The organism is uncultured Methylovirgula sp. (assembly GCF_947646745.1).
In the GTDB taxonomy this organism is placed as follows: domain Bacteria; phylum Pseudomonadota; class Alphaproteobacteria; order Rhizobiales; family Beijerinckiaceae; genus Methylovirgula.
The window spans coordinates 1-56,764 of sequence record NZ_CANSHK010000007.1 but is presented as its reverse complement, the minus strand read 5'-3'; the positions used below and the strand labels follow the sequence as shown (position 1 = coordinate 56,764).

Here is a 56,764-nt window from a genome sequence, read left to right as displayed (position 1 = left end):
TCCTGGCTCTATGCCACATGGCTGCCCGCCTATCTGGAAAGCGCCAGGCATCAAACTATCGCGGACGCCGGCGTCTGGGCGTCGATCCCGCTCGGCGCGGGGTTTCTCGGCGCGCTTTCCGGCGGGTTCATCGCCAATGGGCTCGAAAAGCGCGGCATCGATGCGGCCGCCGCGTGCCGGATCCCGACGATCGCCGGATTATTGGCCGCGGGCGTCTTTACGGTTGCCGGGTCTTACACGGGCAATGTTTCCGTGGCGATCGGCCTGATGGCCTGCGGCCTTTTCGCGGCGAATGTCTCGTCCAGCTGCGGCTGGGCTCTGGCTGCCGTGATCGCGCCGCCGAATACGGTTGCGACGCTCGAGGCCATTCAGAACGTGGGCGGCTCGATCGGCGGCGCGCTCGCGCCCTACGTGACCGGCGCCCTGGTGCAATCGAGCCGTTCGTTCCTACCGTCCTTCGTTTTGGCCGGTGCGATCTCGATTGCTTGCGCGCTCGTCTATCATTTCGCCACGCGCGACAGGATTTTGCCGTCGGAATGATGCGCCGCATCGCCTGTCAAGGCTGCGGAGGAGATCGTCGCGCGCATATCCGTGCGCGGCACATGATAGCGCGCGAGGATCGCATCGATCCGCGGCCGCTCGTTTTCGAGAATGGCCTCGATCTTCTCCTTGAATTCCGGCTCGTGCCGGCGCATCCCCATGGAAATATCGAATTGCATCGGCCATTGCGCGCCATCGACGGCCGGCGTGACCTGCGTCAGGGTCAGCGCCGCAGGTTCCTTGGTCGCGAAATAGCCCGCGAGCGGCCCCCACACCACTGCGACATCGATATCGCCCTTGGCCACCGCATCCATGATAGCGGCGGGCGGGTTGGGCTTCTGATAATCGCCGTAGAGCATGTAACCGCGCACATTGTCGATAATGCCGCGCCGCGCCAGCGCATGCGCCGGCGGCGTATTCATCGCGTCGTTGCCGACCATCTGAACGCCGATCTTCAGCTTGCGAAGCTGCGGGTCGTCGTAGGAGGTGATCCGGATATGCCGATCGGCCCGGGTGACAAAGACATAGCTCGATCGGTAATAGGGCCGCGACGTCGCCAGCATATCGACGGCCGTGGCGACCCCAGGCCATAGATCACACAGGCCCGATTTCAACGTGTTCCGCACATAGCCGCGCCGTTGCGCCCACCACGTGTAGACGACTGTCGCGTTCATATCCTTGGCGACGAGCGCGACGATCTTATTCTCGAAGCCTTCGCCCTTGGCGTTCGAGAACGGCAGGTTGTTGGGGTCGGCGCAGACGCGCAGCTCGGCCGCTTGCGCCGCCGTCGTCGCGCCGAAGATGAGGCCCAGAAGGGCGAGCGCGACGCCACCAGGTCTCATGGCGACGGCGCGCCTTCTTGCGGATCGGTTTCGAGCGATGCGGGGCCCGGCGCCGCCGCATCGGGCTTCGTCGGAATGGCTTCCTTCGCGGCATTCGTCTCCAGCGATTTCACATAGGCCGCAAGCTGCCAGATGGCCGATGATGGCAGGATATTGCCCCACATCGGCATGCCGTTGGGTCGGCCTTGATAGATCGAGGCGTAAATCTGATCGATGCGGCCGCCATAAAGCCAAACCGAATCGTTGAAGGCCGGCCCGATTCCGCCCGCGCCATGGAAATGGCAGCCGGAGCAATTGTACCAATCGAACAATTTCGCGCCGACGGCGATGGCCTGCGGATTGCCCTCATATTGCTTGCCGAGCGGATCGGCCGGCGGCTCTTTTTGCCCGTTTGGGAAAAGGCCCGAAACCGGCACGTTCAGCACGCTGCCTTGCGGTCGCGCTTGCGCCGCAGGCTGGCTCTGGTTGGGATCGGCCCGCGCACGATTGCAGCGGGCAACCACAAGCGCCGCGCCGAGCAGCACGATGAGCAGGATCATGCCCTCAAGATGGCGGTAGTGCGAAGACATAGAGCATTCCTCCTGCTGCGGTTCTCTGCTTCAGATCGGCCATCGCGCCGACGAAGCCCAGAGCGCCGGTCGGATCGCGCGGGTCGAGATTCCCAGGCACGATGGCGCCCGACCAGCCGCCGACGCCGGAAAGGATGGCGACATATTCGCGGCCGTCAGGGCCGCGGTAGGCAATCGGCTGGCCGATAATTCCCGAGCCCGTCTTGAACCTCCATTTGAGCGCGCCGGTCTTGGCGTCGACGGCTTTGAACCAGCCGTCCATCGTTCCATAGAAAACGAGATTGCCGGCGGTCGCGAGCGTGCCGCTCCAAGCGGGGAGATCTTCTTTGATCTGCCAAGCCGGCTTGCCGGTCTCGACATTCCAGGCACTGACTTCGCCGCGGAACCCGCCGGGACCGGGTTTCATCACCACATTCGCGCCGACATAGGGCGTGCCGGCGATATAGTTCGCCTGCACGTTTTCCCAATCCATGCAGAGGTTTTCGTGTGGAATATAGAGATAGCCGGTCTGCGGCGAGAAGGACGAAGGCTCCCAGTCCTTCGCGCCCGAAGCGGTGGGGCAGATGTCATGCACGATCGTTCCGACCTTTGTGTTCTTGGCGGGATTGACCACCGGCCGGCCGGTCTTCATGTCGATCGATTTGATCGAATTGACATAACCATAGGGATGCGCGGAGACGATCTCGCCGGTCGCGCGGTCGAGCATATAGAGATAGCCGTTGCGATCCGGGTGCATCAGCACCTTGCGGATTTTACCGTCGATCGGCACGTCGAGCAGAATGATCTCGTTGATGCCGTCGTAATCGTGCTCGTCGTGCGGATTATATTGATAATACCATTTCGCCGCGCCGGTATCGGGATCGCGCGCGAAAATCCCGTCGGTCCATTTGTTGTCGCCGGGGCGCTGCTCCTGGTTCCACGGGCCAGGATTAGCGGCTTCCTCGTAAAGGAGATTGAGATCGGGATCATAGGCCATCCAGCCCCAGTTCGAGCCGCCGCCGATCTTCCAGGCATCCGGCGGCCAGGTCGTCACGCCGAGATCTTTGCCCCGATCCGAGGCATAGAACGGATGGAAATCCGGCCCGATCAGCACGTCCTTGTCAGGGCCGGTGTGGAACGCCTTCCAAACGATCTTGCCGCTGTTGGCATCGAGCGCCGTCGTCCAGCCGCGGACGCCGAATTCGCCGCCCGAAACGCCAACCATCACTTTGTCCTTCACCAGGAAGGGCGCCATGGTGATGCTCTCGCCCTTGCTGATGTCACCAAGCTGGGTGATCCAGACGGGTTTGCCGGTGTTCACGTCGAGAGCGATCGTGCGGCCGTCGAGCGTGTTGAAGTAGAACTTATTATGCCAGAAGACGCCGCCGCGATTGACCGTATCGCAACAGGCGACGCCCTGCGCGGCCGCAATCGGCGGAGGCTCATACTTCCACTTGATCGGTGCGCCGGGCTTCGTCAAATCGAGCGCATAGACCCAATTTGGGTAGGGGGTGACGATATACATCGTATTGTTGGCGACGATCGGCGCAGCCTCCTCGCCATGCAGCGTGCCGGTCGAGAAGGTGAATTCGACGCGCAGATTCTTGACGTTGTCGGCATTGATCTGGTCGAGCGTCGAATAGCGCGTCGCCGCGTCATTCTTCGTCGGCATGGTCCATTGGCCGTCGTCGGGCGGAACGGCCGAAGCTGGCGCTTTCGGCAGGTCGCCGGCCGCGGGCGCCGGATTTTGCGCAGACGCCGCGCTCGAGAGGCTCAAGAGAGCCGTCGCGCCGAGAAGCGCAGCGATGCCGTAACCCGCCACGCGCTTAGCGCAGCGTATAGAGATAGGCGGCGATGTCTTTGGCCTCATCATCCTTCAACTCCATATTCGGCATTGCGTTGCCCGGAACGATCGCCTGGGGGTCCTTGATCCAGGCGCGCATATTGTCGGGCGTGTTCGGCAGAAATCCCGCGATCATGGTGCGCTCGGCCATGTGATCGAGGGGCGGTCCGACGTGACCGTCGGCCCCGGAGATGCCGGGAATCTCGTGGCACGTGCCGCAACCGGATCTGGCGATCAATTGCGCGCCATGGCGCGAATTGCCGAACGTCACCGGCGCGGCCGTGCTTTGCCAGACATCGCAGCCGCCAAGGCCGAGTGCTGCCGGCATCAGAATGAGCGCGGCTCCTAACCGGCGCATTGCGGCACCATGAACAAGGCGATCGTGTTGAACAGAATGGCGGCGAGGAAACCCAAGCCCGTCATGACGCCCCAGAGTGCGAGAAAGCGCGTGCGGCCTTCGCCGGCTTCGATCGCATGGCTCGCGTCGCCGTGGTGCTCCATGCGTGTTGCCTGCCAATGCTGATAGGAGAGCGCGGCGCCGGCGAGTGCGACAACGGCCGCGAACAGGTTGAGCAGCAAGATGACTCCCCATGCCGAATGCCAGGCGGGAGCGGCCAGCGGCGCCCCATCGGGAAAGCAGGCATGCGAGGCCAGCGCGAAATTGATGACGAGCTGCAGTCCCCAGACAACAGGCCCGGCGAAGAGCCCGAGAAACAGCAGGGCCGTGGAAATAGTGCCACGACGCGGAGCCGGGTGCGGAACGGTTAGAAGCGGGTCGCTGTCTTGCATCGCGCTCACCTGAGATATGGAGATACGTAGAAGACGATGAAGATCGCGATCCAAACCGCGGTCACGAAATGCCAATAGGCGGCAATGATGACCGTCGGCGCGTCGCGCCGCAGATCGACATAGCCAAGCAGCGACCAGGCAAGGACCGCGGCGACGCCGATGAGGCCGACGCAAAGATGCAGCAGATCCAGGCCGGTGGTCGTGAAATAAAGCGAGCTATAGAGGCTGTCTGTGAGCGAGAAGGGCTTGCTCTTCCATTCGAGAAGCTCGATCGCGATGAAGATCAACCCGAGCACGAGGCCGATGATAAGGCCGAGGCGATGCTCGAACCCGGCGCCGCGATAGAGGCCGCGCTGTGCGAGCCAGAGCGCGGCGCTGCTGAGCAGCATGATGATCGTCGCCGGCAGCGCGTAAGCGAGAGAGGGATGCGGCTCCGGGCTCCATGTCGGCGGCAATTGCACCGCGGCGTAGAAGTAGCTGAACAGCAGATAGCCGAAGAGGGCGCCTTCCGTCGCGATGACGCAAAGCATCCCGTACCAGCCGGAGGCGCGATGATCGACGCTGCCGACCGGCAGGGTGCGGTCGAGGGCCGTTGTCTCGCTCATGGGGCGGGCTCCACGGTTTGGCCAAGCACCGGCTCCGGCCAAAGCCAGATGAGGATGGCGGCAACGGTCACGATGCAGCCGACGGCAGTCAGCGGCCACAAATGCCACGGCACCACGAGGCCCGCGAAAATAGCCGACACACCGAGCGTGAGAATGAAGGGCGCCGGACTGTCGAACGGCATTTTCAGGATCACGTCCGGCTCACTGTCGAGTGCCGTCGTGCCGATCGTTTCGCGGTCATGGTCGAGGATCATCCCCGCTTCGAGAGAGGAGGCGTCGGTTTCGCCGAGGCGTCGCTCCCACAACGGATGGCGGCTTGCGACCGTTGGCAGGACAGCAAAATTGTAAGGCGGCGGCGGCGACGGGACCGACCATTCCAGCGTCGGGGCATCCCAGGGATTGGGACCGGCGGCGCGGCCCCGGCGCAAGCTCGCGATGACGTTGACGAACGTCAGCAGCACGCCGACGGCGAAGATGAAGGCGCCGATGCTGGTGATCATGTTGAGCGTGTCCCAGCCCATATGCGCTTGATAGGTATAAACGCGGCGCGGCATGCCGAGCAGACCGGTCAAGTGCATCGGCAGGAAGGCGACGTTGAAGCCGATGAAACTGGTCCAGAAGCTCGCCATGCCGAGCTTCTCGTCGAGCAGCTTGCCGGTGAATTTCGGAAACCAGAAATAGAGGCCGCCCAAAACCGGAAACAAATTGATGCCGATCAGCACGTAATGGATGTGCGCGACAACGAAATAGGTGTCGGTCAATTGCCAATCGACCGGAACCGATCCGGTCATGAAGCCGCTGACGCCGCCGATGACAAAGAGCACGATCATGCTGGCAAAGAACAGAAAGGCGGTGGTAATGACCGGGCGTCCGAGCCAGATCGTCAAGGTCCAGGCGAAAACCGCGACTGCGCTGGGGATGGCGATGATGATCGAGACGCCGCTGAAGAACGAAAGCGCCAGCGTCGGCAGGCCGGTCGCGAACATATGATGCACCCAGACGCCGAAGCCGAGCGTCATCGTCGCCAAGGTAGAGAGCACGACCGCCGTATAACCGACAAGCGGCCGGCGGCAGAAGACCGGCAGCGCATCAGATACCATGCCCATCGCGGGCAGGACGATCGCGTACACCCACGGATGCGCGAACATCCAGAAGAGATGCTGCCAGAGCAGCGGCTGGCCGCCCTTGGCGACGTCGAAGAAGTGGGTGCCGAAATTGCGATCGAGCCAGAGCAGGAAGAACGCGAGGCTGACGCTCGGAATGACGAGAATATTCGCCGCCGATGCGGTCAGCGTGCCCCAGATCATGATTGGCACGCGGTTGATCGACATGCCGGGCGCGCGCAGACGCAAAAAGGTGACGACGAAATTGACGGCACCGACCGTCGTCGAAATGCCAAGGAAGATCATTCCCAAGGCATAGAAGTCCATGTTGAGGCCGGGATTATATTCCTTGTTCGCGTAAGGAACGTAGTTGAACCAGCCGTCGTTCGGACCGGCTCCCATGGCGAAGCCGGTGTACATGAAGATGCCCGATGCGACGTAAAGCCAGTAGGAGAGGGCGTTGACGCGCGGAAACGCCATGTCGCGTGCGCCCAAAAGAAGCGGCCACAGATAGTTCGAGAAACCGGAGAGAATCGGCATGGCATAAAGGAAGATCATCGTCATGCCATGTGTCGAAAAGAGCTGATCGTATTGCTCCGGCGTCAGCAGGCTTTCGTTGGGCCGCGCGAGTTGCACGCGCATGATCAAGGCCTCGATGCCGCCAAGCGCCAGGAAGATGAAGGCGGTGACGATGTAGCGGATGCCGATCTCCTTATGATCGACGGTCGAGATCCAGCCGAGGATGCCGGGTTCCGTTTCCCAGATTTTCTCAAGCCTCTCGCGAAAGGCCGGCGAAGCGGTGCCGGTGACGGGGACGCGTTCGAAGGTCATAGCGCCGGCCTCATTTCAGCGTCTGGAGATACGTGGTGACGGCGGTGAGTTCCTGGCCCGACAGGTAAAGGTTGGGCATTTTGGTGCCGGGCTTTTGCCCTTGCGGATCGGCGATCCAGCCGGCGAGTGCGCCGGGCGTATTCGGCAATGTGCCCGCCGCCAAAGTCGTGCGGCTCATGAGATGGGTGAGATCGGGCGCGACCGAGCCGCCGGCCATGCTGCCGCGCACGGTGTGGCATTCGCCGCAATGTTGGACGAAAACCTGCTGGTCTTGCACGAGCGCGGGCGAGGCGGGGGCCGGCGCGGATTTCAACTGGTCTTGCAGCCATTTGTCGAACGCCGCCGGCGATTCTGCAATGACGAAGAGCGCCATATGGGCGTGCTGCTGGCCGCAATATTCGGTGCATTGGCCGCGGTAGCGCCCGGGCTTATCGGCCTCGAGCCAGGTGACGTTGGTCTGGCCAGGAATTGTTTCCGTCTTGCCCGTCAGCGCCGGCACCCAGAACGAATGGATCACGTCTGCGCCGATCAGCTTGACGCGGACCGGTCGCCCGACCGGAATATGGAATTCGTCGGCGGTAGTGAGAACCTTGCTTGGATCCGCGTTCAGATAACGCGCCTTCCACCACCATTGCTGGCCGGTGACTTCGATCGTCAACGGGTTCGACCCGGGCGGCGGCGCGCTGACTTTGGCGAGGACCGCCATCGTCCAGACGACAGAGATCAGGAGCAGGACGGCTGAAATACCAACCCCGAGGCCAAGCCAACCGAGGCCCGTGCCGCGGCGCTCGACCGCGACATCGCCGATGCTCTGTTCCGGCTGCCGCCGCGCCAGAACGCCCCATAAGACCAGCGTCGTGACGATGACGACGACGGAAACGGAAATAATCAGCAGCCCCCACGTCAGGGCCGTGACCGGATAGGCCTTGATGCCAAAGCCGCTGAGATAGGACAGTGGCGTCACCGCGACACCGCCTTTGCGGGAATGAGTTCAGCCCGGACAATGTCGTTCCAGAGGATCAGCATCGAGATGATGAAGAAGATAATGCACCCCGGCACCCACATGATGGCGCCGCCGAGCTGCTGATCCTGCAGCGGCGTCAGGCCCCAGGCGACCGTCGTCAGAAGATGCGGCGTATAAAGCGGCCGCGGCGCGAAGGTGATGAGCGCACCGAGAAAGCCCATCTGCACCGTCGAGATCAGGCCGGCGACAACGACGCGTCCCGCCTGCGCCGGCGATGCATCGATCAGGCTCGTCCATAGCCACAGCGCCGCACCGAAGACGGTAACGTGCATCGACCAGTAGACGAGGGTGCTGCGGAAAGTCTCGGCATAAGGCGCCGGCGCGTGCCAGAACCAGATCAGCGCCGCGAACATGGCACTGGCGCAGAGTGGGGCGATTGCGGTCTGCCGCGTCATCGACCGATGCCACAGCGATGCCGCGAGCGCGAAGGGTCGCCCCGCCGCAACGAGCGGCGCCGCGATCAGCGTCAGGATCATGTGCTGGCCGACGCGGGCTGCAAAGAGCGATACGGAAAGCGGGCAAAGCGGCGAGATCAGCGCCGCCGCAGCGATTATCCAGCCGAGGTAGAAGGTCGCCTGGCGCCACAGGGGCATGTGCTGTCCGGCCCGTGCTGCTTTGGCATTGCCAAAGGCATAAGCGGCTGCGCAGACGAGCAGACACGCAATCAGGATGGGATCGAGGTTCCAGCGCGACCAAAGCGTGTCTGGCGCAGGGGGAAGGCCGCAATAAGGAATTGGCACATCCGCCGAAGCCATCGTCTTATCTCCACACCCGCGTATCAACCGTTTGGTCCGCCGTGCCCCAAACTCGGGTGTGCAGGGAAAGTTTCACCAGGCGGATGGCTGTCGTTCCCATTCGCGTGAACGATTTCGGCCAACCCGTCTCGTGCCAGACGAAGCCGGTAACGCCAGATAAAAAAAGCCCGGGCGGCGACCCGGGCTTTCTGCTTCGGTTTACGCCGCGGCGCTGTTGACTTGGCTCTCGGCGAGCATGGTGAGCTTTTGGTCTGTGGCGCGCTCTTCTTCCAGGGTCTGCTCAAGAAGATCGACGCATTCGTCAGCGCCGAGTTCCTTCGCCCACGCGATCAGCGTGCCGTAGCGGGTGATTTCGTAATGCTCGACCGCTTGCGCCGCGGCGATCAAGGCCGCGTCGAGAACCTTCTTGTCGTCGATCTCGGCGGCAACCTCGTCTGCTTCCTTGATGATTCCATCGATCGCCGGACATTTCACCGATTCCGGCGAGACGCCATGCAGATCGAAGACCTGGTCGAGCCGCTGGATCTGATTCTTCGTTTCGGTGAGATGGGTCATGAAGCCCTGTTTCAGCCCCGGCGTTGTCGCTTTTTCGATCATCTTCGGCAGGGTCGCGACAATGCGGTTCTCTGCGTAATAGATGTCCTTGAGTTGATGGACGAAGAGATCGTCCATGTCTTTTATGTCTTTGGTGAAGAGACCCATGGTGCCTTCTCCTGGCCTAGTTGACGTTACGCCCGGCGCGGGTGCGCCAGTGGTCAGCCAACTGCTTCCAGCGGCAAGGCGTTCCGAACATGAAGAGAGTTGAGCGTCAGCGTGGGCGCGTGAACCGATCGAGCGCAGCGGCGAGCGCCGGTCTTGCGATCGGACGTAACAAAATTTCTTGATCGGCCTTCAAGACTCTACAAGCCATCGCCGATGACCCTAGTTCTGCCCGCAGAGCCCCGCAGAGGCTCGCACAGCAGGGAGAAATCAATGAAAAGGTTGATAATGACCGCATTGCTCGTGGGTGCGGCGATGACGCCGGCCTTGGCAGCCGACCAATATACAGTCGTCAAGGATACGGTCGGAAATTGCTCGGCCGTGGTCGCGTCACCCGGCGGATATCCGGGTATGCAAGTCTTGAGCGACAAGAACTATTCCTCGCTCGAAGAGGCCAACAAATCGCTCGACAGCGTGAAGGACTGCAATGGATTGGTCCGTTAGTCGGTTATGATCGAGGCGCTCACTGCGATCGGCGCCAAGGATCACTGTCTGAAAGACAATCGGCGCCAAACCATCGGGCGCTAAACTATCGGACTTAAAACCATCGGTGTTAAAACCATCGGATTGTCGTTACCCTGCGCCAATCCGATGGATTCGCTCAGAATCGCTTTTGCCCTTTGCCCGCTGCGACCACAGGTGCGGCCCCAAGCTCCAAACGAAGTCGTTCGAAAACAAAGTCGCTCGAAGCGAAACGGCGTCATCCGAGCGGGGCTGCCGCAAGACCGTTATTGCAACAAAAAATTCGATTCAAAAAATTCGATTCAATTGTCGCGATCGTCATCTGATCGTCATCGTTTGCGTCGGACAGGGCTCGGCAATGCCATGACCGGATGCAGCGTGGCTATACCGAAGCGCTCAGGTGAAGTACATGATAGGGCCGCGATTCGCCATAGTCGCGCATCAAGGGGAGCTCCTTATGAAAACGCTCGGGATTGTGTTGCTTGGCATTGTGGTCCTTTTTACCAGCTTGTCGTCAGCGTTTGCCCTCGGTGGCTGCGGCCCGAACCGCCACCGCAATGCGTGGGGCTACTGCGTTTGGGGTGGTCAAAATCAAGCCTGGTGCTTAAGGCATACCGGCCATCCGGCCGTTCGCATGCCCAATGGGAACCTGCGCTGCTTCCGCTGATTGCCATCAGCGTTAGAAACATCAACGACCGGGCCGGCGATTCTCGCCGGCTCTTTCATTTTGGGGAAGGACGCGCAAATTCTCCGGTCCGTGGGAGACCTATCTGCCGCGGCGTCGGCATGAATCGCGCAGCGCCGTGAGCGGCACGAAAAAGCCGCCAAATGGCGGCCATGGATGCGGATTATCCAGCAAAATCAACTGGCTGGGGGACCTGGATTCGAACCAAGATTAACGGAGTCAGAGTCCGCTGTTCTACCATTGAACTATCCCCCATCAAAACCGTCTCAGATCAATACTTTAAGAGGCGGTTGGCAATGGGTCCGAGACCAAGGCCGGGTGTTTTAGAATCCCCGCTCGTGCCCTGTTTGGGAGGCGCTTCTAGAATGGTTTGGAGCGTCTTGGCAAGCGCCAACTTCAATGGGGTTCGGGCCGCGGCGGTCGTCGGCCGGGTTGACCAGACAGGCGTCGGGCCTTTCGGGGACGTCGTGGCAATGGGGCGGGACGGCGGAAAGGCCGCCTCTTTCAGCGCGTGCGACCCTTTCTCACAATTTGCTCGCAGTGATCGCCCTCGCGCCGCGCGGAGGCCAAAGCCGCCCTCCGTCACATGCCCAGTTTCACGAAGCGGTGAGGAGCGTAACGGTGGGGTTCGAAGGCGCGAAGACAATAAAGCGCGGCGCTCTGGAGCATGTCGAGCCTCGGCATCGATAGCAGCCGGCGGTCCGGGCAGGTCCGCGCCTCTCCGGTCGCGGTTTAGCGTTCGACTCCACGCGGCACGCGATGAAGAGTGGCGCCACGGCGATGAGGCCGAGCGCGAGGCAGATTATTTCAGGGAGGTCCTATGCGCGTGTCACATCTTGTCTTTAGCGCAATCATGCTCGCCGCTCCCGCGATGGCTTCTGCGGCAGAACGGCCGGTCGTCGTCGAGCTCTTTACATCCGAGGGCTGTTCGTCCTGTCCCCCGGCTGAAATGTTCTTGAACGAACTGTCACATCAGCGTCGCGATGTGCTGCCGCTCGCCTTTCATGTGACGTATTGGAACTCTCTCGGTTGGAAAGACCCGTATTCGCTTGAGAGTGCAACGCTCCGCCAGGCCTCCTACGGGGCGCGATTCGGCGACGGCTCATACACGCCCGAAATGGTTGTCAATGGACGCAGAGATCTCGTTGGATCCGATCGCGGCAAAGCAAATGCGGCAATCGAACAGGCCAGAAGCGATTTCACGGCCGCAAGTATCGAAGCCAAACGCGTTGGTGATGCCATTTCGATCAGCGTCGGACGCGGTTCCGGGACTGCAAGGGTGCTATTGGTCGGATTCGATCCGCAGCACCGCACCTCTATCGGGCGTGGCGAAAATGCGGGGAGAACCCTCACTGAATCAAACATCGTTCGCTCGATTCAATCGATTGGCGAGTGGACCGGAGATGAAACGACCTTTTACGCCAAAGTTCATGCCGGGCTTCAGGAAGCGGTACTCCTTGAAGCGGCGGACGGCAGCGTTGTCGGTGCCGCGCGCGTGCCCGATCTTCATTGATTGAGAAACGTCTAGATATTTGACGCAATGATCGTGGGCTGGCGACCTCGTTGCCAGCGTCGCGCGTGTCGCTCAGCACCCGCTGGCCTTGATCTAAGTCATTTGCGCCCGGGATGCGATGAAGGAAAGTTGCCGAGCTCACGTCCTGTTGCGAGGCTAACGGAGGAGGCCGCGATCGGCCACCCGGCCGCCCGTAGTGTTCTCCCCGAGAGTCTCGTGAGGACAATCATCGGGAACACCTGCCGCCATGAATATCTACAACAGCTTCTACAAAGCGAGAAAGCCGGAAGGCATCGACAAGCGCAAGGCGCATATCGTCGGGGGAGGCATTGCCGGACTCGCCACCGCTGTCTTTCTCGTGGACGACGCGGGCATGCCGGGCCAGAACATCGCGATCTACGAGAAGCTGCCTGATCTGGGGGGCTCGCTCGACGGCATACGCAAGCGCGCAGGATATCAGAATCGCGGCGAGCGCGAACTGGAGCCCTATATGGAGTGCCTCTGGTATCTTTGCAGCAAGATTCCCTCGCTTGAGAACAAGGATCGCTCCGTACTCGACGGCGTCGTCGATTTCAACAAGGATGAGCCGATCCATTCTGAGGCCCGCGCGCTTGTGAAACAAGGGCACATCGTCGGCAATATCCACGACATGAAGCTTCCGAATCACGTGAACACAAAATTATTCCATCTTCTCACTTCGAGCGAGAAAGATTACGAAGACGTTTCGATCGAAGACTATTTCGGTAAGGGCTCAGCGTTTTTCGCAGGCAATTTCTGGCTCTGCTTCCACACGATGCTCGCATTCAAGCCGCACCACAGCGTCATCGAGCTCCGTCGCTACATGAATCGCTTTGCGCCGAACGACTTCCGCATCGAGTACCTCGAAGGGATACTCCACACGCGATATAACGAGTTCGACGCCATCGTGAAGCCGATCCTCTCCTGGCTTCACGCACACAAGATTTCGATTATGACCGACATCTCCGTCACCGATATCGCTCTAGACCTGGCGTGTACGACGGTCACGGCGCTGCATCTTAAGCACAATGGGACCGAGGAGACCGTTGCGGTTGCGCCGACCGACCTCGTGTTCGTTACCAACGGTTCTATGACGCAAAATTGCACCTATGGCGATAATGGGACCGTGGCGTCCATCGACCGCCGCACCGACGATCGCGGCGTTTTCACACTCTGGGAAAGACTGGCGAAGAAGCACGATAAGTTCGGGCATCCGGAAAAATTCATTAGCGACATCGAGAAGACCAAATGGATGTCGTTTTTTCCGACGATCAAAGGCTATCCGCAGTTCATAAAAAGGCTCGAACGACTCACCGGCAGCAAGGCGGGTACGGGCGGCGCGATCTCGATTGCCGATTCAGCCTGGGAAATCGGCCTCATCCTGCACCACAAGCCGTTCTTCCCCGATCAGGCCGATGACGAAGACGTGTTCTGGGGGAATGGGCTCTCCGGCGAGCGCATCGGCGATTACGTCAAAAAGCCGATGCATGAGTGTACGGGCGAGGAGATCATGACCGAAGTCCTCTATCACCTGGGCTTGCTCGGCATGAAGAACGATCTCTTCACGCACATGCATGTCTCGACCTGCATGATGCCCTATATCAACAGCGAATTCATGCCGCGCGGGGTCGCCGACAGGCCGAGGGTGGTGCCCGAAGGGTGCGTCAATATCGGGTTCATCGGGCAATATGTCGAGGTCGAGAGCGACGCGGTCTTCACCGTCGAGACGTCGGTGCGCACGGCGATCGAGGCTGTCTATACGCTCACCAAGCTCGACCGGTTGTATCCCGAAGTATATCCGTCGCGCTTCGATATTCGCTGCGCGGTTGCGCATGCGCGCCGCTTCCTTGGCGTCAACGGACGTCCGTTCACCGAGCACGATCTTCCGTCTATCAACCCGCTCGAACTGATCGGCCTGAAGAAGCGCATCGTGGCTCTGCTGAATTCCGTTCCGCCATTTCCCTATCTGTACCCGGGTCGCGACCGCACCGTGCCGGAAAAGGTCTCGGTACTCAATCCGGAATTCCCCGTCGATGCGGCGGAATAGGCGAAAAGGCCAGTGCTTTTAGGCTCACATCGAGAGGTCGTTGGCACAGCGGCATCCTGGCTCTTGGCGTCATCGCTCTGAAGCTTTGCGCGTTGCGCGATGCCGGGTGCAATTCCCACAGTGCTGGCGTTCAAGCGAAGCGGATGCTCGTCTAAACGGCACCCTGAGCGAAAACATCTCATAGCCGGAGCTTATGCGTCCGATTCAGGGCGTCTCGATCGGTTGAACGGCATTGCCAAGCGGCCAAGACGATTGACCGGTTTGGAGTGATATCATAGCGGATGGAAGCGTCGGCTCCCGCGTCGTGCCGAGCCGAAATCGCCCGCCGGTTTTAAGGTGGGTATGCAGGTTATTGCTAATGCAACGGGTGATTGCCGAGGTGGGTGATGCGCCGGGCGCTCAGTTTATTCGAACGCAATCTCGCGACATTCTTTGCCGCATACAGTCTGATTTTTATTGCTTTCGCGGCATTGAGCCCGATTGTCGGCGATTATTGCCCCTATCTGCAGCAATGGCACAATGTTTCCGTCGGCCTCGACCCGTGGCTGAATGACGAGACGCAGGTCGTCCATCGTATTCCGTGGGTCAGTTTCTGCGGCACGTTCTACGCGACTGCGCCGAATGCTTATGGACCTTTGTTCAACGTCTACGGCATGACCTCGCTCATATTTCCAACGATCCCGCGTGTTCTCGGCTGTATTCTCTTTCTGGCCGTGTCCTGGATGATCGCAAAGCGCGTTCACGCTCGCCAGGAACTCGATTGGAAGATACGCTTTTGGCTTTACGCCGGGCTGCTCGATAATCTCTTGTCGTTTCTTCTTGTGACAATTGTCGGCGGCAATGATGTTTATATCGCGTTCTTCGTCTGCTGCGCGCTTTTTGCTTTTATCTTGGAAAATGAGGCTCTCGCCGGCGCGGCGCTCGGCATCGGCGCGCTGATCAAATTCTATCCGCTCTATCTGGTCCCGTTTCTAGCCCTCGACCGGCGGCGCTTGAGCGTCAAATTTATCGCCGTCGCGGTGGCCATATTCGTCCTTGGAATGGGGCTGGCCTATCTCGTCTGGGGCCAGCTGATCTTCAAGCCATTGTTCTGGAATCTCGGCCGCGGCGCATCACGCTCGTCAATCATTTTCATTTTTGCCCTAGGACTCGGGAAACTCTTTCATGTTGCGATCCCCGCCTCGCGTCTGGTCTTGATGACGCTGGCTCCCGCGGCGATCGCGGCCCTGATCGTGCAATATCAACTGCGGCTCTCGCGCCTCACGGGGTTCATGATCGGCTATCTCGTCATCCTCATTTTCAATCAGATCAGCTACCCGGAATATTATTTTCCGTTGATGATGACGATTTTCATCTACGTTCTGAACGAAAATCCGCCACCCGCGCTCATCCGCGCATTGGCGATTTTGTTCATGACGATCTTACTGAACGCCGCCTTCTTCACGCTGGTGACGAATTATAAGAAGGAAAGCTTCAGCGGCATCCGAGTGGGTGCGACGCTTATCGTCACGCTGATCGATGTCTATCTCATCGTCGAACTTATACGGCAGGGCAGGCGTGCGGTTGAACCTAAGTTCCGCGCTGCCATGTGAAGATCGAAGTCAGCGCATAATTTAACAGCGCGCCGACGACGGCACCGGCTACCCCGGCAAGCACCCACAGGCCGGTCAATTCGTAGAGATCGCGCGCAAGGGTGATGCTCGTTAGAGCACCGAGGCTGCAACAGCACGCGAACGAGGCGAAGCCGCGCACAGCCTGCCAGCCGCCAAGCCGGCAGTCACGATAGGTCAGTGAATTGTTGAGCAGAAAATTGGATGTCATGGCGGCGGCAGTCCCCAGCGCTTCGGCCGGGGTGAAACCGACCTTGCCGGTGAGCATGGCGAGCCGCAGCACGATCAGATTGACGAGGACGCCGCTTGCGCCGACGAGCGCAAACATGAAAAACCGCCGCGGAAAATGGCCGCCACTGATCTTTTCCGCGAGCAGGAGAATATATTCGACGCCCGTTAGAGCATCGAGCTTGCTCTCGCCTGAATGACGCGCACGGAACCGATAGGGCAGTTCGACGACGCGCAGCGGCCGCGGCGATGACGCGAGAACGTCGATCAGGATTTTGGTCCCGATACCCGAAAGATTCGGTGCGAGACCGTCGATCAGTTTTCGCCGCAGCATGAAGAATCCGCTGACGGGATCAGCGAGGTCCGATTTCAACAGCCGGCGCGCCAGCTCTGCGCCGAGCCGGCTTAAACGTTTGCGCCCGTGCGACGCGAGGCCATCCGCCGCACCCGAGCTAACATAGCGGCTTGCAACGACCACATCGGCATTTTCTTCGACAAGCGCATCGCGCATGTATGGCAAAAGCGTTTCGTCATGCTGCAGGTCGGCATCGATGACAGCGATCAATGTAGCCGTCGTCGATAACATGCCTTCGATGCAGGCCGAGCTGAGGCCGCGCCGCCCGATGCGGCAGATACAGCGCACCCGGCGGTCGGACGCGCCAAGGGCCCGCACCCGCGCAGCAGTTCCGTCCGCCGAGTTGTCATCGACGAACACGACTTCCCAGTCGATTCCGGTCAAAACACCGTCGAGCCGTTCAACCAATATTGCGACATTGTCGCACTCGTTGAAGGTCGGAACGATGACACACAGTTCGGGCGCGTTTTCGACATCGTCGGCAATCGCGATCGACCTGGAATCGGCGACATCGAAGGATGAAAAGATCCGGTTCATGCGCGTCGACTTGCAAAATACTTAATGCGAAAATCGAAATAGCAGTGGATATAACTTAATTTATAACGCTAGCTAAGCGATTGGAATGCTGTCAAGATCGGCAATCGGGGAGAATGGGGTCTGTGCCTATGTAGGATAATTATGCAACGATGACGTAGGCATTACGCCGCGTTTGGTGCATTTGACGGAAGCACACCCCGCTTAAATATTGAGCCTGTCGAAGACCGCCGCCGGAAGATTGCGCACGATCAGCATAATGCCGCGCCAGAACGTCGGAGCGTAAACGACGGGGCCGCCTTTTTCGCCGGCGCGGACAATGATCGGCGCGATGGCGTCCGGCTTTGCCCAAAGAGGCCCGTTGTTTGCCATGCCTGCGGTCATGGGCGTTTCGACGAAACCGGGCTTGATGATGACGGCGCGCGCCCCCAGGGGCGCCAATTTGTGGGCGATGCCTTCGACCAAATGTGCGAGGCCGCCTTTCGTCGCGCCGTAAATGAAATTCGAGCGGCGCCCGCGATCGCCGGCAACGGAACCGATCACCAGAAGTGTGCCACGGCGCTGCTTTTCGAGCACCGCAGCGGCGGCGAGGCTCCAGGCCGCGGCGCTGGAGAAATTGGTTGCGATCACTTTGGCGGCCGCGGCAGGATTGCGCTCGAGCTCGCCCTGGTCGCCGGAGATGCCATAGGCAAGAAGCAGAAGATCGAGGCCGCCGAGACGGTCGACCATCTTGCCGAGTTCGGCGCCCGCGTCGGCGGTGACAAAATCGAGTGGCCAGTCGATCGCTTCGCTCGCGCCGCGGGCTTTAAGATCGGCGGCGATCTTGTTCAACCGCGCCTCATTACGGCCGGCGAGAATGATGCGCGCGCCGTTCGCGGCCCAGAGGCGCGCGGCGGCTTCGGCAATCGCCGAAGTCGCGCCGAGGATCACGATCCGCTGCGGCGCTTTGGGGGCGACGACTTCCTGCGACGGGCCGCTCATGCCGCCACTCTTCGCCAGAAATCGGAACTCATCAAGGGGTCCCTTTGCAAATCTTGCCAGCGCGGAAACGAGCGGCGGAACATGCTGTGCGTCATGCGGCCGTCCTTAGCCGGGTAAAGGGCGCCGCCGGCGTCGGCGACAATGGCATCGAGCCGCGCGAGGAGGGCGCGCGTTTTTTCGCCGTGATTCGGAAAATCGAGGGCCAGAGTCGTCCCGGCCCGCGCAAACGACAAAAGTCCCGGCGCGGGAAGGTCGCCAAATGTCTTGAGCATTGCGAGGAATGAAACTTGCCGATCTGCGGCGATGGTAGCAAACAGGTCGCGGATCGCGTCGCGCTGCGCGGCGGGCGGGATCACGCATTGATATTGCAGGAGACCGTTGCGGCCATAGAGCCGGTTCCAATCGCCGAGAGCATCGAGCGGGTAGAAGAATTTCCGATAGTGCTGCAGCTTCGTCCCGGCGCCGGCCAGGAGCCGGTAATAAAGCGTATTGAACGCGCCGATACCCGGCGGGCTGAGCAAGAAATCAGGCGCATCGAACGGAACCCGCGGCCAGCTTTGATCGCGGTGGGCATCGAAAAAACCATAGGGCGTCCAATTCGCACGCCGAAAGATGCCCCGCCCGAGGCCCTCGCCATGCGCGAAACAATCGACCCAGGCGATGGTGAATTCGAATGTCTCCGCGCTCGCCTCTGCGAGATCCCAAAAAGCATCCAGAGTTTCGAAGGGCAGTGTCTCGACTTCGAGATAGGCGCTGTCGATCTTGGCGAGCGAGATTTCCGCCCATTCGATGATGCCGGTGAGGCCAAGGCCGCCGATCGTCGAGGCAAACAGAGCAGGGTCGGAATCGGGCGTCAACGTCGAGCGGCCGCGGTCGCTGCGCACAAGACCGAGCGCGCGCACGTGCCGGCCAAAACTCCCGGCGGCGTGATGGTTCTTGCCGTGGATGTCATTGGCGATCGCGCCGCCGAGCGTGACGAACCGCGTCCCCGGAGTCACCGGCAGAAACCAGCCATGCGGGACGATTAATTGCAGGATCTCGGAAAAGCTGGCGCCGGCCTCGGCACGCAGAATGCCGTTCAGCGGATCGAAGGCGATGATCCGGTCAAGCCGCGACATATCGATCAGATCACCGGTCTCGTTGAGGCAAGAATCGCCGTAAGAGCGGCGGAGCCCCACGGCGAGCAAGCTCGAGCCTCTCGCGGCATCGATCAACGGGGTGAGCTGATCGGCGAAGCGCGGCGTCGCCACGCGCTGCGGCTCGCGTGCGACGCGTCCCCAGGAAAAAATATCATCGCGGCTGACGAAAGCTTCGCTCATCTGCGGACTTTCCCGGTCAGCCCGTGCCGGAAACCGGACCCGCGCGCGGCGGGGCGATCTTCGTGCACAAGCCGGATGATCATCGTTCACTTTGCCGCAACGGCACAAGGCCCAAACCCGATTGGGCAGAAGAAAAGACGGCTCTCGCCAGCATGCAAACGGCCGCCGTTTCGCACTTGAAAACGACGGGACGATGAAAAGATGTCGGATCGATGTTTACTTCCGCGAGAACGGCCGCAATGCCTCGCGCGCCAGTTCGTCGGCGCGCTCGTTCATCGGGTGACCGGCGTGGCCCTTGAGCCAATGCCAGCGAATGTCGTGCGGTGCGGCGGCTCGTTCGAGTTCCTGCCAGAGCTCGACGTTTTTGACGGCCTTTTTGTCGGCGGTGCGCCAGCCGTTCTTCTTCCACGTCGCGAGCCAGGTCGTGATTCCGCCGCGCAGATAGGCGGAATCGGTGTGGAGATCGACGCTGCACGGCCGCTTCAGCGCCTCCAAGGCGCGGATTGCGGCGGTGAGTTCCATGCGATTGTTGGTGGTCGCCGCCTCGCCGCCGGAAAGTTCTTTGCAGTGATCGCCGAAGGTCAGAATGGCGCCCCAGCCGCCAGGTCCCGGATTGCCGGAGCAGGCGCCATCGGTCCAGATCGTCACTTTTTCGCTCAAAGCGCCAATCCGAGGTCGCGCGGGCCGGTGGCGCGCTGATGGAAGCGCAAGCGTTTCACATATTCGCGCGGATCCTTGGGACGGACCAAAGCGCCAGGCGGCACATTCAGCCAATCGACCAGCCGCGTCAGCGTGAAGCGCAAGGCCGCGCCGCGCGCCAGAACCGGCAAGGCAGCTGCCTCCGTGTCGCTCAGGCGTCGGCAGCTCTGATAGGAATCGATGATCGCTTTCCCCTTGGTGACATTGAACGAAAAATCCGGCTCGAAGCACCAGGCGTTGAGACAGACGGCAAGGTCGTAGGCGAGGAAATCGGTGCAAGCAAAGTAGAAGTCAATCAATCCTGACACCTTCTCTCCAAGGAAGAGAACATTGTCGGGAAAAAGATCGGCGTGGATGACGCCGCGCGGCAGGTTATGCGGCCAGAGCGCCGCCAGCGCCGCGAGTTCGCCGGCGAGGAAAGCCGCGAGGCCCGGCTCGACACTATCGGCGCGGTCCTCGGCCTGAGCGAAAAGCCGGGGCCAAGCGGAAATCGACAGATCGTTCGGCCGTTGGCGCGGAAAATCGGCGCCGGCACGATGCAATTTGCCGAGCGCGGCGCCGAGCGCCGAGCAATGGGCGACGGAGGGCGTGCGCGTCGAAACGCCTTCGAGAAAAGTGACGATGGCAGCCGGCCGGCCAGCCAGCGTGCCGAGCAGGTCGCCTTGTTTCGTTTTCACCGGCTGCGGGCAGACGAGCCCATGGGCTGACAGATGTTCCATCAACGCGAGGAAAAACGGCAGATCCTCGGGCCGGACGCGCTTTTCATAAAGCGTCAGGATGAAAAAGCCGGCCGTGACATGCAGCAGGAAATTGGAGTTTTCGACGCCTTCGGCAATGCCCTTGTAGGCAAGTAATTTGCCCAGCCCATAATCGGCAAGGAAGTTTTCAAGAGCGAGATCGGAAACGTCTGTGTAGACAGCCATGGTGCCAGCGGTGGTGAGGCGGGGAAGGGAGCAGTTCAGGCGGCGTCGTCTTGGGCCAATCTATCATCGGCGGGCGGCTCCGCCACCGGTGCCGGCACCAACGCATCGGGATTGATGACGCCACAGGAGACGATGAGCTTGACCGCATCGTCGGGGCTCATCGCGACTTCTTTCACCGCACTTGCGGGCAGAAAGAAGTAGAAGCCGGTCGTCGGGTTGGGCGTACACGGCAGGAAGACCGAAACATAATCTTCCTCGACGGGCGGCAATTTCGCCGCGACGCTCCGCGCCGGCGGCACCGAGATGAAGACCAGCGTCCAGGTGCCCTTGACGGGGAATTCGATCAGCCCGACTTTGCGGAACGAGGAGCCGGTCTGCGAGAAGATCGTCTCGAAGACCTGCTTCACACTCTTATAAATCGAGCGGATGATTGGCGTGCGTCCAAGAGTGGCTTCGCCAAGCGCGATCAGGCTGCGACCGGCCAGATTGGCGGCGAGAAAGCCAAGCAGGGTCAGTGCGAGAAAAGCAAAGATGACGCCCAGGCCCGGCACCCGGAACGGCAGGAATTTGTCCGGCCAGAAATTTAGCGGCACGAGTTTGCGCACGGCGCTGTCGACCGTGTCGACGAACCACCAGACGATATAGACGGTGATCGCCAGGGGACCGGCGACGACGATGCCGGCCAAAAACCAATTTCGGATGCGGCCGCCGATCCCGGGGCCTCTGCTCACGGGCTCCATATCGCCGGGCGGGAATGAATTCTCGATCATGACTCGCTGCCTTGCCGGACTTTAGCAGGACATGCAGCGCGCGAAAGCGCAAGCGGTCGGGTCGCCTTTTGGTATTTCTACCTGGGAGGGTCGCCGCGAGAAAAAATATCTTTTTTGTGCCGGTTTTACGGGCAAGATGCCTTTTGAAGCGTGACAATGCGTCACGTCTGGGCTACAAACCCTCGTCATCCTGTTGAGAGCCCCAGGGTTCCAGGATGCAGACGTAGTCCAAGTCGTGGGAGGAAACCCTTTCATACGCCGGGCGGACATGTACCGTCCCTAGAAGCGAGAAGGGGTCTAGGACGAGGGAGCGAAGAGGCGAAGCGAGGCCCTTGAGCCTGCTTCGCCTTTTGCTTTTTGAAGGTCTGATCGTCAGCGACGCGATGATCAGAGGTCCGATTGCGCTTCGCCGCGCGCCCACCGGGCTTTGGTCTCGGCACAGAAATCGCCGTAGCGGCCGGCGGCGATCGCAGCACGAACCTCCGCCATCAGGGCTTCGTAATAAGCGAGGTTGATCGTCGTCAGCAGCATCATGGCGAGGATTTCGCCGGCCTTGACGAGATGATGCAGATAGGCGCGCGAATAGAGGCGTGCAGCCTCGCAGGGCGCCTCGGGATCGATCGGCCGCGGGTCGTCGGCATGTTTGGCATTGCGCAGATTGATGCGGCCGAAACGGCTGTAGACGAGGCCGTGGCGGCCGGCCCGCGTCGGCATCACGCAATCGAACATGTCGATGCCGCGCCGCACGGCTTCGAGCAGATCGTCGGGCGAGCCAACCCCCATCAGATAGCGCGGGCGCCCGCTGGGCAGATGCGTGACGCTCGCTTCGATCATCGCCAGCATCACCTCCTGCGGCTCGCCGACAGCGAGACCGCCAAGCGCATAACCGTCGAAGCCCATGCCGACGAGCGCCTCGGCGCTGACACGGCGCAGAGCCGGGCTGGCGCCGCCTTGCACGATGCCGAAAAGCGCGCGGCCGGGCTGACTGGCGAAGGCGATCTTGCAGCGCTCCGCCCAGCGCAGCGAGAGTTGCATGGCGCGCCCGACCTCGGCCTCGGGTGCCGGAAGTTTTACGCATTCGTCGAGTTGCATCTGGATATCGGAGCCGAGCAGGCGCTGGATTTCCATCGCGCGTTCGGGCGTCAGATGATGCCGCGCCCCGTCGATATGCGATTGGAAGGTGACGCCGCTTTCATCGAGCTTGCGCAGCTTGGCGAGCGACATGACTTGGAAGCCGCCGGAATCGGTGAGGATCGGCCAGGGCCAATTCATGAATTTATGCAGGCCGCCGAGTGCCGCAACGCGCTCCGCTCCGGGCCGGAGCATCAGGTGGTAGGTGTTGGCAAGCACGATATCCGCGCCAAGCGCGTGAACGTCGCGCGGAACCATGGCTTTCACGGTCGCGGCGGTGCCGACGGGCATGAAGGCGGGCGTGCGGATCTGGCCGCGCGGCAGCCCAATGGTGCCGTTGCGCGCCGCGCCGTCTGTGGCATGAATGTCGAATAAAAGCTCTGTCATGATGCAGGGTGGAGCAGGCAGGCGTCGCCATAAGAATAGAAGCGATAGCCCGATGCAATCGCATGTTTGTAGGCCGCCTGCATGGTCTCAAGACCGCTGAAGGCAGAGACGAGCATGAATAGCGTCGAGCGCGGCAGATGGAAATTGGTGAGCAGCAGATCGACCGCCTTGAAACGATAGCCGGGCGTGATGAAAATCGCCGTCTCGCCGGCAAAAGGCGCGATCTCGCCGGCGGCGGTCGCCGCCGATTCGAGCACGCGCAGGGGGGTCGTGCCGATCGCGACGATACGCCCTCCCGCAGCGCGCGCGCGATTGAGCTGCGCCGCGGTTTCGGCGTCGATCTCGCCCCATTCGGCGTGCATATGATGCGCGCGCGTGTCGTCAGCCTTCACCGGTAGAAATGTGCCGGCGCCCACATGCAGAGTGACCTGCGCGAAGGCGATGCCGCGTGCCGTGATCGCCGTCTTCAGCGCCGGTGTGAAATGCAGGCTCGCCGTCGGCGCCGCGATGGCGCCCGGATGCACGGCAAAGAGGCTCTGATAATCATCGACGTCTTGGGCGTCGGCCGGCCGCTTGCCGGCGATATAGGGCGGCAGCGGCATGGCGCCATAGGTCTCGATGGCACGATTGAGATCGTCGCCTTTGAGCGCAAAGGCGAGCAGAACTTCGCCCTCGCCGCAATTTTCGAGCACTTCGGCTTCAAGAGCGGGATGCGAAGGGTCGGCGCTCTTGCGCTGGAAGAAGATCGCATCGCCGCGCTGCAATTTACGGGCGCCTTTGGCGAAGCCGCGCCAAGCGTTTTCCGAAACGCGCTTGTGCAGCAGCACTTCGATCTTGGCCTCAGCGACCTCGCGGATGCGGACGCCTTCGAGCCGGGCGGGGATCACCCGCGTATTGTTGACGACGAGCACATCGCCGGGCCGCAGGAGGTCGGGCAGGTCGCGGATCGATTGATCCAACAGGGGCGGCGTCGACTGCGGCGCGACGACGAGCATGCGCGCGGCATCGCGCGGCGCGATGGGGCGCAAGGCAATGCGGTCTTGCGGGAGATCGAAATCGAAGAGATCGACGCGCATCGGTTCGTCACCGCGCGCGGCGCGAAGCGGTCCAGTCTATGCCTGCCTGGATCGCTTCGTTGCTGACGCTCCTCGCAATTGCGGCGCGCAAATTTTTCTCTAGCTCAGCGTCGCCGAGAGAATCCGGTCCGGATCGCGTACCGGCTCGCCACGCTTGATCTTGTCGACATTCTCCATCCCGGAGACGACCTTGCCCCAGACGGTATATTGCTTGTCGAGAAAGCGTGCGTCGTCGAAGCAGATGAAGAATTGCGAATTGGCGGAATCGGGATTCTGCGCGCGTGCCATCGAGACCGTGCCGCGCACGTGCGGCTCGGCGTTGAACTCGGCTTTGAGATTGGGATATTTCGAACCGCCCGTGCCGGTGCCGTGCGGGCAGCCGGTCTGCGCCATGAACCCATCGATGACGCGGTGAAACGTGACGCCATCGTAGAAATGCTCACCGACAAGCCGCTTGATGTGCTCGACGTGCTTGGGGGCGAGATCGGGGCGCATCTCGATCACCACCGGTCCCTTGGTCGTCTCAAGCGTCAATGTATTTCCGGCTTCCGCCATCGCGTGCCTCCATCCTTGTGTCGGCGCTTCCCTTAGAACATGTTCGGCAAAAGTTGTACGACTTTTTCCATGGGAACATGGCCGAGCCCTTGAAACGGCGCGTCTTCCTGTCGCGCATAACTTCTCGGAAGCGCCCGCTGCCCCGAACCGGGCGTGATCTAGACCTTTGAGGCGTAACTTGCCAAACGCCCGTAAAGGCCTAGGTAGTGGGGAGAAGCCGCAAAGCGCGTGAGATTTTCCATGTCACAGGCGTCTTCTTCCGGTTTGGGCGAAAGCGCTGAAAAGCCGCCAGAAGGGTCGCGCCGCGATTTCCTCTTTATCGCGACTACGACTTTTGCGGGCTTCGGCGCGGCAGCTGCGGTAGTGCCGTTCTTCTCGCAAATGGAGCCGGATGCTTCGACCATCGCGGCCGGCGGCCCGGTCGATATCGATCTCAAGACCACCGCGCCTGGACAGAACATCGTCGCCTTATGGCGACGGCGCCCGATTTATATCTTGCGCCGCCCGCCCGATCTGCTTGCCAGCCTGCGATCGCCTCAGTTGATCGATCTTTTGGCAGATCCGGGGTGCAACGTCTGGCAACAGCCGCCCTACGCAGCCAATTGGCATCGCTCGATCAAACCTGAATTTCTCGTTGTCGTCGGCATTTGCACGCATCTCGGCTGCCTGCCGAAATGCTTCCCGAACGCCAGTCCCACGGTACCCGTGGCGGCTTGGCCGGGTGGCTATTTCTGTCCGTGTCACGGCTCGAAATACGATCTCGCGGGCCGGGTCTTCAAAGGTGTCCCGGCCCCGTACAATCTACCCGTTCCGCCATACCGCTTCGTCAGCGATACGATCGTGCGGATCGGCGAAAATCCATCCGGCGAAAAATTCGATTTCGATTCGATCGTTCAGATCTGACGCTATTTCGCGTCGGTTGCGAGTTCCATTTTTACGATCTTGTCGGGGTCGGTGACCATGCCGTTGTCGGCCTGCGAACCTTTCTTGATCTTATCGACCACATCCATGCCGTCGATCACTTGGCCGAAGAGCGTATATTGCCCGTTGAGAAAATCAGAATCGGCGAAGCAGATGAAAAATTGCGAATTGCCGGAATTCGGGTCGTCGGCGCGCGCCATGCCTAGTGCGCCGCGCTTGAAAGGCGCTTTCGAGAATTCGGCCGGGACATTCGGCAGGTCGGAGCCACCGGTGCCGGTGCCCGTCGGATCGCCGGTTTGCGCCATGAAGCCGTCGATGACGCGATGGAACTTGAGACCATTATAGAAACCACGTGCGGTCAGCGTCTTGATCTGTTCGACCGTTTTCGGCGCGAGATCGGGTCGCAGCAGGATCGTGATCTTGCCATCCTTGGTATAGAGGTAGATTTCGTTTTTCAGATTGGCCGCGGCGAGCGGCAGCGTCAGCAGCAGGACGGCGAGGGCAGCCAAAAGGCCGCGGCGGATCAGGCGCATGTTTCCTCCTCGGAAGAGATCAAGGTGCCGTGTTGAGTTTCACGGCGAGAGCTTTGGCGACGACATCGGGCACGAAAGGCGTCACATCGCCGCCGAGCAGGGCGATTTGGCGCACCAATGTCGCGGCAATGTGACGGACGTGCGGGGAGGCGGCAAGAAAGATCGTCTCGATATCCGGTGCCATCACGCCATTCATGCCGGTCATCTGTGTCTCGTAGTCGAGATCGGTGCCGTCGCGCAGTCCACGTACGAGGAGCGTGGCACCGACCTCGCGCGCGGCGGTGACGGCCAGGCCGGAGAAAGTCAGCACCGATAATTTGCACGAATGGGCTGCGGTGAGGTCGCCGCAGGCTGTACGCAGGAGATCTGCCCGCTCGGCGGCGGAAAACATCGGCGTCTTGCCAGGATGCACGCCGATCGCCACGACGAGCTCGTCGCAGAAGCGCGCCGCCCGCGTGATGATATCGACATGCCCGTTGGTCAGCGGGTCGAATGTGCCGGTATAGAGCGCCTTCAGCATCATGGCCTCTCTCTAGCCGAGCCCGCGGGCAGGGGCAAATGGCGCCCTCAGGCGCCCGCTTCGCCCTCGCCGTTCTCCGGCGCTTCGTCCTCGCTGATCCGCTCGACGCTGACGACGCGCTCGTCCTCGGCGGTGTCGAGGACGATGACGCCCTGCGTGCCGCGGCCGGCGACACGAATGCCCTCGACCGGGCAGCGGATCATCTGGCCGCCGTCGGTCACGAGCATGATCTCGTCCGTCTCCTCGACCGGCATGGAGGCGACAAGCGGCCCGTTGCGCGGATTGACCGCCATCGCGACAATGCCTTTGCCGCCGCGTCCGGTGATCCGGTATTCGTAGGACGAGGTGCGCTTGCCGTAGCCGTTGGCAGAGACCGTCAGGATGATTTCTTCCGCCGCCGACATCTGCGCATAGCGCTCCGGCGGGAGTGCGGCGGGTGTTTCTTCGCCGTTCGCTTCTTCGCCTGCCGTGTCGCCGGCCTCGGCCGCTTCGCCGGCAATGGCGCGGCGCATCTTGAGATAGGCCATGCGCTCGCCGCTCTCGGCCTCGATGTGGTGGAGGATCGCCAGCGAGATGACGCGATCGCCTTCGCCGAGTGCGATGCCGCGGACACCCATCGAATCGCGGCCCTTGAAGACGCGGACATCGGTGACCGGGAAGCGGATGCACTGGCCGCCGGCCGTTGTCAGCAGCACGTCGTCGTTTTCGGTGCAGATTTGCACGTCGACGATCTCTTCGCCGGGATCGAGCTTCATGGCGATCTTGCCGGCGCGGTTGACCTGGGCGAAGTCGGAGAGCTTGTTGCGCCGCACCGTGCCGCGCGTCGTCGCGAAGATCACGTCGAGCTTTTCCCATTGCTCTTCGTCTTCCGGCAGCGGCATGATGGTCGTGATGCGTTCGCCCTGTTCGAGCGGCAGGATATTGACCAAAGCCTTTCCGCGCGCCTGCGGCGCGGCCGCCGGCAGCCGCCAGACCTTTTCCTTATACGCTTGGCCGAGCGAGGAGAAGAACAGGACCGGCGTATGCGTCGAGGCGACGAAGAGTTTGGCGACAAAATCCTCGTCCCGCGTCTGCATGCCGGTGCGGCCCTTGCCGCCGCGCCGCTGCGCCCGATAGGCCGACAGTGGCACGCGCTTGATGTAGCCGGCATGCGAGACGATGACGACGACGTCTTCGCGTTGGATCAAGTCTTCGTCCTCGAACTCGGCGTCGTTATCGAGGATTAGCGTGCGCCGCGGCGTCGCGTGGGCGAGCTTGATGGCGAGCAATTCGTCCTTGATGATGCCGAAGAGGCGCGCGCGGGACCGGAGAATATCGAGATAGTCGGCGATTTCGGCGGCGTGTTTTTCGAGCGCTTGGCCGATTTCCTCGCGGCCGAGCGCGGTGAGGCGTTGCAGGCGCAGTTCGAGGATGCCGCGCGCTTGCGCCTCGGAGAGGCGGCAGGTGCCTTCTGCCGAGAGGACATGGCGCGGATCGGCGATCAGTGCGATCAAGGGCGCCATGTCGCGCGCCGGCCAGTCGCGGCTCATCAGGGCTTCGCGCGCCGCCCCGGCATCGGGCGATGTGCGGATGACGCGGATCACCTCGTCGATATTGGCCACCGCAATGGCAAGGCCGACCTGCAAATGCGCCGCATCGCGCGTCTTACCGAGCAGGAATTTGGTGCGCCGGGTGACGACTTCTTCGCGGAAATCCACGAAGGCGCGCAGGAAATCTTTGAGGTTCAGCGTCTCGGGGCGGCCGCCATTGAGCGCGATCATATTGGCGGGGAAGCTCGATTGCAGGGCGGTGAAGCGCCAGAGCTGATTCAGCACGACGTCGGCGACCGCATCGCGTTTCAATTCGATGACGATGCGCATGCCCTGGCGGTCGGATTCATCGCGCAGGTCCGAAATGCCCTCGACCTTTTTCTCGCGCACAAGCTCGGCGATCTTTTCGAGCAGCGCCGATTTGTTCACCTGATAGGGAATTTCGGTGACGACGAGCGCGTCGCGCTCCTTGCGGATTTCCTCGACCTCGACTTTGGCGCGCACGAGGATCGAGCCGCGGCCCGTATGATAGGCGGAGCGGATGCCGGCGCGGCCGATGATATTGCCGCCGGTGGGAAAATCCGGACCGGGAATGATGCCGATCAGATCTTCGAGGCTGATCTCCGGCCTGTCGATCAGCGCAATCACCGCATCGATGACTTCGCCGAGATTATGCGGCGGAATGTTTGTCGCCATGCCGACGGCAATGCCGCCCGCGCCGTTGACAAGAAGGTTGGGATATTTCGCTGGCAGCACGACCGGTTCGCGCTCGCGGCCGTCGTAATTCGGCTGGAAATCGACGGTCTCATTGTCGAGATCGTCGAGCAGCGGCAAAGCGGCGGGTGCGAGGCGCACCTCGGTATAGCGTTCGGCCGCCGGCGGATCGCCGTCAACCGAGCCGAAATTGCCCTGGCCGTCGATGAGCGGTAGCCGCATCGAGAATGGCTGCGCCATGCGCACCAGCGCGTCATAAATCGCCAGATTGCCGTGCGGATGGTATTTGCCCATCGTGTCGCCGGTGACGCGCGCCGATTTGTTATAGGCGCGATCCGGCGTGTAATTGTTCTCGTACATCGAGAAGAGAATGCGCCGGTGCACCGGCTTCAGGCCGTCGCGCACATCGGGCAGCGCGCGGCTGACGATCACGCTCATCGCGTAATCGAGGTAGCTGCGGCGCATTTCGTCTGAAATCGAAACCGGGCGGACGTCGGACCCTGCAGGTCCGGCGCCGTTTTCTTCATTATCGGCCAAGGCAAATCATCCAAGTCTGGAGGTGATTTTCATATAATCGAAGCCGCCGCAAATTGCCAGCGCGGCGGCTGTCTTGGCGTGACAAAATAGCTATTTGTTTCAATCGGATACGAGCTCTGCGGCGGATGTTCACAGCAACCTGCCGGTGAACCGGTTGAAGCCGGCTCAGCGTGACAAGAAATCGGCGATTCGATCGCCGAGCGGTGCCATCGCGAAGAGGCCATTGGCGTGGCCGAATGGGCCTTGGATTTCCGCCGTTTCGACCGGGGCGCCGCCCTTGGCGATCGCCGCCGCAGTGGCGCGGGCTTTGTCGGCGCGAAAGACCTGGTCGGTGGACGAATAGAGGAACAACGTCTTGGCGCGAACGTTCTCGAGGTCGGCCAACGTGCCGGTCGGGCCGGCGGCAAATGTCTGGTTCGCCTTGACGAGATAGAGCAGGTGGTTGGCGTCGGCGATGCTGGCACGCTCGGCGGCGATCGCCGCGATCGCGGCTTCGACTTTGTAGGCATTGCCGAGCGCGTCGACCGGCGCGGCGCCTTCGTCGGCAAAAGCGCGGCCGAATTGGGCATCGACCCATTGCCCGTGATTGGCCTGGAGGGTGATGAGTTTGAGCGCCAAAGTCAGGCCGGCGGCGGGCTGCGCGTCGATCGCATAGGCGCCGTTCTTCCAGGCCGGGTCGGCGCGGATCGGCGCCCCCCAGAGCCCGAGCCAGGCGATGAGCCACGCGTCGATTTCGCCGGCACAGACGACAGGCATGATGCGATCCATCATGCCTGGATAAGCGGCCGCCCAGGCGAGCGTCTGCAGGCCGCCCATGGACGGTCCGATGACGGCGTGAAGTTTTCGAATGCCGAGATGATCGACGAGCGCTTTTTGAACGGCGACAAAGTCCGCGATCGTCACCGGCGGAAAGCTCAGGCCATAGGGCCGGCCGGTGTCGGGATCGATCGTTGCCGGCCCGGTCGTCACGACGCGCGGGTCGCGGGCGTTGAGATTGACGAGCGTATCGGCGGAAAAAACGAAATAGCGATCCGTATCGATCGCTTTGCCGGGGCCGATCAGGACGTCCCAATAACCCGGATAGACATCATCCTTCGCATAGCGGCCGGCGGCATGGCTGGTGCCGGAAAAATAATGCGCGACAAGGATTGCATTCGAGCGATCGGCATTGAGCCTGCCGTAGCATTCCCAGCCGATGCGGAGATTTTTAATGACCCGGCCGCCGGTTGCGTGGAATTCCGGCAGTTCGAAGATTTTTTTCGCGACGATCATGTCCGCCCCCGCCGCATGATCGCCGCGGCGCGCCGGGCAATCAACTCCTATCCGACCGCAGCCCGCTTGACTGACATGGGCGACACCTGCAGCCTAAGACATGCAGAAATTTTGGCTTCTTCTTTTCCTGCTCGCGCCCGGCCTCGGCTTTGCGGCGAACGCCGCGAGCGAGGCGCCCGTCCAATCGTATGATGTCTACAAATCCTGGCTGATGGCTTGCGACAACACGCTAAGTTGCGAAGCGAAAGGCTTCAATCAGGACGGTGACCGCACCGAATTGACCATTTCGCGCGAGGCGGGGTCGAAGGGCGCAATTTCCGCCACCATCGGTTCGGAAGCGCGCTTCGGCCTCGATCAAGTGAAGGTCGATGGCGCGACGGTTCCGCTTGGCCCCGGCTGGCAGCGCAAGGATGGCGAGGACGGCACCGTGATCTCGACGTCCAGCCTGGCCGACATCCAAGACCTCGTGCGGCGGCTGCGCAACGGCAAGGCGATCGGCTTGCCGGACGGCAAAAGCATTCCGCTCGACGGTTTTGTCGCCGCGCTGCTGCGCATGGATGCGCGGCAAGGCCGCGCCGGCAACGAAACCGCATTGCTCGATCGCGGAAACCGGCTCGCGTCAGCGGTGCCGCCGGCACCGCCGCTGCCAAAAGTGCCGGCGCGCAAGGTCACGGAGACTCTGGCAAAGGGCGAGGCGCAGAAGCTGATCGATCGCGCACGGCGCGACGGCGCCAAGATCCTCTCGTCCGAGGAATGCGACGACAAGGTCGAATCCATGACCCCCAGCGCCTATGCGCTGGACAAAGCCCGCGCGCTCGTCCTCATTCCCTGCATCATGGGCGCTTATCAGGGGTCTTATCTTGGTTTTGTTGTTGGGCGCCCGGATGGGCCGGCAACGCTGCTCACGCTGCCCATTCCCTATCAGGGAAACCAACCGGGTCAGGCGACTGTCACCGATTTGACCGAAGCCGATTTCGCCCCCGAAACCGGCACGCTCGCAATGTCGGCCAAAGGCCGGGGACTCGCCGATTGCGGTATGGCCGCACGCTGGATCTGGAACGGCAAAGCCTTCGTGCTTGCGGCGCTCTCGTCGCAAGATGCGTGCGGCGGCCTGGAGCCGGGCGACTGGCCGGTTTTGTTCCGCTCAGCGCAATAAAGCAGCGCCGCCGCGCCTAGAAGGGAATATCGTCGTCGATCATTTCCGAGGCGCGGCTCGGGCGCCTGTCGGATTCCATCGGCGAGGTGCGGCCGAAACTGCCGCCGCTGCTCGAGACATCCAATGCGCCGCCGCGATCGTCGAAGGATTCGCCGCGGGCGCCGCCACGGCTGTCGAGCAAGGTCAGCTCACCGCGGAACCGCTGCAGGACGACTTCCGTCGTGCGGCGCTGGTTGCCGTCCTTGTCGGTATATTCGCGCGTCTGCAATTGGCCTTCGAGGTAGACCTTCGAGCCCTTCTTGCAATATTGCTCCGCGATCTTCCCCAAATTCTCGTTGAAGATCACGATATTATGCCATTCCGTGCGGTCCTTACGCTCGCCGCTCGACTTGTCGCGCCAGGATTCGGTCGTCGCCAGGCTGAAGCTGACGACGGAATCGCCCGAATTCAGCCGCCGCACTTCGGGGTCACGGCCCAGATTACCGATCAGAATGACCTTGTTGACGCTGCCCGCCATGACTCTCTCCCACGCATCTGAGCGGCCGACCTTAAAGCCGGCGGGGCCTGCCGCAGACTCCGATTTGCGGTTTTCCACGGAAAGCATTGTTCCTTATTTGTTCCTAGCGCCTTTTGTGCCACATGGCAAGGCGGAAAGTGGCGCGCCGCCGTGGCCAATCTTGGCAAAGCGCCGGTGCGCAGCCTAGATCACGATGATTTCGGATCGTCCGAAATCATAAACGTGATCGATTCATACAGTTTAGAGCGGAATTCTTTGCGAAAAACCGCTGACACTTTTTCGCATCCCGCTCTAGGCTCGCCGCCATCAACGCCAGCCGCGGAGAAGGATCGTGCCGCAGACGCCACTCGATTTCAGCCTGCTCTCGAAGGCCGGGCTGCCGAGACGCGCCTATGTCGCTGACGAGGTGATCTTCCGCGAGGGCGATAAGGCCGAAGCGCTTTATGTGATCGAAAAAGGCGAGGTGGAAATCCGCGGCGGCCGGCGCGTCATCGCCATTCTCGGCTCGGGCGAGTTTTTCGGCGAAATGTCGCTGCTTGACCCGTCGCCGCGCAGCGCCACCGCCGTCGCCGCCTCGGACGTGACGCTGGTGCCGGTTTCGGAAAAGGATTTTCTGAGAATCGTCGGCGAGACGCCAAGCTTCGCGCTCGATCTGCTGCGCCTTTTCGCCCGCCGCCTGCGGGCGCGCGACGGCTATTATTGAAAATTAAGCGATCCTCATTTCGCCCGAGGCATCCTCGACTGCGCCGCGGCTCAAGGCGGCATTCAGCTTTGTCCGGTCGAGTTCGCCTTCCGAGGCGGAAATCACGATTGTCGCAACGCCATTGCCGATGAAATTGGTCAGCGCCCGGCATTCGCTCATGAACTTGTCGATGCCGAGCAGGATCGCCATGCCCGGCACGAGGGCAGGCGAGACGGAGGCGAGCGTCGCCGCGAGCGTGATGAAGCCGGCGCCGGCGACGCCGGTGGCGCCCTTCGAGGTCAGCATGGCGACGAGCAGAATCGTCAATTGCTGGCTGAGCGAGAGGTCGACGCCGAGCGCATGGGCGATGAACAGGGTCGCGAGCGTCATATAAATATTGGTGCCGTCGAGATTGAATGAATAGCCGGCCGGAACGACAAGGCCGACCACCGATTGCGAGCAGCCGAGCGCTTCGAGCTTTTCGAGGAGCCGCGGAAAGGCGCTTTCTGACGAACTCGTGCCGAGCACGATGAGCAATTCGTCCTTCACATAGGCGAGAAACTTGAAAATGCTGAAGCCGGCGAGGCGGGAGATGCTGCCGAGCACCAGGACGGCGAAAAGCGCTGAGGTCAGGTAGAAGGTGGCGATTTCGCCGGCGAGCGCGCCCAGCGCCTGCGTGCCATATTTGCCGACCGTATAGGCCATGGCGCCGAAGGCACCGAAGGGCGCCGCCCGCATCACGATATTGATGACGCCGAAGATCGCGTGCGTCGTCTGGTCGAGCACGTCGGTCAGGAGCTTGCCGCGCGGGCCGAGCGCCATCAGAGCGAAGCCGAACAAGATCGAAAACAGGAGGACTTGCAGAATATCGCCGCGGGCGAAGGCGCCCACCGCGGAGTCGGGAATGATGCTGAGAAGATAATCGACCGGGTGTTCGGCACCCGCGGCCTTGAGGTAATTCGCGACGGCGGCGGCATCGGCATGCGCGGCGAGGCCGGTGCCGGGGCGGATCAGATTGCCGACAATGAGTCCGACGGCGAGCGCGAAGGTCGAGACCACCTCGAAATAGATGATCGCCTTGAGCGCGACGCGGCCGACCTTGCGGGCATCCGATATATGGGCGATGCCGGCCGTCACCGTCAGGAAGATGATCGGCGCGATCGCCATTTTGATGAGCTTGACGAACCCGTCGCCGAGCGCCTTCACCCAATCCGCCGTGGCGGCATGCGGCGCCAGCCAGCCGAAAATCGCCCCGAAAAGGATGGCGACGAGCACCTGGACATAAAGCTGCTTATAGAGCGGCGGCCGGCCTTTGACGGCGAGGGTGGCGGAATCCATGATGTATTCGGTGGCTTTTCTCGTTGGCGGACTTGCCGGCGCCGGGGGTGCCCTTGGCCTTGTCCGTGCGAAACCATATCTTAGGCTGTTCCGATCTTTCCGCGAACCCTAAGCTGTGCGCAACGTCCCGCCAGCCCGGCCCGCTATTTCCTCTCCTCGGAGAGGCGAGGATAACCTGCCAAAGCCATGAAAGCACCGCGCAAATCCGCCCCCCGCAAAGCCAAAGAGCCGGAACTCAACCTGCCGTTTCCCAGGGATGACCGGCGGCTGATCGTCGTGCGCGGGGCGCGTGAACATAACCTCAAAAACATCGATCTCGTCATCCCGCGCGACAAGCTCGTGGTCTTCACCGGCCTCTCGGGCTCGGGCAAGTCGTCGCTCGCCTTCGACACGATCTATGCCGAGGGCCAGCGCCGCTATGTCGAATCCTTGTCGGCCTATGCCCGGCAATTCCTGGAGATGACGCAAAAGCCCGATGTCGATCAGATCGACGGGCTGTCGCCGGCGATCTCCATCGAGCAGAAGACGACATCGCGCAATCCGCGCTCGACGGTCGGCACGGTCACCGAGATCTATGACTATATGCGGCTCTTGTGGGCACGCGCCGGCATTCCCTATTCGCCGGCGACGGGTCTGCCGATCGAGAGCCAGACCGTGTCGCAGATGGTCGATCGCGTGCTGGCGCTGCCGGAGCGCACGCGGCTCTATCTGCTCGCGCCCGTCGTGCGCGGCCGCAAGGGCGAATATCGCAAAGAGATCGCCGACTTTATGAAGCGCGGCTTCCAGCGGCTGAAGATCGATGGACAATTCTATGAGATCGCCGAAGCGCCGGCGCTCGACAAGAAGCTGAAGCACGATATCGAAGTCGTCGTCGACCGCATCGCGGTGCGGCCGGACCTCGCGGCGCGGCTCTCGGAGAGTTTCGAGACCGCACTCGATCTCGCCGACGGCATCGCGATCATCGAATATGCCGATGAGAAGGACGCAAACGGCAAGCCGAAGCAGATCGTCTTCTCGTCGAAATTCGCTTGTCCGGTCTCGGGCTTCACCATTCCCGAGATCGAGCCGCGGCTGTTCTCGTTCAACAATCCGTTCGGCGCCTGTCCGGTCTGCGGTGGCCTCGGCAGCGAGGAGACCGTCGATCCGGATCTGATCGTTCCGGATCCGAAGCTGAGCTTGCGCAAGGGCGCCATCGCGCCCTGGGCGCGCTCGACCTCGCCCTATTATCTGCAAACGCTCGAATCGCTCGCCAAACATTACAAGTTTCGGCTCGACACGCCGTTCGAGGCGCTGCCGAAAGATATCCAGGAGATGATCTTCTACGGCTCGGGCGACGATCCGGTCCGCTTCTCCTATAACGACGGACTGCGTTCCTACGACGTGAAGAAGCCGTTCGAGGGCGTCATCAGCAATCTCGACCGGCGCTATCACGAGACGGAAAGCGAATGGGCGCGGGAAGACATTGCCCGCTTCATGACGGCGACGCCGTGCAAGACCTGCAAAGGCTATCGGCTGAAGCCCGAGGCGCTTGCCGTCAAGATCGAAGCCAAGCATATCGGCGAAGTGTCGGATCTCTCGGTGCGCGATGCGCGCGCCTGGTTCGGCGCGCTACCAGACAAGCTCGACGAGAAACGCGCCGAGATCGCCCGGCGTATTCTGAAAGAGATCAACGACCGGCTCACTTTCCTGATCGATGTGGGCTTGGATTATCTGACGCTCTCGCGCGCCTCCGGCACGCTGTCGGGCGGCGAGAGCCAGCGCATCCGGCTTGCCTCGCAGATCGGCTCCGGCCTCACGGGCGTGCTCTATGTGCTCGACGAGCCGTCGATCGGCCTGCATCAGCGCGACAATGCCAAATTGCTCGAGACGTTGCGGCGGCTGCGCGATCTCGGCAACAGCGTCATCGTTGTCGAACATGACGAGGACGCGATCCTGACGGCCGACCATGTCGTCGATGTCGGCCCCGGCGCCGGCATTCATGGCGGCGAGATCGTTGCCCAGGGCACGGCGACCGAGATTATGGAGGATGCGAAGTCGCTCACCGGGCAATATCTGTCCGGCCGGCTGCAGGTGCCGGTGCCGCGCATGCGGCGCAAGCCCGATCCGGCGCGCAAGCTCAAGATCGTCGACGCCACCGGCAACAATCTGAAGGATGTCAACGTCGATATACCGCTCGGGCTTTTCACTTGCGTCACCGGCGTTTCCGGCGGCGGCAAGTCGACGCTCATCGTCGATACGCTGTACAAAGCGGTGGCGCGCAAGCTCAACGGCGCAGCCGAACATCCCTCACCGCATAAGGCAATCGAGGGCCTGCAGCATCTCGACAAAGTCATCGACATCGATCAATCGCCGATCGGCCGCACGCCGCGCTCAAATCCCGCGACCTATACCGGCGCCTTCACGCCGATCCGCGAATGGTTCGCCGGCCTGCCCGAGGCCAAGGCGCGCGGCTATCTGCCCGGGCGCTTTTCGTTCAACGTGAAGGGCGGCCGCTGCGAGGCCTGCCAGGGCGACGGCGTCATCAAGATCGAAATGCACTTTCTGCCGGACGTCTATGTGACCTGCGATGTCTGCAAGGGTACACGCTATGAGCGCGAGACGCTGGAGGTCAAATATCGCGACAAGTCGATCGCCGACGTGCTCAACATGACCGTCGAGGAAGCGGGGAACTTGTTCAAGGCCGTTCCGTCCATCCGCGAGAAGATGGAGACTTTGTCGCGCGTCGGCCTCGGCTATATCAAGGTCGGCCAGCAGGCCAATACCTTGTCAGGCGGCGAGGCGCAGCGAGTGAAGCTCGCCAAGGAACTCGCCCGCCGCGCCACCGGCCGAACGCTCTATATCCTGGACGAGCCGACAACCGGCCTGCATTTCCACGATGTCGCCAAGCTGCTCGATGTGCTGCACGAACTGGTCGAAGGCGGCAACAGCGTCGTCGTGATCGAGCATAATCTCGATGTCATCAAGACAGCGGACTGGATCATCGACCTTGGTCCCGAAGGCGGCGATGGCGGCGGCACGATTGTCGCGCAAGGAACGCCGGAGGACATTGTCAAAGTCGCCAAGAGCCATACCGGCCATTATCTGAAGCCGATCCTCGAACGGCGCATGAGTCCGCGGAAGGACGCTGCGGAATAGGCGCTGAATGCCGAGAGATACGGGGGCCTCCTGACCCGTGTCCTTATGCGCGAGTCACATAGGTCTATTCAGGTTTCCTATCGCAATTGCCGCGAATTTGGCAGATTCAAGACAATAGCTGCCTCATATGACTGTAATCGGCCGGGAGAAATCCCCATTCCATGCGGATTGCGCATAACAGCGCCGCAATATTCAAACTTCTGCTGCGCTGCGAAGTCGTTTAATAAAATATCAACCCGGTTTTTGGTGCCTTGAGGTTTGTTTCGATTGTCCTCGGCACGGGGGCCGGTCTTGCCGCGAGAGCTTGTTCCCCGCGACTCGCGCTAAAACGCCCGCCGGATCTTCCTCCCATCCGGCGGGCGTTTTCTATTTTCTCGATGAGACGTATTTTCTTCACGCGAACCGGTATCCACTTCGCTCGAAAACACTCTATTCGGCGCCGGCTTTCAACAAGCGGTAGGTGATCGCGTCGGTCAACGCCTGGAACGAGGCGTCGATGATATTGGCCGAGACCCCGACCGTGGACCAATTCTCGCCGCTGCCGTCGCTGAACTCGATCAGCACGCGCGTCACCGCATCCGTGCCGCCTTGGAAGACGCGGACGCGATAGTCGACGAGCTCCAAATCCTCGACCAGCGGCTGATATTTGCCGAGATCCTTGCGCAGTGCCAGATCGAGCGCGTTGATCGGCCCGTTGCCTTCCGCAACCGAGATGGACGTGTCGTCACCGATGCGCAGCTTCACCACCGCTTCCGAAACGGTGACATAGTCGCCCTCGGCATTGCGGCGGTGCTCGGCGTTCACGCTGAAACGCTCGACCTCGAAATAATTCGGCACCGTGCCGAGACTGCGCCGCGCCAGAAGCTCGAAAGAGGCGTCGGCGCCTTCATAGGCGTAAAGCTGCGCCTCCTTCTCTTTCACGTCCTCGAGCAGCCGGCCGAGGCGCGGGTCGTCCTTGTCGAGGGCGACCCCGAGCCGTTCGAGCTCGGCGAGAATGTTCGATTTGCCGGCCTGACTCGAAACCAGGAGGCGGCGCTGATTGCCGACCGCCTCCGGCGCGATGTGCTCATAGGTCGCCGGGTCCTTCATCACCGCCGAGGCATGGATGCCGGCCTTGGTCGCAAAGGCCGAAGCGCCGACATAAGGCGCATGCCGGTCCGGCGCGCGGTTCAAGAGCTCGTCGAGCGTATGGCTGACTTTGGTCAGGGCGGCGAGCTGATCGCGCGAGACGCCGATGTCGAAGGCCCCGGCATAATCCTTCTTCAGCAGCAGCGTCGGGATGAGCGAGACGAGATTGGCATTGCCGCAGCGCTCGCCAAGGCCGTTCAACGTGCCTTGGATCTGCCGCGCGCCGGCGCGCACCGCGGCGAGCGAATTGGCGACGGCGTTTTCCGTATCGTTATGCGCATGGATGCCGATGCGGTCATTGGGAATATGTTTGGCGACCGCGGCGACGATATGCTCGACCTCATGCGGCAGCGTGCCGCCATTGGTATCGCAAAGCACGACCCAGCGCGCGCCGGATTGGTAGGCGGTGCGGGCGACTTCGAGCGCATAGGCGGGATTGGCTTTGTAGCCGTCGAAGAAATGTTCGCAATCGAGCATGGTTTCGCGGCCGTGCTTGACGGCGAGTTCGACCGATTGCGCGATGCCGGCGAGGTTTTCTTCGAGCGTCGTGCCGAGCGCGACGCGGACGTGGTAGTCCCAGGATTTGGCGACGTAGCAGATCGCATCGGCCTCGGCGTCGATGAGCCCGGCAACGCCCGGATCGTTCGCCGCCGAACGGCCGGCACGGCGGATCATGCCGAAAGCCGCGAATTTCGCCTGATGAAACTTCGGCCTCTTGGCGAAGAATTCGGTGTCGAGCGGATTGGCGCCGGGATAGCCACCTTCGATATAATCGACGCCGAGCGCGTCGAGCAGCGCGGCGATGTGGCGCTTGTCGTCGAGCGAGAAATCGACGCCCGTCGTCTGCGCGCCGTCGCGCAACGTCGTGTCATAGAGATAGAGGCGCTCGCGGCTCATCGGTGCGCCTCCGCAACACCGCTCAATGCTTTCGCCATTTTCGTATTGGCGAGCCATTCGCCTTCGATGGCGATGCTCTGGCGGAACTGCGGCTTGAAGCCGAGCTTTTCGAAGAAGGGCAGGGCGGTGTCGCTCGCATCGACATTGAGCGTTTTGGCGCCGCGGCCGCGCGCGAGCGTCTCGATCGCCGCAACGAGGAAGCGGCCGATTCCTTCTTCGGCAATTTCGGGACGCACATAAAGCATGTCGATGAGCTCGTTGCCTTTGAGGCTGACGAAGCCGACGGCCTCGCCGTCGCGCAGCGCGAGCAGCGTCGTCTGCGCGGCGAGACGTTTGGCAAAACGTGCCTCGTCGTCGGCGCTCGCCATCCAGGCGGCGCGCTGGGCCTCGTCGTAATCCTCGTCGGTCAATTCCTCGATCGCATCGCGGAAGATTTGGGCGACGACGCCGGCATCCTGCGGCAGGAACGGGCGCAGCGCCGGCGTGGTGAGGGATGCGTTCACCGCTTCACCTCCCAGCTTGTCGTGCCGTCCTTATTGTCCTTGAGTGCGATGCCCATGCCGATCAATTCGTCGCGAATGCGGTCGGACTCGGCCCAGTCTTTGGCCTTGCGGGCGGCGAGCCGCGCCGCGATGAGGCCTTCCACATGGCTCTTGTCGAACAAGATGGGCGCCGGATTCCAATCCGCAAGCTCGGATTGGAACAGGCCGATGAAATGGCCGGACGAGGCGAAGCGCGTCCCGGCGAGCGCCACGTCGCCCTCCAGCGTTTCGCGATAAAGCCGGCGCAGCACGGTGATCGCTTCCGGCGTGTTGAGGTCGTCTTCGAGCGCAGCGAGAAACTCCGGTGCAAGCGTCGCGGACGTAACGGCAAATTGCGTGGCGACCGGATAATATTTGTCGAGTTCGCGCTGGCTCTCGGTGAGGCTTGCGAGCGTCCAGTCGATCGGCTGGCGGTAATGCGCCTTGAGCATATTGAAGCGCAAAACCTCGCCCGGCCAATCCTTCAGCGCCTGCCGGATGGTGATGAAATTGCCGAGGCTCTTCGACATTTTCTGGCCTTCGACCTGCAGGAAGCCGTTGTGCAGCCAGTAGTTTGCCATGACGCTATGGCCGAAGGCCGAGCAGGTCTGGGCGATCTCGTTCTCGTGATGCGGGAAGACGAGATCGATGCCGCCGCCGTGGATATCGAAAACCTCGCCAAGATATTGCCAGCTCATCGCCGAACATTCGAGATGCCAGCCGGGGCGCCCGTACCCCCAGGGGCTCTCCCAGCCCGGCTCGTTGGCTGCCGAGGGCTTCCAGAGCACGAAGTCCATCGGGCTTTTCTTGTAGGGCGCGACTTCGACGCGGGCGCCGGCGACCATTTCGTCGAGCGGGCGGCGCGACAGCCGGCCATAATCCGGCATCGACGGCACGTCGAAAAGCACATGGCCTTCCGCGACATAGGCGTGGCGCGTCAGCAGCAGCCGCTCGATCAGCGCAATCATCGAAGCAATATGTTCGGTCGCGCGCGGCTGAATATTCGGATCGAGGCAACCGAGCGCCTTGGCGTCGGCCTGGAAGGCGGCATTGGTTTCTTCGGTCAACTGACGGATCGACAGGCCGCGCTCGGCGGCGCGCGCATTGATCTTGTCGTCGACGTCGGTGATGTTGCGGACATAGGTGACATGATCCACGCCGTAGAGATGGCGCAGCAGCCGGAAGAGCACGTCGAAGACGATCAGCGGCCGGGCATTGCCGATATGGGCGAAGTCATAGACCGTCGGCCCGCAGACATACATGCGCACGTTGGCGGGATCGAGCGGCTCGAAGACCTGCTTCTGCCGGGTCAGCGTATTGTAAAGCTGCAAAGCCATAGCTTCCCTTTACAGCCCGGGCTGGCCTGGGAGTCTGATCTGAACTCGGGATGAGGACGAGACGTCTCCGGCCAGCGCGAGGCTAGCGAATAATAATCCGGCGAGGGCGGATGGAGCACGTCATGGCCGGAACATGGGCGAGAACAAGCCCGCGGTCAAGCCGTTCCGAACGATGCACTTAACCGTTTCTTAGCCGCGCGCGGAGAAAACTCACCCTGCCTGCCGAAGTCCGATTCCCGGACTTTCGCTCGCGCGGACGTGGGGAACCTAGTCATGCGCTCAGGTCATTTGGGGGGCGTCATGACGTCGATCGTGCGCGATTACCGGCGGCTCTTGCCGCTGGGTCTGTCGATTCTGGCCGGCCTTCTGGCGCTGGCGGCAATGCAGACCGGGGCGCGGGCGCAAGATCACAAACGGGCCTTCTCCAGCGAGACCTTCGTCATTCCCGCCGACGACGGCTACGGCACCCAGGATTGTCTCGGCAAGGATCGAGCCTGTGGCGAGGTTGTGGCCTCCGCTTGGTGCGAGGCGCATGGCCTCGCGGCACCGATCGCCTTCGGCCCCGCCTCCGACGTCACCGGCGCGACAACAGGGGTGAAGCCGGTGAAGCTCGATCCCAATTCCTTCATCGTCACCTGCCGCGAATAGCGCGAGTCACGAAGTCGCTGAAATTCACGCCGCGTCGATGCAACAACGACGGGCTTCGCCCTTCTTGAGTCGAAGCTTAGAGAAGCGCTTGCACGGCGAGGCTTGCGGCGAAGATTAGTCCGGCGTCGCGATTGGAGCGAAAGAGTTTCAGCGCCACACCGCCGTCGGCCGGGTCAAGGTGCCAGACCTGCCAGGCGAAATGGACGCCAAGGCAGAGCCAGCCGAGGAGGGCCGCGCCATGCGCTGCGCCGGCGGCATAGAGCGCCGCTCCGATCAGCGCGAAAGCCAGCGCGTAGAACAGGCCGACGCCTTGGCGCACATGACCGCCAAATCGCAAGGCCGTCGATTTCACGCCGGCGATAAGATCGTCTTCCATGTCCTGCAGCGCATAGATCGTGTCGTACCCGATCGTCCAGGCGATGCCTCCGGCATAGAGCAGCACGGCCGGCCGGGCGAGGCTGCCCGTTTCCGCGGCCCAGCCGACCAGGGCGCCGAAGGCAAAGGCAAGGCCAAGCACCGCCTGCGGCCAGAAGGTGACGCGTTTCATCAGCGGATAGACGGCGACGATCAGCAGCGAGACTGGCGCCAGCACGATCGTGAAGCGGTTGAAACAAAGCAGGACGGCGAGGCCGACACCGATCTGGGCCGCAAGAAAGAGCGCCGCCGCGCGCGGACTGATGCGGTTTGCCGCCAGCGGTCTGTTGCGCGTCCGTTCGACCTTGGCATCGATATCGCGATCGAGAAAATCGTTATAGGTCGTCCCGGCGCCGCGCATCGCTACGGCACCAATGAGGAAGAGGCCGAGATGCCAAAAATTCGGTGCTACGTGCAGTGAATTGCTGGCGAGCAGCGACGCCCACCAGCACGGCAGAAGCAACAGCCACCAGCCGATCGGCCGGTCGAGCCGGGCAAGCTGGATATAGGGTTGCCAGCCGGGCGGCGCGTGACGCAGCAGGGTCGGACGCCCGGCATCGGGCAGGCTTATGCCGGGCAAAGAATTCATAGAGGGCCGGTCGGCAATTTCTGGCCGCCGAGGGCGGAATCGCTGCCGGCCTGTTGGGCTTTCTTTTCCTGCTCGGCGAAGGCGCAGGCCTTACCGGCGATCTGGGTCGAGTGCTGATAGCTTTTGTCGAGGTTCATGATCGCTTCATCCGGGACCATGCACCAATCCTTGTTCTTCTTGAGATAATCGAGCAAAGCCTTCTCGGCGACCGCGAGTTGGCGCAGCTTCGGGCAGGACAGCGCCGGATCGAGTTGGCCCTTGGTCGAGGATTTGGCGAGCTTGTTCAAGCCCTGGATGATGTCCATACGGTGTTTGGACAAATTGCCGATATCCTCGCTGCATTCGGCCGCCTGCGCCGGGCGGCTCAAGCCGATCGGGAGAGGGGATGTCAGCGGCGCGCCCAAGGTCATGGCGCAGAGGGCAAATCCTGCGGCCAGGGCCGTACCGCGGGTTGGAAGAAACTGCCTCAGCATGGCTCGTCCCGAAAATTCGTTTTGACTGTAACGTGTTGGTCTCATAGCAAAATTCCCTCGCAAGGGGCAAGCGCCCGGCACAAAGGAAGACAATGGCGCGCTACGACTTCACCACACGCCGGCTGTTCGTCGAGGCGCCGTTGCTGGCCGGCGCGCGGATCGCACTTCCACCCCCGGCGGCGCATTATTTGCGCAACGTATTGCGTCTTTCCGATGGCGCGGGGCTGCTCGTTTTCAACGGCCGCGACGGCGAGTGGCAGGCGTCCTTGGCCTCGGCCGGCAAAAAGCAGACGATGCTGGAGGTTTGCGCCTTGGCGCGTGCGCAAGAGCCGCCGGCCGATCTGCATTATCTCTTTGCGCCGCTCAAACATGCCCGGCTCGATTATATGGTGCAAAAGGCGGTCGAAATGGGCGCGGGCCGGCTGCAGCCCGTCCTGACCCAGCATACGCATGCCGAGCGGCTCAATCTCGAGCGCATGCGCGCCAATGTCATCGAGGCGGCCGAGCAATGCGGCATCCTCGCCGTGCCGGAGGTGGCCGAGCCGGTGAAGCTCGCCTCGCTTGTGGCGGCGTGGCCGGCAGAACGGCTGCTCGTCTTTTGCGACGAAGATGCCGAAACCCGCGATCCGCTCGCCGCCTTATCCGCGGTCGCGCCGCCCTCGGCGCTCGCCTTGCTCATCGGCCCGGAGGGCGGCTTCGACGCGAACGAACGCGCCGCGCTTCTGGCGCTGCCGCAGGTCGTGCGGCTCTCGCTTGGGCCGCGCATTCTTCGCGCCGACACCGCCGCGGTCGCAGCCCTCGCCCTGGTGCAGGCGGCCTGGGGCGATTGGCGTGGTTTGAACGAAGGCTGAGAGTTTCCGCGGCGCCTCCACGATATTGCCTCAAACCGTTCTTAACGATGGTGATCGAACCCCGGCGCATTGCTTTGCATCGTGCCGGGTGAAATTGCCGCTGAGCATTCGGGCCGGGCAATTCATTGGGTAGGACGGCTATGTCGGATCGACTGCGCTTCGGTTTTGGTGCGGCCTGTTGCGTATCGAGTGTTCTCAGTCTTGTCGACGTTTCGCCGAGTTTGGCGCGCGACACCTGCGCCGCCTATGGGCCGGATTTCGTTTTGGTCGAGGGGACGCATAGCTGCATGCGAATTGGCGGCCATGTCCGCGTGCAATTTTCGACACCGGTCGAGAACGATCATTTCGCCAGCGGCGGATTTGTCACCGGCAGCGGACTAGGCCCCCGCCCGACCTCTGCAACATTGCGCAGCGACAGCCTCGACGGCGCCCAGGGCTTTGCCGAGCCGGGCCATATGCGCGTCGACACGCGCGATGAATCCTATCGCTGATCAGAGCATCGGACCGAAAAGCGCGAAGCGGTTTTCGGACAAATCCGATGCGATGAGAAAGGCATAAGCGCATCGAGACGATTCCATATGAGCGTCCTTCGCTCGAGGTTTTGTTTTGACGCGTTTTCTTTACGCCAACCGGTATCCACTTCGCTCGAAAACGCTTTAGAACGCGCATTCGCTGAAAGCCGGATCGACGCTGCCGTTCCAGCGCGTCTTGAAACGATGGATCAGATCCTCGGCCTGGCTTTTGCCGGCCGCCACGGCTTCAAGCGGTTCGAGATAAATCGTTTCGTCATGTCCGTCTGCGTCACGGCGCGCGCGCTTGGCCAAGCCTTGCCGCGCGAGCGCGAGCACGTCGTTCGCAATGTCGCGTAGGCTGCGGCCGGCGATCTTGGCGCCGAGGCCGAGACGCGGCGTCTCGGCGCGCAATTGTTGCCGCGCGGCCGCATCCCAGCCCTTGACGATTTGCCAGGCGCCGTCGAGGGCCACGGGATCGTAGAGCAGGCCGAAACAGAGCGCCGGCAGCGCATGCAGAAAGGACTGCGGGCCGGCATCGGCGCCGCGCATTTCGAGATAGCGCTTGAGCCGGACCTCAGGAAAAATCGTCGAAAGATGATTGGCCCAATCGGACAGCGTCGCGCGTTCGCCGGGCAATGCCGCGAGCCGGCCGGCGAGAAGGTCGCGGAAGCTTGCGCCGGCGACATCGTGATAATGATCGCCGCGCTTGACGAAATACATCGGCACGTCGAGCGCGTAATCGACATAGCGCTCGAAACCCATGCCGGGCTCGAAAGCGAAGGGCAGCATGCCGGTGCGCGCGGCATCGGTGTCGCGCCAGATCTCCGAACGCATGGAGAGATAGCCGTTGAGCTTGCCGTCGGCAAAGGGAGAATTGGCGAAGAGCGCCGTGATCAGCGGCTGCAGCGCGAGCGACACGCGCAGCTTCGTCACCATATCGGCTTCGTCCGCGTAATCGAAATTGGTTTGTACCGTGCAGGTGCGGAACATCATGTCGAGGCCATAGGCGCCGACCTTCGGCATGTAACGGGCCATGATCGCGTAGCGCTGCTTCGGCATCATCGGCGTCTCGGCGCGGGTCCATTTTGGGCTCATGCCGAGCGCAAGGAAGCCGATATCGAGCGGTGCGGCGACCGTCTTCAGGGCGGCGAAATGCCGAAGGGTTTCAGCCCTTGTCTCATGGACGCTCGCGAGCGGCGCGCCGGAGAGTTCGAATTGTCCGCCGGGCTCAAGCGAGATGGCGCCGCCAAAGGAATCGTAAAGGCCGATGATATTGCCGGCTTCGACAATCGGCTCCCAGTCGAGTTCCTCCTGCATTCCCTCGAGCAAGGCACGGATGCCGCCTTGCTCGAGCCGGCCGGCATAGGGCACGGGGCGTCGGTCGGCTTGATAGAAGGGAAGCTTCTCGTGCTCGGTGCCGATACGAAACTGCGCCGGAACTTTGGCGCCGGCCTCGGACCAGGCAACAAGCTCGTCGCGCGACGTAACGGGCGTCGGGTCGGAAACGTCGCGGGCCATGATGCGCTTTCGTCGGTCTTCTGTGTGGAATGGTGGCGGCGTTAAAGGAGACCCGCCGCGAGACGTGCCTTGAGCATAATTCTTAAAGCCATTTCATTGCTCTAAAGCTAGTCTCTCAGATTGTCCTTGAAGACGCCGACAAGGCAACGCCATCAATGCAGCCTAAATAAGCGCAGCCGCGGCATGGTGCAATGACATCTATCAAGCCGCCGCGGCCGAGTTTCGGCGCCGATTTTAACGCTTCCTCCATGCCTCCTTAGGCAGATAAGGCAGGGAGAACGTCATGAGCCTCATACGGCGACTCATAACGGATGAACGGGCGGCCACGTCGATCGAATATGCTCTGGTTGCGAGTTTGATCTCGATCGCGATCATCGCCGGGGCGCGCGCCGTCGGCACTGCGCTGCAGGCCAAATTTTTCGGCCCAATCGCCTCGAACCTGACCTAGAGGCGGGATGCGAAAAAGTGTGAGCCGTTTTTCGCGAAAAACCCCGCTCTAAACTACGCGAATCGATCACGTTTATGATTTCGGGTCGGTTCGATCCGAAATCATTGTGATCGCGCGACGCGCTCCCGCGATATTCTTTTCACGGGAACGCATCGGTGCCGGCCGTCAGCGGTTGCCGCCGAGGATTTTGCCGATTTCGTCCTGCAGGCTGGACTGGGTGACGTTTGGCGGCAAATTGCCGGTTTGGAACATAGTGGTCAGCGAGTTGAGCGCCGAGCCAAGTGAGGCATTGCCGGCGGTATTGCCGCCGGGCGCGCCGCCGCCGCCAAGCAGGCTGCCGAGCAAATTGGTCAGCATGCCCATGAGCCCGCCGGAGGAGCCTGCCGAACCTGCCGAGCCCCCGAGCACGGAGCCGAGATTGCCCTGTTCCGCGGCCGTGGCGAGCTGTCCGAGCATGCCGCCAAGGCCTTGATTGTGCAACGAAGTCGCGAGGCCGCCGATGGCGATCGAGGCGACGACCGGCAGCATCTGCATGAGGATATCCGGGCGGATGCCGGTGACGGCCGAGGCTTGCTGGGCGATCTGCTGAAGCACGTGATTGGAGCCGAGGATCTGCGAGAGCGTGTCGCTGCTCTTCTGCGTCGCGGCAGGCGATTGCGCGACGTTCGGATCGTTGAACGAGGCTTGATGCGTGCTGTCGGTGACCGCCGAGATGACGGAACCGAGCGTACCGGGATTGGTCGCAGCCTTGGTCAGTCCGGCCGAAAGCGCCGGGATCAGGGCTTGAACGGCAGCCTGCGCCTGTTCGGGCGAAAGGCCGAACCGCTCGGCAATATTATTGATGGCCTGGCCGCCTTGGGCGCTTTGCAGAATATCGTTGAGATTGAACATGCATGAACCTCCTCGCCGGCCGATTCTGTCGCGGTCACACCGGCCCCATCACGCGCAGCGATCCTACGTGGTCGAGCGGAAATTGGCGAGAGACGACCGTGCCTCGCGATTGCCGCGCCGCACACCGTTGCGTGACGAGCCCGTATCAACGACTTATGACATTGATCTTACGGTAATTTCGAGACATGACGATCGGCAGGAAGAGAATTGGCAGGCGCAAAAGCCCCGCTCCCTTTTCGCTGCCGCTCTAGTGAGCCTTCTTGCCGAAGATGAATTGCTGCGGATTGTCCTCGACCGATTTGATCGCCTGGTCGAGGTCCTGCAGCGTCTTGCGGCCATCAACCGCGAGCGCCTCATACTGGCGCAGTCCTGCGCCGGTAAAGTGATTGAGGTTGGCGGTGAGCTCTCGGGTGCGCTCGTCGAGATGATCGGCGAGCGTATGGATCGATTTCGCCGCTTCGGCGATCTCCTCGAAAGCGCCCTTCGAGTCCGTCGTCTTGAGGAAGCCGTTGAGGCTCGTCAGCACGGTCTGGACCTGATCGGCATCCTTGTTGAGCTTGCCGGAAAGCTCCGAAAGATCCTTGATCGTCGACTTCACTTGGCCCGGATCGACGGCCTTTACGACACGGTCGGTATCGTCGGCGAGCGTCGAGAGTTTCGTCGAAAGCGGCCCGATCTGCTTGCCGACATCCGTCATCGCCGCGAGGAATTGCTTCACCCCGCCTGAGTTCGCGGCGAGTGCATCGGAGAATTTCTCGACATTCTTGACTGAGGCGTTAAGCGGCGCCGCATTGTCGTCGAGCAGCTTGTTCGCCTTGCTCAAAAGGTCCGAGGCTTGCCCGGTGATAGCGCGCGCGGCCTGCAGCATGTCCTGAAAACCGCCGTGCTCGGCCATGATCACCGGCGGCCCGCCACCGGCCGGCTTGGGCAGCGGCGGCGCGTCAATGTCGCCGCCGGCGAGCGCGATGGATTGCACGCCGGTAAAGCCGCTCGATTCGAGTTGCGCCTTGGTGTCCGCCCGCACCGGCACCCGGGCATCGACATTGATCAGCGCATAGACATGCTCCGGGTCCTGCGGCAACAGATTGATCTCGGTCACCTCGCCGACGCGCACGCCGTTGAAGAGCACGAAGCTGCCGCGGCCAAGTCCGGAGATCGAGCCGGTGAAGATCACCTTATAAGTGTGCGTGCCCGCCGGCCGGCTGCCGCCGCCCGAGAGCCAATAGACCGAGAAAAAGCCGACCGCGACGACGGCCAGAGCGAAGGCCCCGATCAGCGCATAATGGGCTCGTGTCTCCATAAGTCCTCTTTTCGAGCGGTGGATGTTCGCAGGGAACCGTCACACGCTCTGCTGTCTTTTAACCGCCTCGGATTTTCCCGGAAACCGCTTCGCACGTTCCGGTCCGATGCTTTATCGCGCCGGCGGGGCGCGCAATTGTGGCCGCGCCGCTGCGTCGGCCTGACGGGCGCGCTTGCCGTGGAAATAATTACGCAGCCACGGATGGTCCGAGGCGAGCATCGTACTGATCGGTCCCGCAGCGATCACCTTCCCGTCGGCCAGAGCGGCGACACGATCGCAGGCGGCATAAAGGCTATCGAGGTCGTGGGTCACCATAAAGACCGTGAGACCCAGCGTCTTTTGCAGCGTGGCGATCAGTTCGTCGAATTCGGCGGCGCCGATCGGGTCGAGACCCGAGGTCGGCTCATCGAGGAAGACAAGCTCCGGATCGAGCGCCAAAGCCCGCGCGAGCGCCGCGCGCTTGATCATACCGCCCGACAATTCCGCCGGATATTTTTCGGCCGCGTCGGGTTGTAGGCCGACGAGTTCGATCTTTAGCATGGCGAGTTCGTCGGCGAGCCGGCCGGTGAGCCGCAAATGTTCGCGCAACGGCACTTGCACATTCTGCTTCACGGTGAGGCCGGAGAAGAGGGCGCCCATCTGGAACATCACGCCGAAGCGGCGTTCGAGCCTTTTGCGCGCCATGAAATCGAGCGCATCGAGATCGGCGCCGAAAACCTCGATCGTGCCGCGCTGCTTGGCATTGAGGCCGAGAATCGTGCGGGTCAGCACCGATTTGCCCATGCCCGAGCCGCCGACGAAGCCCATCACTTCGCCCTTGCGCACGTCGAGATTAAGACCGTCGAGGATCACCTTCTCGCCGAAGGCGACAGTCAGATCGCGGACTTTGATCGCGAGCGGCGCTGCGTCTTCTCTCTGCGGATCGTGAAGCGGTCCGTTGTTCATCGCTCAGAACCGGATCGAGCTGAAAAAGATGGAGAAGAATCCATCGACGACGATCACCATGAAGATCGATTTGACCACCGACGCCGTCACCTGGCGGCCGAGCGATTCTGCCGAGCCCTGCACATTGAAACCTTCCGTGGCGGCGATGAGCCCGATGACCAGCGCCATGAACGGCGCCTTGATGATGCCGACCCAGAAATCGCTTGTATCGACCGCATTTTGCAAATGGGTCAGGAAATTCTCCGGGGTGATTCCGCCATAGCCCCACGCAACCAGCATGCCACCGAAAAGCGCCGCCGTATTGGCGGCGATGGTGAGCGCCGGCAGCGCCAGGACCAAAGCGATCAGCCGCGGCACGACCAGCACTTCGATCGGCTGCAGGCCCATCACATGCAGCGCGTCGATCTCCTCGCGCATTTTCATGGCGCCGATTTCGGCCGTGATGGCCGAGCCCGAGCGTCCGGCGATCATGATCGAGGTGAGCAGCACGCCCAATTCGCGCATCGTCAGCATGCCAACGAGGTCGATGGCATAGGTCGGCGCGCCGAAGCGCTGCAGCAGATAGATGCCGCGTTGGGCAACGATGCCGCCGACGAGAAAATTGATGAGCGCGATGATCGGCAGGCTGCGAAAGGCGAAATTCTCAAAATGGACGATGACCGATGTGATGCGAAAGCGCGAGGGCGTGAGCAGGGTCCGGCCGAGCGTCGCCACCACCTCGCCGAGAAAGGACGTGGCATTGAAGAGATCGCGCCCCGTGGTGACGAGGCTCTCACCGACATCGGCGGCAATTTCGAAGCCCAAATTCTTGCGCGGCGGTGGCAGATCCGGAAAGGTCCGGTAGCGGGCCTCCGACAGGAGAATCTGGAATTCCGGCCGCACTCGTTCGAGCCGCGTGGCAATGCCGCGGCCGTTCAGATCCTGCCGAGTCCGGTCGATCAGAAAGGCGCCCGACGTGTCGAGCCGCTCGATGTCGCCGAGGTCGAAAACGGCTTGCGCCGCACCGCGGGCTTCCGCGATCAACATCTCGACACGCTCTTGCAGCGCCCGCGCGGCATCGACCGTCCAGCTTCCGGCGAAGCGGAAGTGCAGGGCGTCGTCGGTCCGTGCGCTTGAAAAATCCGGAATTTGCGGCATCGGCCCAATGTGCCGGAGGCTAAGCTGATGTGCGCCCGTTTAGCCGCGACTCACGGCAAAGTCGAGGCAATCTATTCCGCAGCGCTGCGCGCCGCGGCGCCGATCCATTGATCGAGATCGGCGGCGGCACGGGCGCTCAAGGCGCATTTCTTTGCCGCCGCCTTGTCCGGCCCGCGCAAACGTTTGCCGTCTTCGGCTTTCGGTGCGCTGGTGAGTGGTGGGAACAGGCCGAAATTGACGTTCATCGGCTGGAACGACGACCGGCCCGCGTCGATCACGGCGATGTGACCTCCGGTGATGTGATTGACGAGCGCGCCGAGCGCCGTGGTCGGCGGCGGCGGATCAAGCGGCAGGCCCAAGCGCTCGGCAGCCGCCAAGCGGCCGGCGAGCAGGCCGATCGCGGCGCTTTCGACATAGCCCTCGCAGCCGGTGATCTGGCCGGCGAAACGCAGCCGCGGGTCGGCCTTGAGGCGCAGCCGGGCGTCGAGCACTTTCGGCGCATTGAGATAGGCGTTGCGGTGCAGGCCGCCGAGCCGGACGAAATTCGCGCCTTCGAGGCCCGGGATCGTGCGGAAGAGTGCGACTTGCGCCGCATGTTTCAGCTTTGTCTGGAAGCCGACCATATTGAACAACGTGCCGAGCCGGTTGTCTTGGCGCAATTGCACGACGGCATAAGGCTTTCTGTCCGGCCCATGCGGATTGGTGAGACCGAAGGGTTTCATCGGCCCGTGCCGCAATGTCTCGCGGCCGCGCTCGGCCATCACCTCGATCGGCAGGCAGCCGTCGAAATAGGGCGTGCCTTCGAACTCTTTGAACGCGATTGTCTCGCCGGCGATGAGCCCGTCGATGAACGCCTCGTACTGCTCGCGCGAGAGCGGGCAATTGATGTAATCGGCGCCGTCGCCTTCCGGGCCGACGCGATCATAGCGCGATTGGAACCAGGCTTTGCTCATGTCGATCGTCTCGCGTTCGACGATCGGCGCGATCGCGTCGAAAAAGGCAAGGTCCGCCTCGCCGGTCAAAGCGCGAATCGCTCCGGCGAGCGCCGGCGATGTCAGCGGCCCGGTGGCGATGATCACCTGATCCCAATCGGACGGTGGCAGACCGTTGACCTCGTTGCGGACGATCGAGACCTGCGGACAGGCGGTGAGCGCTGCGGTGACATGCTGCGCAAAGCTTTCGCGATCGACGGCCAGCGCGCCGCCTGCCGGCACCTTGTGCGCATCGGCAGCGGCGAGGATCAGCGAATCGAGCCGCCGCATCTCGCGGTGCAGAATGCCGATGGCGCTCGTCTGCGGATCGTCGGCGCGAAACGAATTCGAGCAGACGAGTTCGGCGAAATCGCCGGTCTGATGCGCCGGGGTCGTGCGCACCGGCCGCATCTCGTGCAGCACGACCGGCAGGCCGAGCCGAGCCATCTGCCAGGCGGCCTCGGAGCCCGCCAGACCTGCGCCAATGATGTGGACCGGCCGGGTCACAGCCGTGGATCGATCTCGGTTTTCTCGCGGCCGAGCAGCGCGGTGCGTTCCGCTGCCGTCTCGAGCATCGGCAGAATGTCGTCGACCGCTTCGGCCACGAGATAGCGCACTTCGAAATTCGGCTGAATGAAGCGGCGCTCGCGCATATGCGCAAAAAGATCGAGCAAGGGCCGCCAGAAGCCGCCGATGTCGGCGAGGAGCACCGGCTTGGTATGCCGCCCGAGCTGAACCCAGGTCAATTGCTCGACCAGTTCCTCGAGCGTGCCAATGCCGCCGGGCAAAGCGACGAAAGCGTCGGCCTTTTCGAACATCAGCCGCTTGCGGGTGTGCATGTCGGGCACAACGATCATGTTTTGCGCGGCTTCGAGCGCCACTTCGCGCTCGGACAGAAATTGCGGGATGATCCCGGTGACGAAGCCGCCCCCGGACAGGACCGAGCGGGCGAGTGCGCCCATGAGGCCGGTATTGCCGCCGCCGTAGACGAGGCCGATCCCCGCCGCGGCGAGAACGCGGCCGAAGGCGGCCGCGGCTTCGGCATAGGCGGGCGCCGCGCCTTGTGCGGAGCCGCAATAGACACAGACATTGCGGATCACGCCTGCATTCGCCGCGCGTCGGGGCGAATCTTGCAAGTTGGTTTTGGTCATGCGGGGCTTGTCGCCCCGAGACCGGGGAGGGTCAAGAAATTCCGGCAAAAAGTGAAGAACCGTGCGCGCAAAACCCGGCCGCCAACGGCAAAGCCAGCGATTTCGCTTCCCTATTCGAATAAAGGCGTTAAATGAGGCGGACGAACAAAGAACGAGCGATAGAATCCGCCGGGGGAGGGATGATACTGATGACGCGATCGCGAATTGTGGCCCTTGTGCTTGGCACCGCGGTGGTCGCCGTCGGCGGGGGCCTCGCTTGGCGTCAATATCTCACCCAGGCATCGCGGCCGCTTTCGCTCGCATCCGGCGGCCCTTCGACGCAGTCGGCAAAGCCCGAGGTGCCGGCATTGGCCCCCGCGCCCGCAGCCCCGTCGGTGGCTGTGCCGCCGAAGCCCGCGGCCCCCGCTGCGGCCCCGCCGCCCGAGCCGACGGCCGAAGTTGACACGCTTGCTCCCGAAGCCGCAGTGCCGCCGCCGGCGGTCGATCTCGCCCCGACGTTGCCGCAATTCGATACCGTGCGGGTGGAACCCTCGGGCGACACCGTCGTCGCCGGCCACGGTCAGCCGAACGCGCAAGTCGCGCTGCTCGCCAACGGCAATCCGATCGCCAACGAGGATTCGGACGGCGCCGGCAATTTCGTCATCATCCCAACGCCTCTGGCGCCCGGCAATTACGATCTCAGATTGCGCAGTGAACGGCCAGGCAAGCCACCCCGCATTTCCACCCAGGTCGTGACCGTGTCGGTCCCGGCGAAGGGTCAGAAAAACCTCGTCGTCGCGGTCGCCGAGCCCGGCAAGCCGACGAAGATCATTGCCGATACGGCCGCGCCGGCGGCCCCGGTTCCGAACATGCCGTCTAGCCCGTCAGCCCCTGGCGCGATGCAAAAGCCGTCGGTCAGCTTCAAAACCGCCGAGGTCGATCGGGACGGATTCTATGCCACCGGCCTGGCGACGCCGCCGGGCGAGCCTTTGCGGATTTATCTCAATGGCACCCGCATCGCCGATCTGAGGGCGGCCGCCGACAGCCATTGGTCGCTGACGATCAAGCGGGGTCTGGCGCCGGGCCATTATGCGCTGCGCGCCGATGCGCTTGACGCGGCGCAAAAGGTTGTCGCGCGCGCCGAAGTCGGCTTCGACGTGCCGCTTCTTGTCGCCGCGGCGGAGCCGGGTTCGACGCCGAAGCAGCAAATCGGATCGCCGCCTGCGGCAGAGACGGCGCCGGCCGCGCCCTCGATGTCTGCTGCGCCCTCCGCTGCCGCGCCTTCTGCTGTGCCGGCAAATCCGCCGCCGATCCGCGAGGCCGAGGCGCCGCCGCCAGGCGCGAGTGCCAACGACGCCGTGGTGCCGCGGATCGATACCGCCACCGTCATCCATGGCGATAGCCTCTGGCGCATCAGCCGCAAGATTTTCGGCCACGGCATCCGCTACACGCTGATCTACGAGGCCAATGCGTCGCAGATCCGCGATCCGAACCTCATCTATCCGGGTCAGGTGTTCGTGGTGCCGCCGCAAAAATGATAATCTCTCGATGATCGACGATGGCGAAACCGGCGTCGGGCCACGGTAGCGATAGGGGCGCGAGCGCCTATATGCGAGTCACGGCGTACGCACGCCGGCTCAATCGTCATCAAGAGGACCATGCTGCAACCCAATCCCAACGTGCCGTCCGCGCGGAGCAGATCGCGCGGAGCCAAGAATTTCGCGGCGGCCCTGACGGCGCTTTCGGGCACTTGGGGCAAGCTCTGGCCCTATGTTTGGCCAAGCGGGCGGCGCGATCTGCAAATGCGGATGTACGCGACCTTCGCTTTGCTGCTCATTGGCAAGCTCGTCACCGTCGCAGTGCCCTATGCCTTCAAATGGGCGACGGATGGGCTTTCCGGCCATCACGCGCCGCATGAGATTTTCGGTTGGGTCGCCGGTCCGTTGGCGCTGACCTTGCTCTACGGGCTACTGCGCATTGCGATGGCGGCCTTCACCCAGGCGCGCGATGCCATCTTCGCCGATGTGGCGATGCACGCCGTGCGCCGCCTCGCCAACGACGTCTTCGTCCATCTGCATCTCCTGTCGCTGCGCTTCCATTTGCAACGGCGCATCGGCGGCTTGACACGCATTCTCGAACGCGGCCGCGATGCGATCGAGACGATCGTGCGCACGGTCGTGCTCGTCGCGATGCCGACGGCGGTCGAATTTCTGTTGATCCTGGCGGTGGTCTTCGTCCAGTTCGACTGGCGCTATACGGCGGCCGTCGCCGTCATGATCGCCGCCTATACCGCGTTCACGCTCGCCGCGACCAACTGGCGTATCGGCATCCGCCGGACGATGAACGAGAGCGATATCGATGCCAACAGCAAGGCGCTCGATTCGCTCCTGAACTACGAAACGGTCAAATATTTCGGCGCCGAGGCGCGCGAAGCCGCACGCTACGACCGGTCGATGGCCCGCTACGAGCAGACGAGCGTCAAATCCTATACATCGCTGACCTTTCTCAATTTCGGCCAGGCCCTGATCTTCTCGCTCGGGCTCACGGTCGTGATGGCGATGAGCATCATGGGCATCCGCGCCGGGCACAACAGCATCGGCGATTTCGTGCTGATCAATGCGATGATGATCCAGCTTTATCAGCCGCTGAACTTCCTCGGCTCAATCTATCGCGATATTCGTCAGGCGACGATCGATCTCGAAATGATGTTCGGCATTCTCAATGAATATCCCGAGATTGCCGATAGGCCAGGGGCGAAGCCGCTCGCCGTCTCGGGCGGCGATCTGCGTTTCGAGGATGTCCATTTCAGCTACGATCCGGACCGCGAAATCCTGAAGGGTGTCAGCTTCGAGGTTCCGCCCGGCAAGACCGTTGCGATTGTCGGCCCGTCGGGCGCCGGCAAATCGACGCTCTCGCGGCTGATCTTCCGCTTCTACGAGCCGTCTTCCGGAGCGATCACGATCGACGGCCAGAATATCGAGGCCGTGACACAGCAATCGCTGCGCGCCGCGGTCGGCATGGTGCCGCAGGATACCGTGCTCTTCAACGATACGATCGAATACAACATCCGCTATGGCCACGCCGATGCGGGGGATGCCGATGTGAAGGAGGCGGCGCGGCTCGCGCAGATCGATCGTTTTATCGAGAGCGTGCCGGGCGGCTATCGGGCGCAAGTCGGCGAGCGCGGACTGAAGCTGTCCGGCGGCGAGAAGCAGCGTGTCGCCATCGCGCGGACCATTCTCAAGGGGCCGCCGATCCTCGTCCTCGA

The 56,764-nt window shown here is 62.2% G+C and carries 52 protein-coding genes and 1 tRNA gene (1 of these 53 cut by a window edge); 15 read left to right on the top strand and 38 right to left on the bottom strand.

Annotated features, from left to right (window positions below; all coding sequences use genetic code 11):
• Positions 1-540, top strand: the 3' end of a protein-coding gene (locus tag Q0025_RS03445) for an MFS transporter (RefSeq protein WP_297296043.1). 750 nt of this gene lie to the left of the window's left edge; 540 of the gene's 1,290 nt are visible here — the last part of the coding sequence; its start codon lies off the left edge, out of view; it ends in the stop codon at positions 538-540.
• Here the strand turns inward: Q0025_RS03445 and Q0025_RS03440 are convergent.
• The 10 genes from Q0025_RS03440 to Q0025_RS03395 form a co-directional block, all read right to left on the bottom strand.
• Positions 501-1,382: a substrate-binding domain-containing protein gene (locus tag Q0025_RS03440; protein WP_297296041.1), complete on the bottom strand. Its 882-nt coding sequence runs from the start codon at positions 1,380-1,382 to the stop codon at positions 501-503. The genes Q0025_RS03445 and Q0025_RS03440 overlap by 40 nt on opposite strands.
• A complete protein-coding gene (locus Q0025_RS03435) occupies positions 1,379-1,951 on the bottom strand; it encodes a c-type cytochrome (protein WP_297296039.1) in 573 nt (190 codons plus the stop codon). Before Q0025_RS03435 ends, Q0025_RS03440 begins: the two co-directional genes overlap by 4 nt.
• Positions 1,926-3,803 carry a methanol/ethanol family PQQ-dependent dehydrogenase gene (locus Q0025_RS03430; protein ID WP_297296037.1) on the bottom strand — a complete coding sequence of 626 codons (1,878 nt, stop codon included), beginning with the start codon at positions 3,801-3,803 and terminating at the stop codon, positions 1,926-1,928. Before Q0025_RS03430 ends, Q0025_RS03435 begins: the two co-directional genes overlap by 26 nt.
• Positions 3,757-4,101, bottom strand: coding sequence for a c-type cytochrome (locus Q0025_RS03425; protein ID WP_297296035.1), 345 nt, complete (start codon positions 4,099-4,101; stop codon positions 3,757-3,759). The genes Q0025_RS03430 and Q0025_RS03425 overlap by 47 nt, the downstream gene beginning before the upstream one ends.
• 17 nt (positions 4,102-4,118) lie before the next feature.
• Entirely contained in the window at positions 4,119-4,562 is a 444-nt protein-coding gene (locus tag Q0025_RS03420; protein ID WP_297296033.1) for a hypothetical protein, read from the bottom strand.
• A gap of 5 nt (positions 4,563-4,567) precedes the next feature.
• Complete coding sequence (locus Q0025_RS03415; protein WP_297296031.1) at positions 4,568-5,167, bottom strand: cytochrome c oxidase subunit 3; 600 nt, start codon at positions 5,165-5,167, stop codon at positions 4,568-4,570.
• The gene (gene ctaD / locus Q0025_RS03410) at positions 5,164-7,101 is read right to left on the bottom strand and encodes a cytochrome c oxidase subunit I (RefSeq protein WP_297296029.1); all 1,938 of its coding nucleotides are present in this window, start codon (positions 7,099-7,101) and stop codon (positions 5,164-5,166) included. The genes Q0025_RS03415 and ctaD overlap by 4 nt, the downstream gene beginning before the upstream one ends.
• 10 nt (positions 7,102-7,111) lie before the next feature.
• Entirely contained in the window at positions 7,112-8,065 is a 954-nt protein-coding gene (gene coxB, locus Q0025_RS03405) for a cytochrome c oxidase subunit II (protein WP_297296027.1), read from the bottom strand.
• Positions 8,062-8,880 carry a cytochrome c oxidase assembly protein gene (locus Q0025_RS03400; RefSeq protein ID WP_297296025.1) on the bottom strand — a complete coding sequence of 273 codons (819 nt, stop codon included), beginning with the start codon at positions 8,878-8,880 and terminating at the stop codon, positions 8,062-8,064. The genes coxB and Q0025_RS03400 overlap by 4 nt, the downstream gene beginning before the upstream one ends.
• 198 nt (positions 8,881-9,078) lie before the next feature.
• Positions 9,079-9,582, bottom strand: a complete 504-nt coding sequence (locus Q0025_RS03395) for a ferritin-like domain-containing protein (RefSeq protein WP_297296023.1) — start codon at positions 9,580-9,582, stop codon at positions 9,079-9,081.
• A 270-nt stretch (positions 9,583-9,852) separates the two neighbouring features.
• Between Q0025_RS03395 and Q0025_RS03390 the strand changes: the two genes are divergently transcribed.
• On the top strand, positions 9,853-10,083 hold the full coding sequence (locus Q0025_RS03390) for a hypothetical protein (protein WP_297296021.1): 231 nt from the start codon (positions 9,853-9,855) through the stop codon (positions 10,081-10,083).
• A gap of 884 nt (positions 10,084-10,967) precedes the next feature.
• Here Q0025_RS03390 and Q0025_RS03385 read toward each other — a convergent pair.
• Positions 10,968-11,041 (bottom strand) — tRNA-Gln (locus tag Q0025_RS03385).
• A gap of 565 nt (positions 11,042-11,606) precedes the next feature.
• On the opposite strand from Q0025_RS03385, the gene Q0025_RS03380 reads away from it, so the two are divergent.
• From Q0025_RS03380 to Q0025_RS03370, 3 genes are all read left to right on the top strand, one after another.
• On the top strand, positions 11,607-12,299 hold the full coding sequence (locus tag Q0025_RS03380; RefSeq protein WP_297296020.1) for a thioredoxin family protein: 693 nt from the start codon (positions 11,607-11,609) through the stop codon (positions 12,297-12,299).
• A gap of 247 nt (positions 12,300-12,546) precedes the next feature.
• Positions 12,547-14,364, top strand: a complete 1,818-nt coding sequence (locus Q0025_RS03375; protein WP_297296018.1) for an oleate hydratase — start codon at positions 12,547-12,549, stop codon at positions 14,362-14,364.
• 470 nt (positions 14,365-14,834) lie between these two features.
• Positions 14,835-15,956 (top strand): glycosyltransferase family 87 protein, encoded by a 1,122-nt coding sequence (locus tag Q0025_RS03370; RefSeq protein WP_297296016.1) that lies wholly within the window; start codon positions 14,835-14,837, stop codon positions 15,954-15,956.
• On the opposite strand, the gene Q0025_RS03365 is transcribed toward Q0025_RS03370, so the two are convergent.
• The 9 genes from Q0025_RS03365 to Q0025_RS03325 form a co-directional block, all read right to left on the bottom strand.
• Positions 15,934-17,094: a glycosyltransferase family 2 protein gene (locus tag Q0025_RS03365; RefSeq protein ID WP_297296014.1), complete on the bottom strand. Its 1,161-nt coding sequence runs from the start codon at positions 17,092-17,094 to the stop codon at positions 15,934-15,936. The genes Q0025_RS03370 and Q0025_RS03365 overlap by 23 nt on opposite strands.
• 201 nt (positions 17,095-17,295) lie before the next feature.
• A complete protein-coding gene (locus Q0025_RS03360) occupies positions 17,296-18,072 on the bottom strand; it encodes an SDR family NAD(P)-dependent oxidoreductase (RefSeq protein WP_297296012.1) in 777 nt (258 codons plus the stop codon).
• On the bottom strand, positions 18,069-19,391 hold the full coding sequence (locus tag Q0025_RS03355; protein ID WP_297296011.1) for an FAD-binding oxidoreductase: 1,323 nt from the start codon (positions 19,389-19,391) through the stop codon (positions 18,069-18,071). The genes Q0025_RS03360 and Q0025_RS03355 overlap by 4 nt, the downstream gene beginning before the upstream one ends.
• Positions 19,392-19,607: 216 nt before the next feature.
• On the bottom strand, positions 19,608-20,051 hold the full coding sequence (gene rnhA / locus Q0025_RS03350; RefSeq protein ID WP_297296009.1) for a ribonuclease HI: 444 nt from the start codon (positions 20,049-20,051) through the stop codon (positions 19,608-19,610).
• Positions 20,048-21,013, bottom strand: a complete 966-nt coding sequence (gene thrB, locus Q0025_RS03345; protein WP_297296007.1) for a homoserine kinase — start codon at positions 21,011-21,013, stop codon at positions 20,048-20,050. The genes rnhA and thrB overlap by 4 nt, the downstream gene beginning before the upstream one ends.
• Positions 21,014-21,048: 35 nt before the next feature.
• Positions 21,049-21,783 carry a DUF502 domain-containing protein gene (locus Q0025_RS03340; RefSeq protein ID WP_297296005.1) on the bottom strand — a complete coding sequence of 245 codons (735 nt, stop codon included), beginning with the start codon at positions 21,781-21,783 and terminating at the stop codon, positions 21,049-21,051.
• Between the two features lie 387 nt (positions 21,784-22,170).
• On the bottom strand, positions 22,171-23,301 hold the full coding sequence (gene tgt / locus Q0025_RS03335; RefSeq protein ID WP_297296003.1) for a tRNA guanosine(34) transglycosylase Tgt: 1,131 nt from the start codon (positions 23,299-23,301) through the stop codon (positions 22,171-22,173).
• Positions 23,298-24,377, bottom strand: a complete 1,080-nt coding sequence (gene queA / locus Q0025_RS03330; RefSeq protein ID WP_297296001.1) for a tRNA preQ1(34) S-adenosylmethionine ribosyltransferase-isomerase QueA — start codon at positions 24,375-24,377, stop codon at positions 23,298-23,300. Before queA ends, tgt begins: the two co-directional genes overlap by 4 nt.
• A 99-nt stretch (positions 24,378-24,476) precedes the next feature.
• Complete coding sequence (locus Q0025_RS03325) at positions 24,477-24,932, bottom strand: peptidylprolyl isomerase (RefSeq protein WP_297296000.1); 456 nt, start codon at positions 24,930-24,932, stop codon at positions 24,477-24,479.
• A gap of 240 nt (positions 24,933-25,172) precedes the next feature.
• Between Q0025_RS03325 and petA the strand changes: the two genes are divergently transcribed.
• A complete protein-coding gene (gene petA, locus Q0025_RS03320) occupies positions 25,173-25,835 on the top strand; it encodes a ubiquinol-cytochrome c reductase iron-sulfur subunit (RefSeq protein ID WP_297295998.1) in 663 nt (220 codons plus the stop codon).
• A 2-nt stretch (positions 25,836-25,837) separates the two neighbouring features.
• On the opposite strand, the gene Q0025_RS03315 is transcribed toward petA, so the two are convergent.
• From Q0025_RS03315 to Q0025_RS03300, 4 genes are all read right to left on the bottom strand, one after another.
• Complete coding sequence (locus Q0025_RS03315; protein ID WP_297295996.1) at positions 25,838-26,386, bottom strand: peptidylprolyl isomerase; 549 nt, start codon at positions 26,384-26,386, stop codon at positions 25,838-25,840.
• Positions 26,387-26,405: 19 nt separating this feature from the next.
• Positions 26,406-26,909: a pantetheine-phosphate adenylyltransferase gene (coaD, locus tag Q0025_RS03310; RefSeq protein ID WP_297295994.1), complete on the bottom strand. Its 504-nt coding sequence runs from the start codon at positions 26,907-26,909 to the stop codon at positions 26,406-26,408.
• Positions 26,910-26,953: 44 nt separating this feature from the next.
• Entirely contained in the window at positions 26,954-29,686 is a 2,733-nt protein-coding gene (gyrA, locus tag Q0025_RS03305) for a DNA gyrase subunit A (RefSeq protein ID WP_297295992.1), read from the bottom strand.
• Positions 29,687-29,851: 165 nt separating this feature from the next.
• A complete protein-coding gene (locus Q0025_RS03300; RefSeq protein WP_297296092.1) occupies positions 29,852-31,009 on the bottom strand; it encodes a homoserine O-acetyltransferase in 1,158 nt (385 codons plus the stop codon).
• A gap of 49 nt (positions 31,010-31,058) precedes the next feature.
• On the opposite strand from Q0025_RS03300, the gene Q0025_RS03295 reads away from it, so the two are divergent.
• Complete coding sequence (locus Q0025_RS03295) at positions 31,059-32,114, top strand: DUF1176 domain-containing protein (protein WP_297295990.1); 1,056 nt, start codon at positions 31,059-31,061, stop codon at positions 32,112-32,114.
• A 16-nt stretch (positions 32,115-32,130) separates the two neighbouring features.
• Here the strand turns inward: Q0025_RS03295 and ssb are convergent, their stop codons facing one another.
• The gene (ssb, locus tag Q0025_RS03290) at positions 32,131-32,631 is read right to left on the bottom strand and encodes a single-stranded DNA-binding protein (RefSeq protein WP_297295988.1); all 501 of its coding nucleotides are present in this window, start codon (positions 32,629-32,631) and stop codon (positions 32,131-32,133) included.
• A 331-nt stretch (positions 32,632-32,962) separates the two neighbouring features.
• Between ssb and Q0025_RS03285 the strand changes: the two genes are divergently transcribed.
• A complete protein-coding gene (locus Q0025_RS03285) occupies positions 32,963-33,334 on the top strand; it encodes a cyclic nucleotide-binding domain-containing protein (RefSeq protein ID WP_297295986.1) in 372 nt (123 codons plus the stop codon).
• A gap of 3 nt (positions 33,335-33,337) precedes the next feature.
• Here the strand turns inward: Q0025_RS03285 and dctA are convergent, their stop codons facing one another.
• Positions 33,338-34,651 (bottom strand): C4-dicarboxylate transporter DctA, encoded by a 1,314-nt coding sequence (dctA, locus tag Q0025_RS03280; protein WP_297295984.1) that lies wholly within the window; start codon positions 34,649-34,651, stop codon positions 33,338-33,340.
• Positions 34,652-34,837: 186 nt separating this feature from the next.
• Between dctA and uvrA the strand changes: the two genes are divergently transcribed.
• Positions 34,838-37,786, top strand: coding sequence for an excinuclease ABC subunit UvrA (gene uvrA, locus Q0025_RS03275; protein WP_297295982.1), 2,949 nt, complete (start codon positions 34,838-34,840; stop codon positions 37,784-37,786).
• A 429-nt stretch (positions 37,787-38,215) separates the two neighbouring features.
• Here the strand turns inward: uvrA and cimA are convergent, their stop codons facing one another.
• The 3 genes from cimA to cysS are packed head-to-tail and all read right to left on the bottom strand — an operon-like array spanning position 38,216 to position 41,669.
• Positions 38,216-39,811, bottom strand: a complete 1,596-nt coding sequence (gene cimA, locus Q0025_RS03270) for a citramalate synthase (protein WP_297295980.1) — start codon at positions 39,809-39,811, stop codon at positions 38,216-38,218.
• A complete protein-coding gene (locus Q0025_RS03265; RefSeq protein ID WP_297295979.1) occupies positions 39,808-40,314 on the bottom strand; it encodes a GNAT family N-acetyltransferase in 507 nt (168 codons plus the stop codon). Before Q0025_RS03265 ends, cimA begins: the two co-directional genes overlap by 4 nt.
• Positions 40,311-41,669, bottom strand: coding sequence for a cysteine--tRNA ligase (cysS, locus tag Q0025_RS03260; protein WP_297295977.1), 1,359 nt, complete (start codon positions 41,667-41,669; stop codon positions 40,311-40,313). Before cysS ends, Q0025_RS03265 begins: the two co-directional genes overlap by 4 nt.
• 300 nt (positions 41,670-41,969) lie before the next feature.
• Between cysS and Q0025_RS03255 the strand changes: the two genes are divergently transcribed.
• Positions 41,970-42,317, top strand: a complete 348-nt coding sequence (locus Q0025_RS03255) for a hypothetical protein (RefSeq protein WP_297295975.1) — start codon at positions 41,970-41,972, stop codon at positions 42,315-42,317.
• A 76-nt stretch (positions 42,318-42,393) separates the two neighbouring features.
• Here the strand turns inward: Q0025_RS03255 and ubiA are convergent, their stop codons facing one another.
• Positions 42,394-43,320 (bottom strand): 4-hydroxybenzoate octaprenyltransferase, encoded by a 927-nt coding sequence (ubiA, locus tag Q0025_RS03250; RefSeq protein WP_297295973.1) that lies wholly within the window; start codon positions 43,318-43,320, stop codon positions 42,394-42,396.
• Positions 43,317-43,640, bottom strand: a complete 324-nt coding sequence (locus Q0025_RS03245) for a hypothetical protein (RefSeq protein ID WP_297295971.1) — start codon at positions 43,638-43,640, stop codon at positions 43,317-43,319. The genes ubiA and Q0025_RS03245 overlap by 4 nt, the downstream gene beginning before the upstream one ends.
• Before the next feature lie 245 nt (positions 43,641-43,885).
• On the opposite strand from Q0025_RS03245, the gene Q0025_RS03240 reads away from it, so the two are divergent.
• Positions 43,886-44,644 (top strand): 16S rRNA (uracil(1498)-N(3))-methyltransferase, encoded by a 759-nt coding sequence (locus Q0025_RS03240; RefSeq protein WP_297295969.1) that lies wholly within the window; start codon positions 43,886-43,888, stop codon positions 44,642-44,644.
• A gap of 140 nt (positions 44,645-44,784) precedes the next feature.
• Positions 44,785-45,135, top strand: coding sequence for a porin (locus tag Q0025_RS03235; RefSeq protein ID WP_297295967.1), 351 nt, complete (start codon positions 44,785-44,787; stop codon positions 45,133-45,135).
• A 165-nt stretch (positions 45,136-45,300) separates the two neighbouring features.
• On the opposite strand, the gene Q0025_RS03230 is transcribed toward Q0025_RS03235, so the two are convergent.
• Entirely contained in the window at positions 45,301-46,674 is a 1,374-nt protein-coding gene (locus Q0025_RS03230; protein WP_297295965.1) for a glutamate--cysteine ligase, read from the bottom strand.
• Between the two features lie 283 nt (positions 46,675-46,957).
• Between Q0025_RS03230 and Q0025_RS03225 the strand changes: the two genes are divergently transcribed.
• Positions 46,958-47,122: a Flp family type IVb pilin gene (locus Q0025_RS03225; protein ID WP_297295963.1), complete on the top strand. Its 165-nt coding sequence runs from the start codon at positions 46,958-46,960 to the stop codon at positions 47,120-47,122.
• A 165-nt stretch (positions 47,123-47,287) separates the two neighbouring features.
• Here Q0025_RS03225 and Q0025_RS03220 read toward each other — a convergent pair whose 3' ends face one another.
• The 6 genes from Q0025_RS03220 to Q0025_RS03195 form a co-directional block, all read right to left on the bottom strand.
• Complete coding sequence (locus tag Q0025_RS03220; protein WP_297295961.1) at positions 47,288-48,013, bottom strand: DUF937 domain-containing protein; 726 nt, start codon at positions 48,011-48,013, stop codon at positions 47,288-47,290.
• A gap of 247 nt (positions 48,014-48,260) precedes the next feature.
• A complete protein-coding gene (locus Q0025_RS03215; protein WP_297295959.1) occupies positions 48,261-49,313 on the bottom strand; it encodes an MlaD family protein in 1,053 nt (350 codons plus the stop codon).
• 111 nt (positions 49,314-49,424) lie between these two features.
• Complete coding sequence (locus Q0025_RS03210; RefSeq protein WP_297295957.1) at positions 49,425-50,258, bottom strand: ATP-binding cassette domain-containing protein; 834 nt, start codon at positions 50,256-50,258, stop codon at positions 49,425-49,427.
• A 3-nt stretch (positions 50,259-50,261) separates the two neighbouring features.
• Positions 50,262-51,395, bottom strand: coding sequence for an ABC transporter permease (locus Q0025_RS03205; protein ID WP_297295955.1), 1,134 nt, complete (start codon positions 51,393-51,395; stop codon positions 50,262-50,264).
• Between the two features lie 71 nt (positions 51,396-51,466).
• Positions 51,467-52,873 (bottom strand): methylenetetrahydrofolate--tRNA-(uracil(54)-C(5))-methyltransferase (FADH(2)-oxidizing) TrmFO, encoded by a 1,407-nt coding sequence (trmFO, locus tag Q0025_RS03200; RefSeq protein WP_297295952.1) that lies wholly within the window; start codon positions 52,871-52,873, stop codon positions 51,467-51,469.
• The gene (locus tag Q0025_RS03195; protein WP_297295950.1) at positions 52,870-53,517 is read right to left on the bottom strand and encodes a TIGR00730 family Rossman fold protein; all 648 of its coding nucleotides are present in this window, start codon (positions 53,515-53,517) and stop codon (positions 52,870-52,872) included. Before Q0025_RS03195 ends, trmFO begins: the two co-directional genes overlap by 4 nt.
• Positions 53,518-53,705: 188 nt before the next feature.
• Between Q0025_RS03195 and Q0025_RS03190 the strand changes: the two genes are divergently transcribed.
• Positions 53,706-55,034, top strand: coding sequence for a LysM peptidoglycan-binding domain-containing protein (locus Q0025_RS03190; protein WP_297295949.1), 1,329 nt, complete (start codon positions 53,706-53,708; stop codon positions 55,032-55,034).
• 120 nt (positions 55,035-55,154) lie between these two features.
• On the top strand, positions 55,155-56,764 hold a 1,610-nt coding region (locus Q0025_RS03185; RefSeq protein ID WP_297295947.1), incomplete at its 3' end, for an ABC transporter ATP-binding protein/permease.

Excerpts from the sequence above, each read along its gene's own strand:
- Q0025_RS03400 (WP_297296025.1), bottom strand. The coding sequence starts at position 8,880 with ATGGCTTCGGCGGATGTGCCAATTCCTTATTGCGGCCTTCCCCCTGCG.
- Q0025_RS03375 (WP_297296018.1), top strand. The coding sequence starts at position 12,547 with ATGAATATCTACAACAGCTTCTACAAAGCGAGAAAGCCGGAAGGCATC.
- ssb (WP_297295988.1), bottom strand. The coding sequence starts at position 32,631 with ATGGCGGGCAGCGTCAACAAGGTCATTCTGATCGGTAATCTGGGCCGT.
- Q0025_RS03435 (WP_297296039.1), bottom strand. The coding sequence starts at position 1,951 with ATGTCTTCGCACTACCGCCATCTTGAGGGCATGATCCTGCTCATCGTG.
- Q0025_RS03340 (WP_297296005.1), bottom strand. The coding sequence starts at position 21,783 with ATGATCGAGAATTCATTCCCGCCCGGCGATATGGAGCCCGTGAGCAGA.
- Q0025_RS03355 (WP_297296011.1), bottom strand. The coding sequence starts at position 19,391 with ATGAGCGAAGCTTTCGTCAGCCGCGATGATATTTTTTCCTGGGGACGC.
- Q0025_RS03225 (WP_297295963.1), top strand. The coding sequence starts at position 46,958 with ATGAGCCTCATACGGCGACTCATAACGGATGAACGGGCGGCCACGTCG.
- cysS (WP_297295977.1), bottom strand. The coding sequence starts at position 41,669 with ATGGCTTTGCAGCTTTACAATACGCTGACCCGGCAGAAGCAGGTCTTC.
- Q0025_RS03230 (WP_297295965.1), bottom strand. The coding sequence starts at position 46,674 with ATGGCCCGCGACGTTTCCGACCCGACGCCCGTTACGTCGCGCGACGAG.
- Q0025_RS03240 (WP_297295969.1), top strand. The coding sequence starts at position 43,886 with ATGGCGCGCTACGACTTCACCACACGCCGGCTGTTCGTCGAGGCGCCG.
- queA (WP_297296001.1), bottom strand. The coding sequence starts at position 24,377 with ATGCGCGTCGATCTCTTCGATTTCGATCTCCCGCAAGACCGCATTGCC.
- Q0025_RS03255 (WP_297295975.1), top strand. The coding sequence starts at position 41,970 with ATGACGTCGATCGTGCGCGATTACCGGCGGCTCTTGCCGCTGGGTCTG.
- dctA (WP_297295984.1), bottom strand. The coding sequence starts at position 34,651 with ATGGATTCCGCCACCCTCGCCGTCAAAGGCCGGCCGCCGCTCTATAAG.
- cimA (WP_297295980.1), bottom strand. The coding sequence starts at position 39,811 with ATGAGCCGCGAGCGCCTCTATCTCTATGACACGACGTTGCGCGACGGC.
- Q0025_RS03205 (WP_297295955.1), bottom strand. The coding sequence starts at position 51,395 with ATGCCGCAAATTCCGGATTTTTCAAGCGCACGGACCGACGACGCCCTG.
- coaD (WP_297295994.1), bottom strand. The coding sequence starts at position 26,909 with ATGATGCTGAAGGCGCTCTATACCGGCACATTCGACCCGCTGACCAAC.
- ctaD (WP_297296029.1), bottom strand. The coding sequence starts at position 7,101 with ATGACCTTCGAACGCGTCCCCGTCACCGGCACCGCTTCGCCGGCCTTT.
- Q0025_RS03415 (WP_297296031.1), bottom strand. The coding sequence starts at position 5,167 with ATGAGCGAGACAACGGCCCTCGACCGCACCCTGCCGGTCGGCAGCGTC.
- Q0025_RS03360 (WP_297296012.1), bottom strand. The coding sequence starts at position 18,072 with ATGAGCGGCCCGTCGCAGGAAGTCGTCGCCCCCAAAGCGCCGCAGCGG.
- Q0025_RS03325 (WP_297296000.1), bottom strand. The coding sequence starts at position 24,932 with ATGGCGGAAGCCGGAAATACATTGACGCTTGAGACGACCAAGGGACCG.
- Q0025_RS03440 (WP_297296041.1), bottom strand. The coding sequence starts at position 1,382 with ATGAGACCTGGTGGCGTCGCGCTCGCCCTTCTGGGCCTCATCTTCGGC.
- thrB (WP_297296007.1), bottom strand. The coding sequence starts at position 21,013 with ATGGCTGTCTACACAGACGTTTCCGATCTCGCTCTTGAAAACTTCCTT.
- Q0025_RS03235 (WP_297295967.1), top strand. The coding sequence starts at position 44,785 with ATGTCGGATCGACTGCGCTTCGGTTTTGGTGCGGCCTGTTGCGTATCG.
- Q0025_RS03430 (WP_297296037.1), bottom strand. The coding sequence starts at position 3,803 with ATGATGAGGCCAAAGACATCGCCGCCTATCTCTATACGCTGCGCTAAG.
- Q0025_RS03390 (WP_297296021.1), top strand. The coding sequence starts at position 9,853 with ATGAAAAGGTTGATAATGACCGCATTGCTCGTGGGTGCGGCGATGACG.
- Q0025_RS03215 (WP_297295959.1), bottom strand. The coding sequence starts at position 49,313 with ATGGAGACACGAGCCCATTATGCGCTGATCGGGGCCTTCGCTCTGGCC.
- Q0025_RS03380 (WP_297296020.1), top strand. The coding sequence starts at position 11,607 with ATGCGCGTGTCACATCTTGTCTTTAGCGCAATCATGCTCGCCGCTCCC.
- Q0025_RS03195 (WP_297295950.1), bottom strand. The coding sequence starts at position 53,517 with ATGACCAAAACCAACTTGCAAGATTCGCCCCGACGCGCGGCGAATGCA.
- tgt (WP_297296003.1), bottom strand. The coding sequence starts at position 23,301 with ATGACAGAGCTTTTATTCGACATTCATGCCACAGACGGCGCGGCGCGC.
- petA (WP_297295998.1), top strand. The coding sequence starts at position 25,173 with ATGTCACAGGCGTCTTCTTCCGGTTTGGGCGAAAGCGCTGAAAAGCCG.
- Q0025_RS03425 (WP_297296035.1), bottom strand. The coding sequence starts at position 4,101 with ATGCCGGCAGCACTCGGCCTTGGCGGCTGCGATGTCTGGCAAAGCACG.
- ubiA (WP_297295973.1), bottom strand. The coding sequence starts at position 43,320 with ATGAATTCTTTGCCCGGCATAAGCCTGCCCGATGCCGGGCGTCCGACC.
- Q0025_RS03210 (WP_297295957.1), bottom strand. The coding sequence starts at position 50,258 with ATGAACAACGGACCGCTTCACGATCCGCAGAGAGAAGACGCAGCGCCG.
- Q0025_RS03190 (WP_297295949.1), top strand. The coding sequence starts at position 53,706 with ATGACGCGATCGCGAATTGTGGCCCTTGTGCTTGGCACCGCGGTGGTC.
- Q0025_RS03315 (WP_297295996.1), bottom strand. The coding sequence starts at position 26,386 with ATGCGCCTGATCCGCCGCGGCCTTTTGGCTGCCCTCGCCGTCCTGCTG.
- Q0025_RS03395 (WP_297296023.1), bottom strand. The coding sequence starts at position 9,582 with ATGGGTCTCTTCACCAAAGACATAAAAGACATGGACGATCTCTTCGTC.
- Q0025_RS03365 (WP_297296014.1), bottom strand. The coding sequence starts at position 17,094 with ATGAACCGGATCTTTTCATCCTTCGATGTCGCCGATTCCAGGTCGATC.
- Q0025_RS03220 (WP_297295961.1), bottom strand. The coding sequence starts at position 48,013 with ATGTTCAATCTCAACGATATTCTGCAAAGCGCCCAAGGCGGCCAGGCC.
- uvrA (WP_297295982.1), top strand. The coding sequence starts at position 34,838 with ATGAAAGCACCGCGCAAATCCGCCCCCCGCAAAGCCAAAGAGCCGGAA.
- Q0025_RS03420 (WP_297296033.1), bottom strand. The coding sequence starts at position 4,562 with ATGCAAGACAGCGACCCGCTTCTAACCGTTCCGCACCCGGCTCCGCGT.
- Q0025_RS03295 (WP_297295990.1), top strand. The coding sequence starts at position 31,059 with ATGCAGAAATTTTGGCTTCTTCTTTTCCTGCTCGCGCCCGGCCTCGGC.